The organism is Campylobacter concisus (assembly GCF_002913715.1).
GTDB lineage: Bacteria > Campylobacterota > Campylobacteria > Campylobacterales > Campylobacteraceae > Campylobacter_A > Campylobacter_A concisus_AG.
The window spans coordinates 1-53,471 of record NZ_PPCE01000001.1 but is presented as its reverse complement, the minus strand read 5'-3'; the positions used below and the strand labels follow the sequence as shown (position 1 = coordinate 53,471).

Annotated in this window: 74 protein-coding genes and 5 tRNA genes (1 of these 79 running past the window's edge); 62 read left to right on the top strand and 17 right to left on the bottom strand. The window is 37.4% G+C overall.

What is annotated here, in order from left to right; all coding sequences use genetic code 11:
* A tRNA-Ala gene (locus tag CYO92_RS00375) sits at positions 1-32 on the bottom strand; it reaches 44 nt to the left of the window's first position.
* Between the two features lie 106 nt (positions 33-138).
* On the opposite strand from CYO92_RS00375, the gene CYO92_RS00370 reads away from it, so the two are divergent.
* The 5 genes from CYO92_RS00370 to CYO92_RS00355 all read left to right on the top strand — a co-directional run bounded on the left by CYO92_RS00370 (position 139) and on the right by CYO92_RS00355 (position 727).
* Positions 139-213 (top strand) — tRNA-Gly (locus tag CYO92_RS00370).
* Between the two features lie 8 nt (positions 214-221).
* A tRNA-Leu gene (locus CYO92_RS00365) sits at positions 222-308 on the top strand.
* A 9-nt stretch (positions 309-317) separates the two neighbouring features.
* Positions 318-391, top strand: a tRNA-Cys gene (locus CYO92_RS00360).
* A gap of 33 nt (positions 392-424) precedes the next feature.
* The gene (locus CYO92_RS09250; protein WP_180997814.1) at positions 425-580 is read left to right on the top strand and encodes a hypothetical protein; all 156 of its coding nucleotides are present in this window, start codon (positions 425-427) and stop codon (positions 578-580) included.
* 57 nt (positions 581-637) lie between these two features.
* Positions 638-727 (top strand) — tRNA-Ser (locus tag CYO92_RS00355).
* A gap of 524 nt (positions 728-1,251) precedes the next feature.
* Here the strand turns inward: CYO92_RS00355 and frr are convergent.
* The 5 genes from frr to CYO92_RS00330 form a co-directional block, all read right to left on the bottom strand.
* Positions 1,252-1,809, bottom strand: coding sequence for a ribosome recycling factor (gene frr / locus CYO92_RS00350; protein WP_072595202.1), 558 nt, complete (start codon positions 1,807-1,809; stop codon positions 1,252-1,254).
* Positions 1,799-2,758, bottom strand: a complete 960-nt coding sequence (locus CYO92_RS00345) for a polysaccharide deacetylase family protein (protein WP_103589183.1) — start codon at positions 2,756-2,758, stop codon at positions 1,799-1,801. The genes frr and CYO92_RS00345 overlap by 11 nt, the downstream gene beginning before the upstream one ends.
* 2 nt (positions 2,759-2,760) lie before the next feature.
* Positions 2,761-3,090 (bottom strand): preprotein translocase subunit SecG, encoded by a 330-nt coding sequence (gene secG / locus CYO92_RS00340; protein ID WP_103589182.1) that lies wholly within the window; start codon positions 3,088-3,090, stop codon positions 2,761-2,763.
* Between the two features lie 66 nt (positions 3,091-3,156).
* Positions 3,157-3,540, bottom strand: coding sequence for a thiamine-phosphate pyrophosphorylase (locus tag CYO92_RS00335; RefSeq protein WP_103589181.1), 384 nt, complete (start codon positions 3,538-3,540; stop codon positions 3,157-3,159).
* Positions 3,533-4,231, bottom strand: coding sequence for a Bax inhibitor-1/YccA family protein (locus tag CYO92_RS00330; RefSeq protein WP_084109905.1), 699 nt, complete (start codon positions 4,229-4,231; stop codon positions 3,533-3,535). The genes CYO92_RS00335 and CYO92_RS00330 overlap by 8 nt, the downstream gene beginning before the upstream one ends.
* 170 nt (positions 4,232-4,401) lie before the next feature.
* On the opposite strand from CYO92_RS00330, the gene CYO92_RS00325 reads away from it, so the two are divergent.
* The 5 genes from CYO92_RS00325 (at position 4,402) to CYO92_RS00310 (ending at position 9,223) form a co-directional block, all read left to right on the top strand.
* The gene (locus tag CYO92_RS00325; protein WP_103589180.1) at positions 4,402-5,046 is read left to right on the top strand and encodes a carbonic anhydrase; all 645 of its coding nucleotides are present in this window, start codon (positions 4,402-4,404) and stop codon (positions 5,044-5,046) included.
* Complete coding sequence (locus tag CYO92_RS00320) at positions 5,039-6,883, top strand: mechanosensitive ion channel domain-containing protein (protein ID WP_103589179.1); 1,845 nt, start codon at positions 5,039-5,041, stop codon at positions 6,881-6,883. The genes CYO92_RS00325 and CYO92_RS00320 overlap by 8 nt, the downstream gene beginning before the upstream one ends.
* Before the next feature lie 10 nt (positions 6,884-6,893).
* Positions 6,894-7,052 (top strand): hypothetical protein, encoded by a 159-nt coding sequence (locus CYO92_RS09245; RefSeq protein ID WP_021091126.1) that lies wholly within the window; start codon positions 6,894-6,896, stop codon positions 7,050-7,052.
* A 46-nt stretch (positions 7,053-7,098) separates the two neighbouring features.
* Entirely contained in the window at positions 7,099-8,178 is a 1,080-nt protein-coding gene (locus CYO92_RS00315; protein WP_223315365.1) for a GGDEF domain-containing protein, read from the top strand.
* Between the two features lie 82 nt (positions 8,179-8,260).
* Positions 8,261-9,223, top strand: coding sequence for a GGDEF domain-containing protein (locus tag CYO92_RS00310; protein ID WP_343219193.1), 963 nt, complete (start codon positions 8,261-8,263; stop codon positions 9,221-9,223).
* Positions 9,224-9,248: 25 nt separating this feature from the next.
* Here the strand turns inward: CYO92_RS00310 and CYO92_RS00305 are convergent, their stop codons facing one another.
* From CYO92_RS00305 to CYO92_RS00295, 3 genes are read right to left on the bottom strand one after another with little or no spacing between them, the layout of a single operon-like run.
* Positions 9,249-10,532: a TRAP transporter large permease gene (locus CYO92_RS00305; protein ID WP_103589177.1), complete on the bottom strand. Its 1,284-nt coding sequence runs from the start codon at positions 10,530-10,532 to the stop codon at positions 9,249-9,251.
* A 9-nt stretch (positions 10,533-10,541) separates the two neighbouring features.
* Entirely contained in the window at positions 10,542-11,084 is a 543-nt protein-coding gene (locus tag CYO92_RS00300) for a TRAP transporter small permease (RefSeq protein WP_103589176.1), read from the bottom strand.
* A complete protein-coding gene (locus CYO92_RS00295) occupies positions 11,084-12,076 on the bottom strand; it encodes a DctP family TRAP transporter solute-binding subunit (protein WP_103589175.1) in 993 nt (330 codons plus the stop codon). The genes CYO92_RS00300 and CYO92_RS00295 overlap by 1 nt, the downstream gene beginning before the upstream one ends.
* A 468-nt stretch (positions 12,077-12,544) precedes the next feature.
* Between CYO92_RS00295 and sodB the strand changes: the two genes are divergently transcribed.
* From sodB to CYO92_RS09400, 5 genes are all read left to right on the top strand, one after another.
* A complete protein-coding gene (gene sodB / locus CYO92_RS00290; protein WP_103589174.1) occupies positions 12,545-13,195 on the top strand; it encodes a superoxide dismutase [Fe] in 651 nt (216 codons plus the stop codon).
* Positions 13,196-13,385: 190 nt separating this feature from the next.
* Positions 13,386-14,312 carry an aminodeoxychorismate synthase component I gene (locus tag CYO92_RS00285; protein ID WP_103589173.1) on the top strand — a complete coding sequence of 309 codons (927 nt, stop codon included), beginning with the start codon at positions 13,386-13,388 and terminating at the stop codon, positions 14,310-14,312.
* Entirely contained in the window at positions 14,278-14,856 is a 579-nt protein-coding gene (locus CYO92_RS00280; protein ID WP_103589172.1) for an aminotransferase class IV, read from the top strand. The genes CYO92_RS00285 and CYO92_RS00280 overlap by 35 nt, the downstream gene beginning before the upstream one ends.
* A 68-nt stretch (positions 14,857-14,924) precedes the next feature.
* Positions 14,925-15,119 (top strand): hypothetical protein, encoded by a 195-nt coding sequence (locus CYO92_RS09240; RefSeq protein WP_180997813.1) that lies wholly within the window; start codon positions 14,925-14,927, stop codon positions 15,117-15,119.
* Between the two features lie 22 nt (positions 15,120-15,141).
* On the top strand, positions 15,142-15,273 hold the full coding sequence (locus tag CYO92_RS09400; RefSeq protein WP_258031804.1) for a hypothetical protein: 132 nt from the start codon (positions 15,142-15,144) through the stop codon (positions 15,271-15,273).
* 130 nt (positions 15,274-15,403) lie between these two features.
* Here the strand turns inward: CYO92_RS09400 and CYO92_RS00270 are convergent, their stop codons facing one another.
* Positions 15,404-16,567, bottom strand: a complete 1,164-nt coding sequence (locus tag CYO92_RS00270) for a MalY/PatB family protein (protein WP_103589171.1) — start codon at positions 16,565-16,567, stop codon at positions 15,404-15,406.
* An 88-nt stretch (positions 16,568-16,655) separates the two neighbouring features.
* Between CYO92_RS00270 and CYO92_RS00265 the strand changes: the two genes are divergently transcribed.
* The 3 genes from CYO92_RS00265 (at position 16,656) to tpx (ending at position 19,009) form a co-directional block, all read left to right on the top strand.
* Positions 16,656-17,111, top strand: a complete 456-nt coding sequence (locus tag CYO92_RS00265; RefSeq protein ID WP_103589170.1) for a DIP1984 family protein — start codon at positions 16,656-16,658, stop codon at positions 17,109-17,111.
* Between the two features lie 216 nt (positions 17,112-17,327).
* Positions 17,328-18,470, top strand: coding sequence for a trans-sulfuration enzyme family protein (locus tag CYO92_RS00260; RefSeq protein WP_103589169.1), 1,143 nt, complete (start codon positions 17,328-17,330; stop codon positions 18,468-18,470).
* Positions 18,471-18,484: 14 nt separating this feature from the next.
* The gene (gene tpx / locus CYO92_RS00255; RefSeq protein ID WP_103589168.1) at positions 18,485-19,009 is read left to right on the top strand and encodes a thiol peroxidase; all 525 of its coding nucleotides are present in this window, start codon (positions 18,485-18,487) and stop codon (positions 19,007-19,009) included.
* Positions 19,010-19,054: 45 nt separating this feature from the next.
* Here the strand turns inward: tpx and CYO92_RS00250 are convergent, their stop codons facing one another.
* From CYO92_RS00250 to CYO92_RS00235, 4 genes are all read right to left on the bottom strand, one after another.
* Positions 19,055-19,606 (bottom strand): ribonuclease HII, encoded by a 552-nt coding sequence (locus CYO92_RS00250; protein WP_103589167.1) that lies wholly within the window; start codon positions 19,604-19,606, stop codon positions 19,055-19,057.
* Positions 19,606-20,460: an S-adenosylmethionine tRNA ribosyltransferase gene (locus CYO92_RS00245; protein WP_103589166.1), complete on the bottom strand. Its 855-nt coding sequence runs from the start codon at positions 20,458-20,460 to the stop codon at positions 19,606-19,608. Before CYO92_RS00245 ends, CYO92_RS00250 begins: the two co-directional genes overlap by 1 nt.
* 79 nt (positions 20,461-20,539) lie before the next feature.
* Positions 20,540-21,634: an ATP-binding protein gene (locus CYO92_RS00240; RefSeq protein ID WP_103589165.1), complete on the bottom strand. Its 1,095-nt coding sequence runs from the start codon at positions 21,632-21,634 to the stop codon at positions 20,540-20,542.
* Positions 21,597-24,653 (bottom strand): Eco57I restriction-modification methylase domain-containing protein, encoded by a 3,057-nt coding sequence (locus CYO92_RS00235; RefSeq protein WP_103589612.1) that lies wholly within the window; start codon positions 24,651-24,653, stop codon positions 21,597-21,599. Before CYO92_RS00235 ends, CYO92_RS00240 begins: the two co-directional genes overlap by 38 nt.
* Before the next feature lie 257 nt (positions 24,654-24,910).
* Between CYO92_RS00235 and rpsJ the strand changes: the two genes are divergently transcribed.
* The 44 genes from rpsJ (at position 24,911) to CYO92_RS00020 (ending at position 51,168) form a co-directional block, all read left to right on the top strand.
* Positions 24,911-25,219, top strand: coding sequence for a 30S ribosomal protein S10 (rpsJ, locus tag CYO92_RS00230; RefSeq protein ID WP_009295257.1), 309 nt, complete (start codon positions 24,911-24,913; stop codon positions 25,217-25,219).
* A 20-nt stretch (positions 25,220-25,239) separates the two neighbouring features.
* Positions 25,240-25,818 carry a 50S ribosomal protein L3 gene (gene rplC / locus CYO92_RS00225; protein WP_103582354.1) on the top strand — a complete coding sequence of 193 codons (579 nt, stop codon included), beginning with the start codon at positions 25,240-25,242 and terminating at the stop codon, positions 25,816-25,818.
* A complete protein-coding gene (rplD, locus tag CYO92_RS00220) occupies positions 25,815-26,429 on the top strand; it encodes a 50S ribosomal protein L4 (protein ID WP_021092445.1) in 615 nt (204 codons plus the stop codon). The genes rplC and rplD overlap by 4 nt, the downstream gene beginning before the upstream one ends.
* 1 nt (position 26,430) lies before the next feature.
* On the top strand, positions 26,431-26,712 hold the full coding sequence (locus CYO92_RS00215; protein WP_002941535.1) for a 50S ribosomal protein L23: 282 nt from the start codon (positions 26,431-26,433) through the stop codon (positions 26,710-26,712).
* A 1-nt stretch (position 26,713) separates the two neighbouring features.
* A complete protein-coding gene (gene rplB / locus CYO92_RS00210) occupies positions 26,714-27,547 on the top strand; it encodes a 50S ribosomal protein L2 (RefSeq protein ID WP_021091121.1) in 834 nt (277 codons plus the stop codon).
* Positions 27,548-27,549: 2 nt separating this feature from the next.
* Positions 27,550-27,831, top strand: a complete 282-nt coding sequence (gene rpsS, locus CYO92_RS00205) for a 30S ribosomal protein S19 (protein WP_002941639.1) — start codon at positions 27,550-27,552, stop codon at positions 27,829-27,831.
* 11 nt (positions 27,832-27,842) lie between these two features.
* The gene (rplV, locus tag CYO92_RS00200) at positions 27,843-28,175 is read left to right on the top strand and encodes a 50S ribosomal protein L22 (RefSeq protein ID WP_009295259.1); all 333 of its coding nucleotides are present in this window, start codon (positions 27,843-27,845) and stop codon (positions 28,173-28,175) included.
* A gap of 1 nt (position 28,176) precedes the next feature.
* Positions 28,177-28,875 carry a 30S ribosomal protein S3 gene (gene rpsC, locus CYO92_RS00195; protein ID WP_002941650.1) on the top strand — a complete coding sequence of 233 codons (699 nt, stop codon included), beginning with the start codon at positions 28,177-28,179 and terminating at the stop codon, positions 28,873-28,875.
* Between the two features lie 2 nt (positions 28,876-28,877).
* Complete coding sequence (gene rplP / locus CYO92_RS00190; RefSeq protein ID WP_021091116.1) at positions 28,878-29,303, top strand: 50S ribosomal protein L16; 426 nt, start codon at positions 28,878-28,880, stop codon at positions 29,301-29,303.
* The gene (gene rpmC / locus CYO92_RS00185) at positions 29,290-29,484 is read left to right on the top strand and encodes a 50S ribosomal protein L29 (RefSeq protein WP_002941625.1); all 195 of its coding nucleotides are present in this window, start codon (positions 29,290-29,292) and stop codon (positions 29,482-29,484) included. The genes rplP and rpmC overlap by 14 nt, the downstream gene beginning before the upstream one ends.
* 1 nt (position 29,485) lies before the next feature.
* Positions 29,486-29,737 (top strand): 30S ribosomal protein S17, encoded by a 252-nt coding sequence (gene rpsQ / locus CYO92_RS00180; protein ID WP_002941511.1) that lies wholly within the window; start codon positions 29,486-29,488, stop codon positions 29,735-29,737.
* Positions 29,737-30,105 carry a 50S ribosomal protein L14 gene (gene rplN / locus CYO92_RS00175; RefSeq protein ID WP_021091075.1) on the top strand — a complete coding sequence of 123 codons (369 nt, stop codon included), beginning with the start codon at positions 29,737-29,739 and terminating at the stop codon, positions 30,103-30,105. The genes rpsQ and rplN overlap by 1 nt, the downstream gene beginning before the upstream one ends.
* Positions 30,105-30,341 carry a 50S ribosomal protein L24 gene (rplX, locus tag CYO92_RS00170; protein WP_002941666.1) on the top strand — a complete coding sequence of 79 codons (237 nt, stop codon included), beginning with the start codon at positions 30,105-30,107 and terminating at the stop codon, positions 30,339-30,341. Before rplN ends, rplX begins: the two co-directional genes overlap by 1 nt.
* A 5-nt stretch (positions 30,342-30,346) precedes the next feature.
* Positions 30,347-30,892, top strand: a complete 546-nt coding sequence (rplE, locus tag CYO92_RS00165; RefSeq protein ID WP_002941643.1) for a 50S ribosomal protein L5 — start codon at positions 30,347-30,349, stop codon at positions 30,890-30,892.
* Position 30,893: 1 nt separating this feature from the next.
* On the top strand, positions 30,894-31,079 hold the full coding sequence (locus tag CYO92_RS00160; protein WP_002941532.1) for a type Z 30S ribosomal protein S14: 186 nt from the start codon (positions 30,894-30,896) through the stop codon (positions 31,077-31,079).
* A 9-nt stretch (positions 31,080-31,088) separates the two neighbouring features.
* The gene (gene rpsH / locus CYO92_RS00155; protein ID WP_021091129.1) at positions 31,089-31,484 is read left to right on the top strand and encodes a 30S ribosomal protein S8; all 396 of its coding nucleotides are present in this window, start codon (positions 31,089-31,091) and stop codon (positions 31,482-31,484) included.
* Between the two features lie 191 nt (positions 31,485-31,675).
* Positions 31,676-32,212, top strand: coding sequence for a 50S ribosomal protein L6 (rplF, locus tag CYO92_RS00150; protein ID WP_054197279.1), 537 nt, complete (start codon positions 31,676-31,678; stop codon positions 32,210-32,212).
* Between the two features lie 10 nt (positions 32,213-32,222).
* Positions 32,223-32,579 (top strand): 50S ribosomal protein L18, encoded by a 357-nt coding sequence (gene rplR, locus CYO92_RS00145; RefSeq protein ID WP_085658472.1) that lies wholly within the window; start codon positions 32,223-32,225, stop codon positions 32,577-32,579.
* Between the two features lie 15 nt (positions 32,580-32,594).
* Positions 32,595-33,038 (top strand): 30S ribosomal protein S5, encoded by a 444-nt coding sequence (gene rpsE / locus CYO92_RS00140; protein ID WP_002941646.1) that lies wholly within the window; start codon positions 32,595-32,597, stop codon positions 33,036-33,038.
* A 15-nt stretch (positions 33,039-33,053) separates the two neighbouring features.
* Positions 33,054-33,455 (top strand): 50S ribosomal protein L15, encoded by a 402-nt coding sequence (gene rplO / locus CYO92_RS00135; protein WP_021089212.1) that lies wholly within the window; start codon positions 33,054-33,056, stop codon positions 33,453-33,455.
* Entirely contained in the window at positions 33,455-34,717 is a 1,263-nt protein-coding gene (gene secY / locus CYO92_RS00130) for a preprotein translocase subunit SecY (protein WP_035167388.1), read from the top strand. The genes rplO and secY overlap by 1 nt, the downstream gene beginning before the upstream one ends.
* A gap of 1 nt (position 34,718) precedes the next feature.
* Positions 34,719-35,477 (top strand): type I methionyl aminopeptidase, encoded by a 759-nt coding sequence (map, locus tag CYO92_RS00125; RefSeq protein WP_103589163.1) that lies wholly within the window; start codon positions 34,719-34,721, stop codon positions 35,475-35,477.
* Between the two features lie 32 nt (positions 35,478-35,509).
* Complete coding sequence (gene infA / locus CYO92_RS00120; protein ID WP_002848031.1) at positions 35,510-35,728, top strand: translation initiation factor IF-1; 219 nt, start codon at positions 35,510-35,512, stop codon at positions 35,726-35,728.
* A gap of 189 nt (positions 35,729-35,917) precedes the next feature.
* Entirely contained in the window at positions 35,918-36,031 is a 114-nt protein-coding gene (gene rpmJ / locus CYO92_RS00115) for a 50S ribosomal protein L36 (protein WP_002941545.1), read from the top strand.
* Positions 36,032-36,034: 3 nt separating this feature from the next.
* Positions 36,035-36,403, top strand: coding sequence for a 30S ribosomal protein S13 (gene rpsM, locus CYO92_RS00110; protein ID WP_012140556.1), 369 nt, complete (start codon positions 36,035-36,037; stop codon positions 36,401-36,403).
* Between the two features lie 22 nt (positions 36,404-36,425).
* Entirely contained in the window at positions 36,426-36,818 is a 393-nt protein-coding gene (gene rpsK / locus CYO92_RS00105; protein ID WP_021091081.1) for a 30S ribosomal protein S11, read from the top strand.
* 25 nt (positions 36,819-36,843) lie between these two features.
* The gene (rpsD, locus tag CYO92_RS00100; RefSeq protein ID WP_054197275.1) at positions 36,844-37,470 is read left to right on the top strand and encodes a 30S ribosomal protein S4; all 627 of its coding nucleotides are present in this window, start codon (positions 36,844-36,846) and stop codon (positions 37,468-37,470) included.
* A gap of 14 nt (positions 37,471-37,484) precedes the next feature.
* On the top strand, positions 37,485-38,501 hold the full coding sequence (locus CYO92_RS00095) for a DNA-directed RNA polymerase subunit alpha (protein WP_087578016.1): 1,017 nt from the start codon (positions 37,485-37,487) through the stop codon (positions 38,499-38,501).
* Positions 38,502-38,512: 11 nt separating this feature from the next.
* Positions 38,513-38,869 carry a 50S ribosomal protein L17 gene (gene rplQ, locus CYO92_RS00090; protein ID WP_002941584.1) on the top strand — a complete coding sequence of 119 codons (357 nt, stop codon included), beginning with the start codon at positions 38,513-38,515 and terminating at the stop codon, positions 38,867-38,869.
* Between the two features lie 283 nt (positions 38,870-39,152).
* Positions 39,153-40,157: a hypothetical protein gene (locus CYO92_RS00085; protein ID WP_103589162.1), complete on the top strand. Its 1,005-nt coding sequence runs from the start codon at positions 39,153-39,155 to the stop codon at positions 40,155-40,157.
* A 122-nt stretch (positions 40,158-40,279) separates the two neighbouring features.
* Positions 40,280-40,888, top strand: coding sequence for a hypothetical protein (locus CYO92_RS00080; protein ID WP_103589161.1), 609 nt, complete (start codon positions 40,280-40,282; stop codon positions 40,886-40,888).
* On the top strand, positions 40,885-41,634 hold the full coding sequence (locus CYO92_RS00075) for an ABC transporter permease (protein ID WP_103589160.1): 750 nt from the start codon (positions 40,885-40,887) through the stop codon (positions 41,632-41,634). Before CYO92_RS00080 ends, CYO92_RS00075 begins: the two co-directional genes overlap by 4 nt.
* Positions 41,631-41,801: a hypothetical protein gene (locus tag CYO92_RS09395; protein ID WP_223315366.1), complete on the top strand. Its 171-nt coding sequence runs from the start codon at positions 41,631-41,633 to the stop codon at positions 41,799-41,801. The genes CYO92_RS00075 and CYO92_RS09395 overlap by 4 nt, the downstream gene beginning before the upstream one ends.
* Positions 41,726-42,322: an ABC transporter ATP-binding protein gene (locus CYO92_RS00070; protein WP_223315367.1), complete on the top strand. Its 597-nt coding sequence runs from the start codon at positions 41,726-41,728 to the stop codon at positions 42,320-42,322. The genes CYO92_RS09395 and CYO92_RS00070 overlap by 76 nt, the downstream gene beginning before the upstream one ends.
* A gap of 76 nt (positions 42,323-42,398) precedes the next feature.
* Positions 42,399-43,316 carry an NrtA/SsuA/CpmA family ABC transporter substrate-binding protein gene (locus CYO92_RS00065; RefSeq protein WP_103589159.1) on the top strand — a complete coding sequence of 306 codons (918 nt, stop codon included), beginning with the start codon at positions 42,399-42,401 and terminating at the stop codon, positions 43,314-43,316.
* A 208-nt stretch (positions 43,317-43,524) separates the two neighbouring features.
* Complete coding sequence (locus CYO92_RS00060; protein WP_021091089.1) at positions 43,525-43,800, top strand: NifU family protein; 276 nt, start codon at positions 43,525-43,527, stop codon at positions 43,798-43,800.
* Positions 43,787-44,341: a hypothetical protein gene (locus CYO92_RS00055; protein WP_021091130.1), complete on the top strand. Its 555-nt coding sequence runs from the start codon at positions 43,787-43,789 to the stop codon at positions 44,339-44,341. Before CYO92_RS00060 ends, CYO92_RS00055 begins: the two co-directional genes overlap by 14 nt.
* Positions 44,319-45,602, top strand: a complete 1,284-nt coding sequence (locus CYO92_RS00050; RefSeq protein WP_103589158.1) for a UDP-N-acetylmuramoyl-L-alanyl-D-glutamate--2,6-diaminopimelate ligase — start codon at positions 44,319-44,321, stop codon at positions 45,600-45,602. Before CYO92_RS00055 ends, CYO92_RS00050 begins: the two co-directional genes overlap by 23 nt.
* A 2-nt stretch (positions 45,603-45,604) precedes the next feature.
* The gene (gene panD / locus CYO92_RS00045; protein ID WP_002941539.1) at positions 45,605-45,952 is read left to right on the top strand and encodes an aspartate 1-decarboxylase; all 348 of its coding nucleotides are present in this window, start codon (positions 45,605-45,607) and stop codon (positions 45,950-45,952) included.
* Between the two features lie 3 nt (positions 45,953-45,955).
* Positions 45,956-46,270, top strand: coding sequence for a YbaB/EbfC family nucleoid-associated protein (locus CYO92_RS00040; RefSeq protein ID WP_002941513.1), 315 nt, complete (start codon positions 45,956-45,958; stop codon positions 46,268-46,270).
* Entirely contained in the window at positions 46,267-47,376 is a 1,110-nt protein-coding gene (locus CYO92_RS00035; RefSeq protein WP_103589157.1) for a DUF7488 domain-containing protein, read from the top strand. Before CYO92_RS00040 ends, CYO92_RS00035 begins: the two co-directional genes overlap by 4 nt.
* Complete coding sequence (locus tag CYO92_RS00030) at positions 47,373-48,272, top strand: polyprenyl synthetase family protein (protein WP_103589156.1); 900 nt, start codon at positions 47,373-47,375, stop codon at positions 48,270-48,272. The genes CYO92_RS00035 and CYO92_RS00030 overlap by 4 nt, the downstream gene beginning before the upstream one ends.
* Before the next feature lie 133 nt (positions 48,273-48,405).
* Positions 48,406-50,316 carry a transketolase gene (gene tkt, locus CYO92_RS00025; RefSeq protein WP_103589155.1) on the top strand — a complete coding sequence of 637 codons (1,911 nt, stop codon included), beginning with the start codon at positions 48,406-48,408 and terminating at the stop codon, positions 50,314-50,316.
* Positions 50,317-50,373: 57 nt separating this feature from the next.
* Positions 50,374-51,168, top strand: a complete 795-nt coding sequence (locus tag CYO92_RS00020) for an undecaprenyl-diphosphate phosphatase (RefSeq protein ID WP_103589154.1) — start codon at positions 50,374-50,376, stop codon at positions 51,166-51,168.
* Between the two features lie 109 nt (positions 51,169-51,277).
* Here CYO92_RS00020 and CYO92_RS00015 read toward each other — a convergent pair whose 3' ends face one another.
* From CYO92_RS00015 to moaC, 3 genes are read right to left on the bottom strand one after another with little or no spacing between them, the layout of a single operon-like run.
* A complete protein-coding gene (locus tag CYO92_RS00015; protein WP_103589153.1) occupies positions 51,278-52,516 on the bottom strand; it encodes a hypothetical protein in 1,239 nt (412 codons plus the stop codon).
* A gap of 10 nt (positions 52,517-52,526) precedes the next feature.
* A complete protein-coding gene (locus tag CYO92_RS00010) occupies positions 52,527-52,793 on the bottom strand; it encodes an HP0495 family protein (protein ID WP_103589152.1) in 267 nt (88 codons plus the stop codon).
* Positions 52,768-53,244 (bottom strand): cyclic pyranopterin monophosphate synthase MoaC, encoded by a 477-nt coding sequence (moaC, locus tag CYO92_RS00005; protein ID WP_180997820.1) that lies wholly within the window; start codon positions 53,242-53,244, stop codon positions 52,768-52,770. The genes CYO92_RS00010 and moaC overlap by 26 nt, the downstream gene beginning before the upstream one ends.
* Positions 53,245-53,471: the final 227 nt, after the last annotated feature.

Below are 53,471 nucleotides of genomic sequence, written 5' to 3'. Positions count from 1 at the left end.
TTCAAGCGCTCTCCCAGCTGAGCTATAACCCCAAAAAAGATTTGGTATTTTATCTTTTTATGCCTTACAATATTTTGAAATTTACATTTTGTAAAATAAATTTTTAAGCAATTTTTGGGTAACATTGCAATCTTTAACGCGGGAATAGCTCAGGGGTAGAGCACAACCTTGCCAAGGTTGGGGTCGCGAGTTCGAATCTCGTTTCCCGCTCCATTAATTTAGCCCGAGTGGCGGAATGGTAGACGCAAGGGACTTAAAATCCCTCGGTAGTTTTTACCGTACCGGTTCAAGTCCGGTCTCGGGCACCACCAAAAAACGGCGACATGGCCAAGTGGTAAGGCATGAGCCTGCAAAGCTTTGATCCCCGGTTCGAATCCGGGTGTCGCCTCCAAACTTCAAAAATAACTACTCAAAGGAATAGTAAGTGAGAAAGTTACTTTTAGCAGTATGCATGGCATTTTTCGTAGCTGGTTGTTCAAATACTTGGCATGGTGTAAAAGAAGACACTCATAATGCTAAAGAATGGACTAAAGAAAAGATAAATGATGGAGCCACATATATTAAAGAAAAAACAGAATAAAATTTAGTGATTATAGTAAATTTTAAGCAAAGTTGGTTATAATCACAAATCTTTAATCGGGAGATGGCTGAGCGGTCGAAAGCGGCGGTCTTGAAAACCGTTGAGGTGTGAAAGCCTCCTGGGGTTCGAATCCCTATCTCCCGGCCATCTATCTAATTCCTTGTATATTTTATAAAGCATTACCTAGATTTATCGTTCATAATGGCTATAAAAAAATTTCCATAAATATTCAGTCCAAAATTTACTAAAACTAAAAATAGTAGTAAATTTCTTATTCAAAGTAAGATATTGTAAGATAAGGAAAAGTTTAAGAGTTTTTATATTTTATTTTTGACTATCTTAAATTCTCAAAATAATATTTGTAGTAGCACATCCAAAATACATAATAGGTAGTAATCCTGTGTATAAATATATGTAAAATTAATAATATTGAATAAAGAATTTAAGACGAATCCAAAATAAGAATTTAAACTAAAGCAATCCATGAAAATAGTTTAAAGTTAAAGTGGCGGCTATGTTTTATGTAGTCTAGGTTTTATTTATATTTAATAGATAAAAGTACAACAGACAAAAAATAAACTACTTGCTAATAAATATTTTTTTGAAATATTATTTTGAGAGAATATCTAGCCACATAAAAGTAGCTAGATAAGGAAAAATTTCTAAAAATTTTAGATTTTTAAAAGCTCGGCTTCTTTTTCTTTTACAAGAGTATCGATTTTTGCAGTGTAGGTGTCAGTTATCTTTTGAACCTCATCTTGTCCCTTTTTGCTCTCGTCCTCAGTTATAGCTTTGTCTTTTTCAAGCTTTTTGACTTCATCATTTGCATCTTTTCTTACGTTTCTTATACTAACTTTGGCTTTTTCCCCCATTGATTTTGCATGTTTTGCATTTTCTTGGCGTTGCTCGACGGTCATAGGTGGGAAAAATAGCTTAACACTCTCACCATCACTATTTGGATTGACACCGATATTTGCTGCTTGGATAGCCGATGATATGGCTTTTATCATACTTTTTTCCCAAGGCGTGATAGCGATAGTTGAAGCGTCGCTTGTAAGCACAGTGGCTACTTGGTTAAGTGGAGTTGGCGAACCATAATAATCAACCATTACATGATCTACAATATTAATGTTTACCTTACCCGTTCTAAGCGTTGTAAAGTCACGTTTTAATGAAGCTATTGCCTTCTCGCAACCCTCTTTTTGTGTTTCGTAAATTTTATTTAGCATTGATGTCCTTTATTAGAAGTTTTGTACTTCGTTGATGATCTATTTTTAGTGATATTAAAACTTTGCGTTTATCAAGCGGTGGGTTAAATTTACACTCAAAAACCCCATTTGTCATGGGTACCTTTTTAAAGCCATTAAAGCCAGTCATAAAAAAACTACCTTCACTGGCGTTTGTATCAGTTTTTATAATGAGTTTATCTATTGCATTATTTTGTGGATAGCTATCTGGAAATATCCACTGAGCATTTAAAAATTTGCTATTAAACGTTAGTGCTATTTTGGTGCCGTTCATCACAGGCGTTCTATAAAGATCGTAAACGTCGCTCTTGCTTGAAACAGCGCCTGAGTTTTGATTTAGAAGTGCCAAAAATCCAAATTCTTTTGCAAGCTCAACTACTCTTTTATCGATTTCACCGTAAGGCACTGCAAAGAATTTTGGTTTATAGCCCATATGCTTTTCAAATGTTTCTATACCTTTTTGAAAATCTTCTCTTAATGCCTCATCACTAAGTTTGGTCATCCTTGGGTGTGCGTATGAGTGGTAGCCGATCTCGCCGTAGGCTTCCAGCTCTTTTAGCTGATCAAATGTCAGATAATCACCATATTTTCCAGCAATAGCCTCGACATATATCATCATAGCAAATGGATAGTTGTATTCTTTAAAAACATTAAGTGCGTTATCATAAAAGCTTTTGTAGCCATCATCAATAGTAATAACAATCCAGTTATCTGGTATCTCTTCGCCAGATTTTAGCGCATCAACTAGCTTAGAGAGTTTTACGACTTCGTAGCCGTTGTTTTTAAAATATTCAAATTGTTCTCTTAAATTTTTGACTGAAATATCAGTGCTTGCATGTCTTGGATCATCAAATCGATGATAAACTAAGATATGGGCGTCTGCAAAAGCAAACGTTAGCGTCAAAAATGACGCTAAAAACGTTTTTATCATTGTTATTTTGCTGGAGTTTGTGGTACGCTAGGAGCTGATGGCACGTCGCTTGATTTTGGTACGACTAGAGATTTGCTATCTACTGTATCAACGATAGAGCGCTTTAGATCTTTATTGTAGAAGTATCCAAGTGCAAGTGTATTTAAGATAAATAAAATACCTACGATAAAAGTAAATTTAGCTAAAAATCCAGCTGGTCCTTTTGCTCCAAAAAGACTCTCGTTACTTCCGCTATATGCCCCAAGTCCGATAGATGAGCTTTTTTGAAGTAAAACAGCGATAGTTATGATGACAGCTAGAGCAAACTGTAAGATCAAAAATATTAAACTCACGAAATTTCCTTTAAATTTTTAAAAATAATTGTTTGCGATTATACAAGAAAAGATTTAAATTTTTAGTTAAAGTTCTTTTTCAAGCTCATAAAGCTCATATCTTATACCTTTAAAAAGCTCAGCTTGTTCTAAATTTATAAGCTTAAAGCACTCTTCAAGCACGCGGGCGCTCTCCTGGGCACGCTTGAAATTTGCAGTGATTATCTCGTCTAAATTTTCTCTAGCTTGCTCGCTTTTTGTGCTAGTTTTTAAGACATCTTCTTGTGAATTTCTAAATTTTAAAAATTCTTTTTGTGGGATCTTTGCTTTATGGCGGAGGGATTTTATTTTGTAGGCGAGCTTAGCGTCATCAAAGACATATCTTTTTATATCTTCAACGACACGAAGCCCTTCTTTTAGCCTATTTAGATTCGCATCTATCACTCTGTAGATGCGCTCATCTTTAGTCATTTCTATTAAAAATTCCTAAAATTTGTAGTAACGATGTAAATAGATTTACAAAATCAAGATACAACGCAACCGCTCCTTCAACTGGAGTTTCGTAGTTTCCACGGATAATATTTTGCGTATCAAAAAGTATATATGCGCTAAATAGGATCGATGAAATACTTGCGATTACAAGTTGAAACATTGTACTTTTAACAAAAATATTGATAATAGCTGCTGCAACGATAACAATTAAGGTTATGAACAACATTTTACCCATTGTTGTAAAGTCACGTTTTGTATTCATTGCAAAGACACTTAATGCACCAAAAGCAACTGTTGTTAGTCCAAATGCTTGAGCTACAATACCAGCTCCACTTGGCATAGCCAAGATCGCTGAAAGTAGCGGAGTTAGCGTAAGGCCACTTATGAAAGTAAACGCAAATAGAAGTATTAAATTTAATCCCTCTTTGCGTTTAGCTGCCATTAAGCCAAAAAGTAGTGCAAACTCGACTATTACAAGTCCCCAGAACAAAAATCTATTTGCCGCAAAAACGCCAGCAATGCTAATACCTACATAGGCGCCAGCTGTAGCTGAAAGTAGTGATGCTGCAAAAAGTTGATAAGTTTGTTTTATAAAAGTACTTAGTGAGCTTTGAGAATACGCAAGTTCTTCTTGATTTTGTTTTGCGTAGTTCCTATCATACAGACTCATTTTATCTCCTTATGAATTTTTGAATGAGTTTAGCCTAAAATAATTAAACAATGAATAAAAAGAATTTTAATAAATTATATTAGTTAAAAATTTATATATTAAAGTATTTTTTAGATTAAATAAAAGTTGCTATAATCGCGTAAAAATATAAAAAATGGAGATAAATTTCTATGGATGACTCGCTACTTGAAGGTGCGGTAAAATTTATGGAAGATGGCTTTTTGGAGCATGAAGAGCTCTTTAAAAGTCTACAAAATAGACAAGACCCGCATACTCTTTTTATATCCTGTGTTGATTCAAGAGTGGTACCGAATTTGATAACAAACTGCCTTCCAGGCGAGCTTTTTATGGTGCGAAATATCGCAAACATCGTGCCGCCTTATAGAGTGAGCGAGGAATTTTTGGCAACGACTTCGGCTATCGAATATGCATTAGAGCTTTTAAATATCAAAAATATCATTATTTGCGGGCACTCTGACTGTGGCGGATGTGCAGCGCTTTATATGGATGAAAAAAAGCTCAAAACTACGCCAAATGTTAGAAATTGGATAAAGCTAATAGAGCCGATCAAGCGAGAAGTGCTTAAATTTACAAGCGACGATCCAGTAAAGATGGCGTGGCTAACTGAGAGATTAAATGTGATAAATTCGATCGAAAATATAATGACTTATCCAAATGTAAAAGAGGAGTATGAAAGAGGAAATCTTCAAATTTATGGCTGGCACTACATTATAGAAACCGGTGAAATTTTCAGCTACGATTTAAAGGAAGGTACATTCAAACTTTTAGCAGATAAAAGAGGTGAAAATGCGTAAAATTTTAACTATCGTCTTGCTCTCATTTGTAATGCTTCTTGGTGCTGAAAATAATAAAACTCAAGAAGAAAATATACTAAGCCTAACAAATCAAATTTTAACTTTAAACAACCAAATCCAAATCATAAAAGCACAGCAAAAAGATACAAACTCAACAAAAGCTGATAATTCAAATTTAGCTGGACTTCAAAAGAAAAAAAATGACCTTTTGGAAAAAATTCCACTATATGTTATGCAGATTGAGGTAACTCAAAACGATATTGATAAATTTATTTTGCAAAAAAATAATTTAGAAAAAAAAGTAGCTAGATTAGAGAAGCAATCAAACAAAGATGCTTACGTTCAAAGTGCTATTGAGCTTGAGAAAATGAAGATAGATTATGCATATTTCTCAGCTTTAATTAATCTTGAAGAGATATTTAAAAAAGGCGCTAAAGCAAACTCTATAAAAGAGGTGATAGATAACGGACTTTTAAATTTACAAACAAATTCTTACGTCAGCATAAAGGAGCTAAAAGATTCACTAAATGAGACTTCAAACTCTTACGATAATGCATTTGCCGAGCTTGATTTAAAAAAAGAGACTGATGAGGAAATTTTAATCTATCTTAAAAACAATGCCGATCTTCTAAGCTCAAGCATGATCTTATCAGAGCTAAATTTAGTCGATACGGTCGAATATATAAATAAGTTAACTTCTATAAATTCGGCAAAATTTAACGTTGGCAAGATCGTAGTTATAATCGCAGTATTTTTATTTTTTGTCTCACTTACAAGAATTCTTGCCAAACTCACATATTGGCTTATGTCACTTATTGCATCAGGCGAAGGCGTAAAGGAGGCAAAGGATCAGATAGTAGATATCGTTAAAAAGCCTATCTCTGCACTTCTTATCATTTATGCACTAAATATTTGTATAGGTGTTGGCTTTTATCCAGTACCAGTGCCACTAACTCTAGCAAATATCTTTTCGATCGTCTACATAGTAGCGTTTTCATGGCTTGTTTTAACTATCCTAAATGGTTATGGCATAGTAATAATTGATAAAATCGCACAAAAGAGTAGACGAAAAGAGGTCGTAAATTTAGTTTTAAAAGTAGTCTATGTAATTGTATTAATAATCGCACTTTTACTAATTCTTCAAAAGCTTGGCTTTGATATATCAGCGCTCATAGCCTCACTTGGCATCGGTGGTCTTGCTGTTGCATTTGCTGCAAAAGACATCATCGCAAACTTCTTTGCTTCTGTCATGATGCTCTTTGATAACTCATTTTCGCAAGGGGATTGGATAGTTTGTGGTGATATAGAGGGTACTGTTGTTGAGGTTGGCTTTAGAAAGACGACTATTAGAAGCTTTGATAATGCTTTAATCTTTGTGCCAAACTCAAAACTAGCAAGTGATCCTGTTAGAAACTGGAGTAGAAGAAAAGTTGGTAGACGTATCAGAATGCTAATAGGCATTGAATATGGAGCAACAACTGATGAGATTAAAAAATGTGTAGATGATATAAAAACTATGTTGATAAATCATCCAGATATTGCCAAAAGTGAGGATATAACAGCAAAGAAAAAAGGGCTAAAATATAGACAAAGTATAGTTTCGGTTGATGATTATGCTGGATATAAATCAAATTTATTTGTCGTGGTTGATGATTTTGCAGATAGCTCGATAAATATCTTAGTTTATTGTTTTGCAAAGACTATCGTTTGGGGAGAATTTTTAGATGTCAAGCAAGATGTAATGCTAAAGATTATGGATATTTTAAAGCAAAATGGTCTAAATTTCGCATTCCCAAGCCAAAGCTTGTATATTGAAAGTGTCAAAGATAAAATTTAAGGAGAAAACAATGAGTGATGATTTTGACTATGAAGAAGTAGAAGAAGACTACTCTGAATTTAATGACGATGAGGACGATAGTAGCGATAGTTATGACTATAATTACGATGAAAATGACTACAACTACGAAGATAGTGACGAGGACGAAGATAGTTACGACTCTTATTAGAAATACTTAATGAAATTTAATGGAATAAATTTACAGGGAGTTTTGTTTGACACACGATTTTGTAGATCAAAGTAGTTATAAAGCGATCGATGATATCTATAAAACGATATTAGACGTTATGATGGTTGCAAATGCACTATCTTTATTGCTTTTTATGATCATAGCTACACCACTACTTTTTATGTGCTTATTATTTATAGCAGCTGGGATATTGCTTAGAATAAAATTTGACATAAAATATAGAGTATTAATATCTCTTGCATTTCACCTAAATATCATATTACTTGTTACTATTATTGTTACTACTATGGGTTGGAATACTGGAATTTGGATAATACTCGTTGGTGTAATTTTTATAAACTACTTCCTAGCGTTTGATTCAAAGAGTCTTACTTATATAATGGCATTTTTAGAATTAATCTTGCTTATACTTCTTTATTTTATTCACAAAGATGAGGCACCGCTGATCCCATCGGCTATACGAGGGGCGATAGTTATATGCAGTATTGTTTTTGCTTTTTTTATTGTTTTAAGACTTTCAATGTTTGCAGATATCATCACTTCTAGTGGATATCAGCAAATAAGAAAAGAGACGGAAGAGCTTGAAAAAGACTCAAAGCATGATTTTTTAACGCAGCTTTTAAATAGAAGAACAATAGAAAAAACTTTAAGATTTGAACTAGTTGCTAACAAGGAAAGAAGTGGTAATACAAATTTAGTCATAATGCTAGGCGATATTGATAATTTTAAAAAAATAAACGATACATACGGGCATGACTGCGGTGATGAGGTCTTAAAAGATGTAGCCAGCGCTTTAAAGAAATCATTTAGAGGCAAAGACTATGTTTGCCGCTGGGGTGGAGAAGAATTTTTGATAATCTTGCCTGATACAAAGATAGAATTTATCCACGAAGTGAGTAAAAGGCTTAAAAAACAGATAAATAACGCAAAACTTCCAGATAAAACTCCAGTTACTATGACCTTTGGAATGCTAATATGTGCAAATGGTATTGAGGTGGATTTTGAGCAAGCCATAACTTTAGTAGATAAGCTGCTTTACGAAGGCAAGCAAAATGGCAAAGACCGCATCGAATTAGAAATTTTAAAAAAGGGCTCGGATGCGTAGAATTTCACTCTATACGGCTCAAAAAATTATCATATTTTCAATATTATTAACTCACGTCTGTTATTTTTTTATTTTTTTATTTATGAAAGAAGAAATTCTAGCGGTTACGAATGTATTTTCAGTAGCAACCTATCTTTTTCTTTTAAGGCTTATCTACGATAGCCCTGAAAATAACAAGATAACAATGCTTATAGTCCAGCTTGAAATTTTATTTCATGCATTAGTTTGTATGCTGACACTTGGATGGGGATATGGATTTGGATTATTGTTTTTAGCGTCGTCGCTAATACTGTTTTTTACTTCATTTACCTATAAATTTTTTAACTACATAATAGTTGTAGTGCAAATAATTTTATCCATAGCCTGCTATGTATATTTAGATGGTCAGCCTGTAAAAGATTTTGACGGCTTTAAAGATCTACTTTTTGTTTTTAACTTAAGTATGGTTTGCGTATTTTCGGTTATTATTTCGTACCTTTTGGAGAGCTCAAATTTATTTATATTTTTAAGTATCTTAGAGGAAAAAGAGATGGCTGAAAATATCTTAAATCACGATCCATTAACAGGACTTTTAAATCGTACTTCGATGCAGAAAATTTTAAGTCAAAATGATCTATATAAAAATAGGGACTTTGCTATCGTTATGTGTGATATTGATAACTTTAAAAAGATAAATGATACCTATGGACACGGCGTAGGAGATGCTGTTTTAAAAAGCTTATCAGGCATATTTAAAAACACATTTAGAGATAAAGATAGAGTAGCTAGGTTTGGTGGAGAAGAATTTTTAGCAGTCGTCTTGGGCGTAAAAAAAGATGCAGCTGTAAGTATCGTAGAGCGTGTTAGAGAGACTTTGAGTAAAAATATAGTTGAGTTTGAAAATATAAAGATCAACGCAACTATGACTTTTGGAGTAGTTGCTCATGATGGTACGGGAGAATTTAGCTTAGAAAAGATGATAAAACAAGCTGATAATCTACTTTATGCTGGTAAGCGAAGTGGTAAAAATATCGTTATGAGTGCGGATTACGATCCAAAAGCATAAATTTAGAGGCCTGAGCCTCTAAATTTTAATGTCCGTACATTAGGTTTGGTAGCCAAAGTGAGATTTGAGGTATATAAGTAACCAAGATAAGACCAAAGAAGAGAGTCAGCGTCCACGGCAAGCACGCCATGATGACCTCTTTTAAGTTCATATTTGTAAGACCGCTTGCGACAAATAAATTTAGTCCAACGGGTGGAGTCACCATACCTATCTCCATATTTACAACTAAGATAATGCCAAAGTGTATCGGATCTATGCCAAGTTGCGTTGAAATAGGAAGCAATAGTGGAACCATGATCATGATGACGCTTGAAGGCTCCATAAATTGACCCATGATAAAGAGTAAGATATTTACAAATATCAAAAATCCTATCATACCGATATTTGCGTCAAGTATCATCGAAGCGATCGCTTGAGGGATCTGCTCGCTAGTTAGCAAATATGCAAAAACAACGGCGTTTGCGATGATGAAAAATATCATAGCTGTTGTAAGGGCTGAGTCTAGGCAGATGTCCCAAAGATCTTTTATCTTTATATCTCTATAGATAAAAAGTGAGATAAATAACGCATAAACAGCACTTGCCGCAGCAGCTTCAGTTGGAGTGAAAATGCCTCCATAAATTCCGCCGATAACCACAACAACGATTAAAAGCGCCCAAAATGCTTTTGCAAATTTCTGCACTCTTACTTTAAGTGGCTCAGCCTTAGTCGCCTTAAAGCCAAGCTTTTTTGCTCCGACATAAGTTTGAATAAGCATAAATGCGCCAAGCATAAGACCTGGTATGACGCCTGCCATAAAGAGCTTGCCGATACTAACCTCTGCTGTTACGCCGTAAACTATCATAACAACTGAAGGTGGGATCAAAATTCCAAGCGAGCCAGCCGTAGTTATACCGCCCACTGCGTACTCTTTTGGATAGCCAGCCTCTTTTATCGCCGCAAACATAATTGAGCCAATAGCCACAACCGTCGCAGGTGAGCTTCCAGAAACTGCTGCAAAGATGATGCAGGCAAATATCGCACTCATAGGCAAGCCACCTGGCAAGTGTCCGACCATAGACTTTGCAAAGTCGATGATACGCCTTGCTGAGCCACCTTTGCTTAGTAAATTTCCAGCTAAGATAAACATCGGTATCGCCATTAGAGAAAATTTATTGATACCATCAAATATAAGCTGTGGGATCGTAGCGATGTCGATATCTGTAAAAAATATCATCGTTAAAACGGTGCTAGTTCCCAGCGAAACCGCCACTGGTACGCCTATTAGCATCAGCACAAAAAGTAGGATAAATAAAAATGCTATCGTCATCTTTTCTCCTTAGTCTTTGACTACGCTACCATGAGCTAGCTCGTGCGCTTCGTTATTTACGACTTGTGTTGCAGGAGTTAGAGCTACTTTTATAGCTTTTTCAGCTGAGCGGTAGCTAGCTGTGACAAAGGCTATTGGAAGCACTAGCATAGGGACCCATTGAGGTATGCCAAGGTCTATGATCATCTGCTCGATCTCGTGCAAAATTTTAAGATAATCAACCGAATAAACCGCGATAAATATCAAAAAGACAGTTGTTAAGATGTGCGAAAAGAGTAGGCACGCCTTCGCAAGCGCTGGTGGAAATTTCTCCACCAAGATAGTTACACTTACGTGAATGCCCTTATTAAAGCCATACGCTGCGGCAAAAAATGCCGACCAGATAAAAAGATAGTTTGATAGCTCGCTCGCCCAAGACCAGCTTTTATCGAAAAAATATCTAGCCATAACATTTGCAAAGGCTAGCAATGTTCCACTTGCAAGCCCAACTACTGCGATAGTTTTATTTAGTGAGGCTATCGCTATATCAAGGACATTAAAAAAGCTCTTCATTATTTTGTCCCAAGAGTCTTTTCTATGAGGTCTTTACCGATAACATCGTAAAATTTAGGATAGATTGGCTGCATAACCTTCTGCCACTCGGCTTTTTGTGCGTCATCGATCTTATAAATTTCTAGTTTTTTACTAGCAGCGATGTATTTTTCAAGCTCAGCTATGACGTGAGCGTCCTCTTTTGCTGTCTCTTCTCTCTCAAAAGCTGTTGCTTCGCTTAGAGCTTGTTTTACATTTGCTTTTAGATCATCTGGTAGCTTGCTCCAAAATTTATCGCTCATAACGACTAAATAGCCCAAATATCCGTGGCTTGAAAGTGTAAGCGAGCTTTGAACTTCGTGAAATTTTGAGTTATAGAAATTTGAAAGCGGGTTTTCAGTCGCATCAACTACGCCTTGTTGAAGTGCAGAGTAAACCTCTGAAAATGGTAAAACTTGTGGGTTGCCACCAACTACTTTAATTTGTTCTTCAAGCACCTTTGAGCTTTGGATTCTAAATTTTTGTCCTTTTGCATCTTCTGGCACAAGAACTGGTTTTTTGCTTGAGCTAAAGTGCTTAAATCCAGCATCCCAGTAATCAAGCGCCACAAAGCCTTTCTTAGTCACAAGGCCTTTTAGCTCCTCGCCGACCTCGCCGTCTTGGACCTTATGAAGGTGCTCTGCATCTTTAAAGATGAAAGGCAGGTCAAACAGCTGAAACTGCGGTACGATAGGTGTAAATTTAGAAAAACTAGGAGCTGCCATTTGGACATTGCCAAGCTTTAGCGCGCCAAAAACTCTATCATCATCAAGTAGCTGAGCTGATGGGAAAACTTGAACTTTTAGTTTGCCCCCACTTAGCTCCTCAGCACGCTTAGCAAAGAAGTCAGCTGCCTTACCCTTTGGCGTAGAAGCTGCGACAACGTGAGCAAATTTGATCGTATAGACCTTATCCGCACCAAATGCTAAGCCACTGATGGCACATGTAAAAAGTAAAGCTTGTAAGAATTTCATCTTTCATCCTTTGTAATAGTTTTGATATGTGCATTATAAATTTCAAAAATGAAAATTTGGAAATTTTGTTTCATAAATTCACATATCTTTATTTTTATATGTGTATTTTTGTAACATTTTTGATCTAAAATGGATAGTTTTTGCTTTGTAAATTTAACGTAAAAATTTATTTATCATTTTTATAGCCTATATTTGTTACGTTTCTACACATATTTTTATATTATTTTTTACATTTAGAGAAATTTAAATTTACTTTTCTCTCTTTTACAAAGCCAAATTTGCTCTTTTAGGATATAAATTTCACTCTTTTAACCACAAATTTATAAAGCAAATTCACTCATCTTTTATAAATGCAAAATTTAGCTTTTATAAAAAGCCCTATTTTTGGCTTAAATTTTAAAAGATTTTGTTTGTTAATCTTTTGTGGCTATAATGCGAGATAACAAATTTTATTATTAAGGAATTATTATGTTTGAATTAAGAAAACTTCCGTTTGACGCAAATGCCAATGCAGTAGTAAGTGCTAAAACCTGTGAATACCACTATGGCAAGCACCACGCGACCTATGTTGCAAATTTAAACAATCTCATAAAAGATACAAAATTTGCTAACGCATCATTTTACGAAATCCTAAAAAATAGCGAAGGCGGCCTATACAACAACGTCGCTCAAGTTTATAACCACGACTTTTACTGGGACTGCATCGCTAAAAAAAGCGAGATGTCAAGCGAGCTAAAAGCTGCGATCGAGGCAAATTTCGCAAATTTCAAAGAGGAGTTTTTAAAAGCAGCTACAACGCTTTTTGGCTCAGGCTGGGCGTGGCTTGTATTTGATCCAAGCAGCAAAAAGCTAGAGATCGTGCAAACTAGCAACGCAAAAACTCCAGTAAGCGATGGCAAAGTGCCACTTCTAGTTGTTGATGTTTGGGAGCACGCTTATTACATCGATAACTTCAACGCTCGCCCAAAATACCTAGAGACTTTCTTTGAAAACATAAACTGGGAATTTGTAAGCAAAGCTTACGAGTGGGCGCTTAAAGAGGGCTTAAATTCTGTCAAATTTTATATCGACGAGCTTCACGGCAAATGCAGTTGCACATCTGGCTGTGGCTGTCATTAAGAGCTAAATTCATCTAAAATTTGCCCGCCAAATGAGCTTGGCGGGTCTTAAAATTTTGCTCCATACACGTGAGATATCTTGCTTAAACATCGTTAAGATCAAAATTTAAGCGAAATTTCACTACTATTTTTCAAACGGCTTTGTTTAAACGACGCAACCACGACAAAGCCTCTTAAATTTAGGTCAAATTTTGCTAGAAACCACGAAAAATAAACTAAATTCATTCAAGACAAAGCCATTCATCGCTTTGCTAAGCTACGATACGCCAGACCTTGATATCGTTTGCAGTCCTGATGAGGCTGCAAAATTCGGTCTAAAATTTAGGCTCGATGCCAAAAACAGCGTCCCTTTAAAATATGACCTGCAAAAATTCCCGATCAGCTTTGATGAATACAAAAGGCGCTTTGATATCGTGCAGGAGCACCAAAAAAACGGCGATAGCTATCTTTTGAACCTCTGCTTCTCGACCGTTATAAAAACGGATCTTGGCTTGCAGGAGATATTTGAGCACTCAAACGCTAAGGTGGTGGTATTAAAAGAGGGTGACTTCGTCTGTTTCTCGCCAGAGCCCTTCGTGCGCATCGAAAACGGCTACATCCATACCTTTCCGATGAAGGGCACGATAGACGCTAGTCTCCCAAATGCCAGTGAAATTTTGCTAAACGATGAAAAGGAATTCAGCGAACAAGCGATGGTCGTGGATCTGATGCGAAACGACCTATCTATGGTGGCTAGCAAGGTTAGGGTACATAAATTTCGCTTTATCGAGCGAGCTGCAGGGCTACTACAGACTAGCTCTCACATCAGCGGCAAACTAGATGAAAATTTAGGCTTTGGCGATATTTTTGATAAAATTTTACCCGCCGGATCGATAAGTGGCACGCCAAAGCATGAGACCTGCAGGATCATAAACGAGTGCGAACGCGAGCCACGCGGCTTTTATACGGGTGTGTTCGTCTATTTCGACGGAGAAATTTTACAAAGCTTTGTGATGATAAGGTTTGTAAAAAAGCTCGACCAAATGCTTAAATTTTTTAGTGGCGGAGGCATAACTGCGCGTAGCGACGCTAGAAAGGAATACGATGAGCTACTGCAAAAAGTCGGATTTACTTTTTGAAACGATAAAAATTTTAGACTTCAAGCCGCAAAATTTGAAATTTCACATAAAAAGAGCGACGGCCTCGGCTGATGAAGCGCTTAAATTCGACCTTGAAAACTGCCTTGATTCGCCATTTTCTGGGCTGGTCAGAGCCAAGGTCATATATGATAGAGGCGGGAATTTAAAAAGCGTAGAGTATTTTGCCTATGAGATGAGGCGATTTTATAAATTTAGGCTCGTGGATGTGGAGTTTAGCTATGAGAAGAAATTTTTAGATAGAAGCGATATAGACGCTGCAAAGGGCGCATTCAGCGAGATAGTGATGATAAAAAACGGGCTTGTGACCGATACTAGCATCGCAAATTTAGCGATCTTTGATGACGGCTGGGTAACGCCTAAAAGCCCGCTTCTAAGGGGCACTACGAGGGCCAGGCTGCTTGAGGATGGTTTTTTGAGACAAGAAGACATAAGCGTGCAAAGGCTGCTTGAGAGCAAAAGATTTGGCGTGATGAACGCAATGATGGGCTTTTTAGAGCTCAAGGAGTTTAAATTTACGCGCTAGCGTGTGAAATTTTATTTAAAATTTACCTTTAAAAAGTAAAGTCTGTCATAATTTTTAAAAGGATAAACATGAAAAAAATTCTAGCTTTATCTTTGATCGCACTCGTGTTTTTAAGCGGTTGCGCGACTTCAAACACCGCTAATCAGGCGCCATCTATGGCTAAAGAGACAAAAACGATCGAATTTCACGGGACAGGAGACTACAAAGACTATAAAGCCACGCTCGTATCGAGCGATCTTTTTGAGACAGCCGGTTTTTACTGACTCTATAGGCTATAAATTTGACATGAAGCACGCTCCTGCGGCTAGTGGCATAAGGATGGTGAGCGACAAGGGCGTCGAGATACATTTCAAAAAAGGTAAAGGGATACTAAATTTCTGTCACGGTCAGATGTCTTTGGTATATGAGGACAAATGATTTTCTAGTGGATTTAAAGCCAAATGCGCTTTAAATCCCAAATTTTGATTGATCGCTGTGCGAGCCTCGTTCCTATTTTTGACGTGGTAAAACGACACTGTCTCGCAAGTGAGTGCTTTCTAGCTTCAAGTCATCTTTTCAAATATAAATTTATCCCGTTTTTCAGGCGATTTAAACCTTCGATGACGCGGCTTTTTTGTGTTGCGATATTCATACGAAGGAAAAATCTATCTCCTCTGTAAGCGTTGCCGTCATTTAACCAAAGTCTAGCCTTATCGCGCAAGAAATTCATAAATTCGCTCGAATCCTCACAAAACGCACTGCAGTCAAGCCACAAAAGATAGGTTGCATTTGATGGCAAGAGTTTGACTGGCAAATTATGCTCTTTTATGAAGTTTGCGACGACCTTTTTGTTTTCAAAAAGATACTCTCTAAGCTCATCAAGCCACTCTTCGCCACGTTCAAACGCCGCGATAGCAGCGATTATCGCAAAGGCGTTGGCCTCGCCGACCTCGTCGTAGTTTATCGCTGCGGCCATTTTTGCTCTTAAAATTTCGTTTGGCACGACGACTGCGGAGCTTTGAAGTCCGGCGATGTTAAAGGCCTTTGTAGGCGAGATACACGTGATGGAGTTGTTTTTGCACTCCTCGCTCACGCTGATAAATGGCACGTAGTTTAGCCCAGGATCAGTTATGTCGCAGTGAATTTCATCACTGATAACTAAAACATCGTGCTTGTAGCAAAGCTCGCCTATCTTTTTTAGCGTCTCTTTGTCCCAAATTTTACCTATTGGATTGTGAGGATTGCAAAGAAGCATCATAGTAGTTAGTGGCTGGGCTAGCTTTGCTTCGAGGTCCTCAAAGTCAATCTCATAAGAGCCATTTTTATAAACAAGGTCGTTTGATAAAATTTCACGGCCGTTGTTTTTGATGCAGTTAAAAAAGACGTGATAGACGGGTGCTTGCACTAAAATTTGATCTCCTGGACTGCTAAATCTCCTAATAGCAGTCGAGATGGCCGGTATAACGCCAGTGCAAAAGCACATCCACTCGTTCTCTAAGCTCACGTTGTGACGTCTTTGCCACCAGCTCTTTATCGCCTCGTTCCACTCTTTTGGGATGAACGAGTAGCCAAAGACGCCGTTATCAAGGCGCTTTTGCAAGACGCTTAATATCTCAGGTGCAGCCTTAAAGTCCATATCTGCAACCCACATCGGCAAAACGTCATTTTTCATACGCCATTTTGATGAGTTGGTACCTTCTCTGCTTACTAATGTGTCAAAATCGTACTTCATAGCTTTTCCTTAAATAAAATTTTAAATCAATTATAACCCAAAAGATACTAAGATGATTTAAAAATTTAATACCCAAAAAGGAAAAATGATGAAACTAGCTCAGGCTCTCATCCTAAGATCTGACACGCAAAAGCGCATCGAACAGCTAAAAGTTAGGCTACTTAGCAATGCAAAAACGCAGGAAAATGAAAGTCCAAGCGAGGATCCAAAGCTTCTTTTAAAAGAGCTTGACAAGCTAACAAGCGAGCTTTTTAGGCTCATTTGCTCTATAAATTTAACAAACTCAAGCGCTAAATTTGATGGCATTAGCCTAACTGAGATGATCGCTAAAAAGGACGCTTTAGCGCTAAAAGCAAACGTGCTTAGGGAGTTTGCAACAAGTGCTAGTCAAAAGGTCGATCTTTACTCAAATAGCGAGATCAAAATTTTAAGCACGGTCGATGTGGCGACACTTCAAAAGCAAGTGGATGCGCTTTCAAAAGAGATCAGAGAGCTAGATATGAAGCTGCAAGAGGCAAACTGGCAAGTTGATCTTATGGAATAAAATTTATGGTGAAAATGTAGCTAAAGGCGAGTAAAAAGAAAAATTTATTAGGCTTGCGGGGAGAGAGCAAAAGCTTAAATTTATCCCAGCAATTTAAAAAATGTATTCTTAAAAATAAATGTTACTACCACTTACTGATTTAGCTACGTTTTGGGTGGGTTTGGGGAAGGTTAATCTTTATTATGTAAGATTTCACAAATTTTTAAAAGGAAATTTATGAAACTTGACACCTTGATCGTAAAAGGCATCGAAGCTAAAAATAATCCAAATAAAGCTGTCATTCCGCCTGTTTTTTTAGCAAGCACGTTTGTGCAAGATGATCTTGAAAATTTTCAAGAATTTGCATATTCGCGTGGTAGCAACCCAACCAAAAAGGCATTTGATGAAATTTTTGCAAAGGTTGAAGGCAGCAAATATGCATTTAGCTTTGGTTCAGGCATGGCAGCAACAGCGGCGGCACTTAGCCTTATAAAAACTGGGCAAAAAGTCCTACTAAATAGCAACGTCTATGGCGGCACTTATAGATATGTTACAACCGTTTTTGAAAGCCACGGTATAAAGAGCGAATTTATAGATGATCTAAATTTTTTGAGCGAAGATGACATTAGTGACGACGTGGCGGCTATCTTCATCGAAACTCCGTCAAATCCTCTCTTAAGAGTGACAGATATTGCTAGAATTTCAAAGATCGCTCACAAAAAAAGCGCTCTAGTCATCGTGGATAACACATTTTTAACGCCTTATTATCAAAGAGTGCTTGACCATGGAGCTGATATCGTGGTTTATAGCGCTACAAAATATATCGGCGGACACGCTGATGTGATCGCTGGTATCGTCACGCTAAATGACGATGCTTTGGCTGAGAAGATAAAATTTGCTAAAAACACGCTTGGTGGCATCATAAGCCCGATGGACGCATACTACCTAATACGTGGGCTTAAAACGCTTAGCGTTAGGTTTGATAGACAAACGCAAAATACTCATAAAATAATCAAATTTTTGCAGAATAATGACGCAGTTAGCGTGGTGCATTTTGCCGGCTCATATAGTGAGCAAGAGGCAAATATGCAAGCAGCTCAAGCAAGCGACATCGGTGCTCTCATCTCATTTGAGCTCGATGAAAAATATGATGTAAATAAATTTGTAAAATCGCTAGAAATTTTTGATCTAGCGGTAAGTCTTGGTGGCGTAGAAAGCCTTATCTGCAGGCCTGCGACGATGACGCATGAGGCGTATCCAAAAGAGGTGCTAGATAAGATTGGTATAAAGCAAAACTTGCTTCGCCTAGCAATCGGTATCGAAAACGCTGATGATCTAATAGCAGATCTTGATCAAGCATTTAAAAAAGCAAAAAAATAATAAAGGAGATAGATATGGCAACTACAAAATTTAAAGGTAGTGAGGTAAATTTAAGTGGAAACGAGGTCTTCGTAGGCTCTTATGCACCTGAAGCAAAAGTCGTAGCGCAAGATCTTAGCGAGTTTAGCGTAGGCGGAAATAATGGCGTAGAAGTACTTGTTTGCTTACCATCACTTGATACTGGCGTTTGCGCAGCAGAGGCTCGTAAATTTAACGAAAAAGTAGCTGGCAAACATGGTGTAAAACTTAGCATCATCTCAAATGATTTGCCATTTGCGATGGGGAGATTTTGCACGACTGAAGGCATAGAAAATTTACATGTTGGAAGTGACTTTAGATACGGAGAATTTGCTAAAAACTATGGCGTTTTAATGAGCGATGGCCCACTAAAAGGACTACTTGCAAGAGCGGTATTTGTTATCAATGATGGCGTAATAATTCACAAACAAATCGTCCCTGAAGTGACAGAAGAGCCAAACTACGATGCTGTATTTGATGCTATTAAAAGTAGCGGTAGTTGCGGTTGTGGCTGCCATTAAAAAAAGCGTTATCTAAGCATCTATTTGATGCTTAGATAATTAATCTTAGTCAAATAGAGATTTTTCAAAAGACTTTACTATAAAGCTTTTTCTATGAAGGCTTGAATAGCCAAACTTAGCAATAGCGTCTAAATGCGCTTTTGTGCCGTATCCTTTGTGCCTAGCAAAGCCATACTTTGAGTAAATTTTATCCCAGTCTTTCATCAAACTATCACGGCTAACCTTAGCTAATATGCTAGCAGCGCTTACCCCAGCGACTTTGCTGTCAGCTTTTATTATCGTTGTGATACCAACACCATAGTCTAAATTTCCATCATAAATGATCTCAAAACCCTCAAAATGCGCCTTAAAAATTTTGAGCGCTCGCCTTAAGCACTCACTTAGCCCAAGTTCGTCTATTTGTGTATTTGAGAAGTAGATGATGAGAAAATTTGAGCTTTTTATGATCTCTTTAAAAAGCTCCTCACGCTTTTTTGCAGTTAGTTTTTTGGAGTCGTTTAGGCCTGAAATTTCTTTATTTAGCACGCAGGCTGCTACGCTTAAAGGCCCAGCTAAAGCCCCACGTCCAGCCTCATCTATGCCACAAATTTTTGCCATTAAAGTCCGATTTCATCGCTAAAGTAAGGTCTTAGCTCATCAAGTGGCACGCTAATTTGCTCCTCATTTAAAAAGGTAAGCCCAAGTGGCGAAAGTACAAAATTTTCGCTAACGCCTGCTGTTGCGAGGATTGCCTTTAGATGAGGGTCGTTTATATCTTTAAAAATTTGCTTTAGCTTTAGCTTTTTGTTGGTTTTAAGCAAGACAACATCGCAGCTAGTTTTATTATTTTTATAGGTGCAGATGCTTTTTATTTTGTCATTTATATAGTAGATGTTATCTAGGCTCTCAAATTGGTTATTTGGCCATTTTTTACGCTCGCTTTTTAGGTCATAAAGTGTCGAGAGTAATTTATTTTTATTTTTTTTAGCCGATTCTTTGGCAAATATATCGTTAATTATAGCTTCGTATCTCGTGCCATTTGCTTCGGTCATTTGGATGCCAATATTTAGCATTTCATACTCTTTTTCTTTTTTGATAGTCGCATTATAGGCTTTGTTTTTAACGATTATTTTGCCCTTTAGCTCGCCATTTTCATTTTTAACGTCTAAATTTATCTTATCAGATACAGCATTTAGCGACGAAATTTCACTGCTATTTTGCTCAAGATTACCTTTTTCATAGTCGTATTTTGTACCATCAAAAAAGATATGCCCGCTTATCTTGGCCGGCACTTTAAAGCTCTTACTTTGCTTAAAATTTTCAAATTCATCTTTAAAATAGTTCATATAAACTTCAAATTTTATGCCATTTGCCTCACCAATAAATTTATAAAATTTTGCCCAGTTTTCGTGATTTATCTCATAGCCAAATAGGCTTACTATAAGTATAAAAATCCCAAAAAATGCTCTCATGTCCGTCCTTTATAGTTTTTTTTGATTATAACTTCTTTACTTTAAGCTTTTAAAACAATAATCAAATAAAGGTTTAAATTTATAAACCTAGACTCCACCTAGAAAAGGGCAAAATTTCGCATTTTATGCCCTCAAAGCTAAGCTCGGCTTGGTTTGCGACGCTGATTATCTGAAGCTTACTTATACCCAGCTCTTTTAAGCTTGCGTGGAGTTTTTTAAATTTCAAAAAGATGATCTCTGGCGCAGAAAATGGCACACAGATAATCGCGATCTTCCTTTTATTAAGGAAGAAATCAATCTCTTTTGTGTAGTAAATTTCATCTTTAAATTTAAGCAATTCGCAAAAAACAACATTTGTAAAGACTGCCAAAAAATCCTTTTTTAGGTATAAAGCGTTACGAAGTGCAAAATTTGTAAAGTAGAGTTTTTTGCTCGTACTGCTCTCATCTAAATTTGGTACTAATTCTATAAAACCATTTTCATTAAGACTGGCTACTGTGTTATAGACACTATCTTTTGAAATTTTCATCTGCTCTTTTAGGTTTTTGTAGATACCAAAAGTACTAAGCACATCGTGGCATTTTGGAGCACATTCTTTTAAAATCGCAATGCTTTGCTCGCTTAAATTTGCTCTTAAGAGCTGCTGCAAGTGAGCTGTGACCTCGCTGGAGTCTAAAAAGGCACTTGCTATCTCGTTGCCGTGAGCCAAAAAATAGCTAAACAGCAGGTCTTGGTCCAAATTTTTCTTAAAAAATAGTATAAATTCCTCGTAGTCGAGATAGTTTAAATTTATGCGAGCAAAGCCATCAATCGTGAGTGAAAATTCCTTGCTTGTAAGGATGATATTTTCAAGTGTTGCGCCCTTTAAAAAGCCTAAATTTGCAAGGTCAGTAGCTTGTAAATTTTCAACTGCGAGCACCTTTATCTGGGCATTTTTTTCTAAAAAATCTTTTAGATTTGCTAAAAGTAAAGCTCTGTCTATCCTTAGATCGTCTAAATTTACATAAAGCCTCTCCTCACTTTTATAATGGCTCAAGAACTCATAAACAAGGGCCGTTTTGCCACTTGCAATGGCGCCAACGATAAGCGTCTTTGGCGAGATGATTTCGTATTTTCTGGGGATAAATTTACTTGATTTAAGCGGCTGATTGTAATAAAGCTCTAATTGGTTCATTTTCTCCCCTTTGTAAGATGTATATGTAAATTTTTGCTATACCTTCAGAACCCCCCCCCGTTATAAGTGCGATCTCGTCGCTCGTTAGTTCATAAAGCTCAAAAACAAGTTTGTCCATTTTTTCGTCACTTGCCTTGATTTTGTCGTTTAGCGTGTCGATATTTTCTTTGGCTTCTAGCTTTTCATCAAGAGTTAAAGTAGGCATGTGCTTCTCGTAAAGCTTGATTTTTTCATTGGCTTTTAAAATTTCATCGACCAAATTTATTATCTCGTTTGCTAAATTTTCATTTTGTGGCGTGATTTGTGGGATAGGTAAAATTTCTAAGCGATTTATTTTTATTTCGCCTTCAAGTCCGCCTCCAGCATAGAAAAAGTTGAAAATTTTATAAACAGCTGTTGAATTTAAAAAGGCTAATAAAAATTTTAAATTTTCGCCAGTTATGCAATATGCAGTATTGTCTGGAATATTATTATTTATATCGTAAGCAAATTTTGGGCTTTGCACCATTCTGGCGCATAAAATTTTCTCTTTTTCAAATTCCTCATAATAAGCGATGCTATCTTGCGTCTCAAACCATTTATTTGATGTTTTTTTACGGCATTTTTTACCATTTATAGTTTCGCCACTTTGTGCTATATAAGGCAAGAAATTTTGTAAATATCTCTTAAGATTTGGAAAATTTTCAATGTCTATCTTTAACGCCGGAAATGTGCAAATGAGCCACAGCCCAGCCCACTCATAGTCATAACGCTTTATATCTCGACCTCGTAAGATCGGTCTAATGAGCTTTTGTATCTGTTCTCTTTCTTCTCCAACGCAGTTATTTAAAATTTTATCACGAGTGTCGCTATCAATAATGAAAGCTTCGTTTAATCCAGTTAAAATTCCACGATAAATATTCACATCCCAATCTTTCAATGGCTTTGCGACTTTTTCGATTTTATTTTTTAGCTCAAATTTGCTCTTATCAAGGAAAGTGAAATTTGTTTCGTTTAGCGTGGATTGTGGTATTTGGATAAATTTTTGCGTTTTTAAATTTATGGTGCTTGAAGCTAGGAAATTAAATTTTGAATTTTCACCAGCTCTTATTTTTTTAAAAATAGTAACCGCACTATCTACGCTCGCATCTTCAAAAACTTTAACCCCAGCAAAATCGATAATATGTGTTATTTGTGTATTTTCTAGTATAAATTTACGTAAATTTTCACCATAGCTGGCGCGGAAAAATTTATTTGAACATATAAAACCTAAAAGCCCATTTTCTTTTAGATGCGTAATGCCAAGCTCATAAAAATAGACGAACAAATCAGCCGTGCCACTATAAACTTTATATTTTTGTAGGGCTGGCTTTTGCTCTTTTATCGCCTCTTGTCTAACATAGGGAGGATTGCCGATAACGACATCAAATTTAAAGTTAAAAGGAAATTCTAAAAGCGAGTTTGCTGCTATCAAATTTTTACTAAGATCTGTTAAAACTCGTCCCTTGGCAGCTGTGCGGAGCCAAAGAGATAGTCTAGCGATCTCGACCGCATCGGCATTTATATCTACGCCGTAAAGGTTATTTTCTAAAATAGTGCTTTCTATATCGTAAAGTCCTAAGCCCTCGCCCTCATATACTTTGCGGTAAGTGTCTAATGCGCCATGCTCGGCAATTAGAAATTCTAAAGCTTGGTTTAAAAATGCACCAGAGCCGCAAGCTGGATCAAGTATCTTAAGGGATAAGAGCCACTCGCGGTAAGTATAAATTTTATCTTTGATCTCGCTTTCTGCTTTGGTTAATTTTTTGGGATTTTTTGGTGCTAGTAACTCATTTAGATCAAGCCCTAACTCATCTTTTTTAGCTTTACAAAGCGCACCAAGCGAATTTTCAACTATAAATTCTGTTATAAACTCTGGCGTATAAAATATGCCATCTTTTTTACGTTTGCTCTGTTTGGCATCAAATTCATTGCCATTTATTTGCGCATTTAGCTCTTCAAGGTCGTTTAGTGAGCTTTCAAAGATATGTCCTAGGATATTTACACCGATGTCGCTTAAAAAGTCATAGTCGCTTAAAAACTGCGCTTCAAGCACGCTATCGTCCATCTTTAGTGCATCAAGCTCAGTATCTGTGGCAAAAAGTCCGCCATTGTAGCGTTTGATATCAAGACGTTCACTGCCTTCATCAATGGCTTTAAAGTAAATTTTGTAAAAGTCATAAAAACTAAGCTCAGTAACTTGGTTTTGAAATTTATCTTTTATCTCGGCTATCGTGCGAAGTCTTAGTAGTCCGCGGTCTTCGGCAAATAGTATAAAGACAAACCTATCACATAGTTTTTGAGTTAGGCTTAAAAGCCTATTTTTATCAATGCTAGTATTGTTTTTGCAAATATTTTTAAAAAGAGTGAGTCTAAATGCGCTAAAGTCTTTATAAAATTTATTTGAAATTTCGCGCTCGTGAGTGGTAAATTTCTCTTTTAGCTTTAGCGGTAGATCCGTGCTAATGCTCTCAAAGCTAAGCAGTAAATGAAGTTTCTTAAACTCCTCAAAGCTTGCTGTAAAAAGGTCAAATTTTTCAAATGTTGTTTTATTGCCGATGTAAAAGCGCAGTTCGTTAAAATTTGAAACAACGACATATTTGGCATTTTCATGTGAGATAAAATAGCGAAAAGCTTGATCTACCGGGCTAAGCTCGCGGTTGGATGGAGTTTTATCAAGATGCTGTGTAGTCTGATCTTTTAGCTCGATCACGCATCTAACTTCGCCATTTATCAGTATCGCCCCATCTGCTTTTTTGCCGTCAGTTTCGTTCTTTTTCTCGCGTTCAAGATTGAAATTTGTAGGATTAGTAGTGTCTAAAGTGTAGCCAAGGCAGTCTTCAAAGATATATTTTAGAAACTGCGTTTGAAATTTTTCTTCTTTGAAGCTCTTAATGTCACTAGCTTTTGCCTGATACATTTGCAAATTTGCATAACGCTTTTTAAGCTTTTCCTCATCTTGTTCTTGAGTTAATAAGAATTTTGAATTAAAGATCGGCATCTTTTCTCTTTAAAATTTTAATTTCTTGGAATCTTATCTTTTTAAATTTTATATTTTCCTGATTAAAAGGAAATAATTAATCAAAATTCATCAAAAAATGACGTTTTTCTTGACAACTATAATAGCTTTTTTGTAAAATCGCGTTCTCTTTACGAAAAGACAAGCGTCTTTGCTCGTACGATCGCTTGATCCTATGCGAGTTATTTTGATGTAAAGAGGTCGCGAGTTTGCGACAAGTTCTTTTTAAAGGAAAACACATGGAAAGAATCAGGTTAAAGCTAAAAGCTTACGACCATAGAGTTCTAGACCGCACTGTTGCAGCAATCGTAGAAGCTGTCAAACGAACAGGTGCCGACGTTCGTGGCCCGGTACCAATGCCTACAAAGATCAAACGCTATACAGTCTTAAAATCTCCACACATCAACAAAGACTCACGTGAGCAGTTTGAGATGAGAATACACGCTCGTATGCTTGACATCGTAGCTGCTACTCCAGAAACTGTAGATAGCCTAACAAAACTCGACCTAGCTCCAGAAGTTAATGTCGAAGTTCGTGCGATGAAATAAGCGGACAAAAGGATAAGAGTATGGAATATATTGTAGAAAAAATAGGCATGAGTAGAACGATTGCCACGAAGAGTACGCCAGTTACACTACTTAAGCTAGTTGAGGCTAAAGTATGTGAGATCGACGAAAACAAACGTGCTATCGTAGCGTATGCCCACACTAAAGCAAACAACAAAGCTATCGCTGGTCAGCAAAAGAAATACAATCTGACTGCAGAATTTAACAAATTTGCTACGCTTGAAGTAGCTAATAGCGAAGTTGGAAACCTAGACTTTACACCATTAAACGAGGCTAAAATTTTAAAAGTTAGCTTTAACTCAAAAGGTAGAGGCTACCAAGGCGTGGTAAAAAGACATGGTTTTGGTGGTGGTCCAAAAAGCCATGGCTCACGTTTCCACAGACGCCACGGTTCAATTGGTAACTGCGAATGGCCAGGTCGTGTTCAACCAGGTATGAAAATGGCAGGACACATGGGCAATGAGAAAGTTACTGTTAAAAACGAGCTAATAAGCTTTGACGCTCAAAATAGCATCGTAGTTGTAAAAGGTTGCGTTCCTGGTCACAATGGTGCAATGGGTAAAATAAGGATTGTAAAATGAGTAAAATTCACGTATTAAACGATAAATTTGAAAATTCAGGCGAGCTAGAGCTTCCTGCAAGCTACGCTGAAGTAAATCCGCACAACCTATATCTTTATGTAAAATCTTACCTTGCTGGTATAAGAGCAAATACGGCTCACACTAAAAGCCGTGCTTTTGTAAGCGGTGGTGGTAAAAAACCATGGAGACAAAAAGGACGTGGTGGTGCAAGAGCGGGTTCAACTAGAACTAACGTTTGGGTAGGCGGTGCAGTTGCATTTGGTCCAACAAACGAGAAAAACTATTTTCAAAAAGTCAATAAAAAACAAAAAAGACTAGCTCTTGAGTACGCTTTGGCAGTAAAAGCACAAGATGGTAAAATTTTCGCAGTAGATAGCATCTCAATCGAGTCTGGAAAGACAAAAGATGCAGCTAATATCATCAAAAATTTAAAAGTAAAAGACGCGCTTATCGTTAAAGATTTATTAGACGATAAAACACTACTTGCTTTTAGAAATTTAGCAAACTGCTATGTAGTAGATGCAAATGAGGTAAATGCTTATCTTGTCTCTACATTTAGTTCGGTTATCATTGAAAAAGCTGCACTAAAAACTATAACAAAAGAGGGCTAAAATGGCGGATATAACTGATATCAAAACAATTATTTATACAGAAAAAACTCTAGGCCTTCAAGAACAAGGCGTTGTTGTTATCCAAACTTCACCAAGAGTTACAAAAAACAGCTTAAAAGCGGTTTTACAAGAGTATTTTGGAGTAACGCCTGTTCGCGTAAATTCACTTAGAATTAGCGGCAAGGTTAAACGTTTTAGAGGAAGAGCAGGCCAACGTGACGAGATAAAGAAATTCTACGTTAAGTTACCTGAAGGCGTAAGCCTAGAAAATACGGAGGCGTAAGATGGCTATAAAATCATATAAACCATATACACCTAGTCGTAGATATATGACTGGACTAAGCTCTGAAGATATAACAGCTAAACCAAGCGTTAGAAGCTTGCTTGTTAAAATACCTGCATCTGGCGGTAGAAATAACAATGGTCGTATAACTTCAAGACATAAAGAAGCAGGTGCAAAAAAACTTTATCGTATCATCGACTTTAAACGTCGCAAATTTGGTATAGAAGGTAAAGTTGAAGCGATCGAGTACGATCCAAACAGAAACTGCCGTATCGCTCTTATAGCTTACAAAGATGGTGAAAAACGCTATATCATTAGACCAAATGGCCTAAATGTTGGCGACGTTATCGCATCTATCGATGAGGGCTCACTAGATATTAAACCAGGTAACGCTATGAAGTTAAGATTTATCCCAGTTGGTACTATCGTTCATAACGTAGAGCTAAAGCCTGGTAAAGGCGCTCAGATAGCTCGTTCAGCTGGCGGTTATGCTCAGCTAATGGGCAAAGAAGAGAAGTATGTTATCTTAAGAATGCCAAGTGGCGAGATGAGACAAGTACTAGCTGAGTGTATGGCAAGTATTGGTGTAGTTGGCAACGAAGACTGGGCTAATATCACTATCGGTAAAGCCGGACGTAATCGCCACCGCGGTATCCGCCCACAAACACGTGGTTCTGCTATGAACCCAGTTGATCACCCACACGGTGGTGGTGAAGGTAAGAAAAATTCAGGCCGTCACCCAGTTACTCCATGGGGTAAACCAACTAAAGGTGCTAAGACTCGCCGTAAAAAAGCTAGCGATAAGCTTATAATTTCAAGAAGGAAAGGAAAATAGAGATGGCAAGATCACTCAAAAAAGGTCCTTTCGTAGATGATCATGTAATGAAAAAAGTTATTGCCGCAAAAAATGCAAACGATAACAAACCAATCAAAACTTGGTCAAGACGTAGCACGATTGTACCTGAAATGATTGGACTAACATTTAACGTTCACAATGGCAAGAGCTTTATTCCTGTATATGTTACAGAAAATCATATAGGCTATAAACTTGGCGAATTTGCTCCAACACGCACATTTAAGGGTCATAAAGGCTCAGTGCAAAAGAAAATCGGCAAGTAAGGGAAGATAATATGAGTAAAGCAATTATAAAATTCGTAAGACTTTCTCCTACAAAAGCAAGACTTATAGCAAGAGAAGTTCAAGGCATGAATGCCGAGCTAGCACTTGCAAGCTTGCAATTTATGCCAAATCGTGGTGCTAAATTTATAGCAAACGCTATTAGCTCAGCAGTAGCAAATGGCGGATTTGAGCCAGAAGAGGTTGTAGTAACTAGTTGCCGCGTTGATGCTGGTCCTGTATTAAAGAGATTTAGACCAAGAGCAAGAGGAACAGCGAGCAAAATTCGCAAACCTACTTCTCATGTAATGGTAGAAGTATCTAAACCTGAAAAGAAGGAAGCATAATATGGGACAAAAAGTAAATCCAATAGGTCTTAGACTAGGAATTAACCGCAACTGGGAATCTAGATGGTTTCCAACCAAACAAAGTCTTCCTGAAAATATCGGTGAAGATTACAAAATTCGTGCATTTTTAAAGAAAAAACTTTACTATGCAGGAATTAGCCAAATTCTAATCGAAAGAACGGCTAAAAAACTTCGTGTAACCGTAGTTGCAGCTCGTCCTGGTATCATCATCGGCAAAAAAGGCCAAGATGTTGAAAACCTAAAGAACGAAGTTAGCAAACTTATCGGCAAAGAAGTAAATGTAAATATCAAAGAAGAAAGAAAAGCTCAAGCTTCAGCTCAACTTGCTGCTGAAAACGTAGCTATGCAACTTGAAAAGCGTGTCGCATTTAGACGTGCTATGAAAAAAGTTATCCAAGGCGCTCAAAAATCAGGTGCTAAAGGTATCAAAATTTCAGTTGCTGGTCGTTTAGGTGGCGCTGAGATGGCAAGAACCGAGTGGTATCTAGAAGGCCGCGTTCCGCTTCATACTCTTAGAGCAAAGATCGATTACGGTGTAGCTGAGGCTCATACGACTTATGGAAACATAGGTATTAAAGTATGGATTTTTAAAGGTGAGGTTCTTCAAAAGGGTGTTCAACCTGAGAAAACTGAAGAAGAAGCACCTAAAAAAACACGTAGAGCAAGAAGAGGTAAATAATTATGTTGATGCCTAAAAGAACGAAATTTCGTAAGCAAATGAAAGGTCGCAACCGTGGTTATGCGACTCGTGGAGCATCTTTAGCAACTGGCGAATTTGCACTTAAAGCTGTTGAGGCTGGTAGAATAAATTCACGCCAAATAGAAGCTGCTCGTCAAGCTCTAACTCGTCACGTAAAAAGACAGGCTAAAATTTGGATTAGGGTTTTCCCTGATAAGCCACTTACTAAAAAACCTCTACAAACTCGTATGGGTAAAGGTAAGGCTGGAGTTGAAGAGTGGGTTATGAATATCAAACCTGGTCGTATAATATTTGAAATGGCTGGTGTTAGCGAAGAGTTAGCTCGTGAAGCTCTAACTTTGGCTTTACACAAACTTCCTTTCAAATCAAAATTTGTAACGCGAGAGAGTGAAAATGAAATATACTGAGTTAAAAGATAAGAGCGTTGCAGAATTAAACGCGTTGCTAAAAGAGAAAAAGGTGCTTTTATTTACTTTAAGACAAAAGCTAAAAACTATGCAGTTAAGCAACCCTAATGAGATTAGTGCTGTTCGCAAAGAGATAGCTCAGATCAACACTGCAATTAGTGCAACAAGACAAGGGGCGTAAAATGGCATTAAAAAGAGAAATTCAAGGTGTTGTTTTACAAAAAGCTGGAGATAAAACAGCTACTATTTTGGTAGAAAGACGCGTTATGCACCCAAGATACCATAAATTTGTAAAACGCTTTAAAAAATATTTAGTTCATGATGAGAAAAATGAGACAAGAGCAGGCGATACAGTTGTTGCGGTTGAGTGCAGACCACTTTCAGCTCGCAAGAATTTTCGCTTAAAAGCTGTATTGGCAAAGGGAGTTGAGTAATGATTCAAAGTTTTACAAGACTTGCAGTTGCTGATAACAGCGGTGCAAAAGAGTTAATGTGTATAAAAGTTCTTGGCGGCAGCAAAAGAAGATACGCTACACTTGGCGATATCATAGTTTGCTCTGTTAAAAAAGCTCTTCCAAATGGTAAGATCAAAAAAGGACAGGTTGTAAAAGCTGTTGTTGTAAGAACTAAAAAAGAGGTTCAAAGAGATAATGGTTCGCTAATCCGCTTTGATGAGAACGCAGCTGTTATACTTGATAGCAAAAAAGAGCCAGTCGGCACTCGTATTTTTGGACCAGTTGGACGTGAAGTTAGATATGCTAACTTTATGAAGATTGTTTCGCTAGCTCCGGAGGTTTTATAATGGCTAATGTAAAATTTAAAGTCAAAAAAGGCGATACTGTTAAGATCATCGCTGGCGACGATAAAGGCAAAACTGGTAAAATTTTAGCAGTTCTTGCAAAAAAAGGTCAGGTTATAGTTGAGGGATGCAAAATAGCTAAAAAAGCTATCAAACCAAGCGAAAAAACTCCAAATGGTGGTCACGTAAATAAAGAGATGCCAATTGACATATCAAATGTCGCGAAAGTTGAAGGATAAGAGATATGAGTAGATTAAAAGATAAATTTAACGAAACTATCAAGCCAGCTCTCGTAAAAGAATTTGACATCAAAAATCCAATGCTTATACCTGCACTTGAGAAAATTGTGATCAGTGTAGGTGCTGGAGACTCTGCAAAAGATCAGAAAGTGCTTCAAAATATGGCTGATACCATTTCACTTATCGCCGGACAAAAAGCAGTTATCACTGATGCTAAAAAATCAGTTGCTGGCTTTAAAGTTCGCGAAGGTTTTCCTGTTGGTATCAAAGTAACTTTGAGAAAAGAGCAAATGTATGCTTTCTTAGATAAGCTAATCAGCGTTGCTCTCCCAAGGGTTAAAGACTTCCGCGGTCTTCCAAAAAATGGTTTTGACGGACGTGGAAACTATAACTTCGGTCTTAGTGAGCAGCTAATGTTTCCAGAGGTTGAGTATGATAAAATTTTACGAACTCATGGTATGAATATTACGATTGCTACTACGGCTAAAAATGATAAAGAGGCATTCAAATTGCTAGAGCTATTTGGTGTGCCGTTTGCAAAAGGAAAGTAAAATGGCAAAGAAATCAATGATAGCAAAAGCTGCGCGCAAGCCAAAATTTGCGGTTCGTGGCTATACTAGATGCCAAATTTGCGGTCGTCCGCACTCTGTTTATAAAGATTTTGGAATTTGCCGTGTTTGCCTAAGAAAAATGGCTAACGAAGGCCTAATACCTGGTCTTAAAAAAGCAAGTTGGTAAGGAAGAGAAATGTTAAACGATTTAATATCAGATGGATTAACACGCATTAGAAATGCAAGTATGAGAAAGCTTGAAACTGCGAAATTGCTTCATTCTAAGGTTGTTGAGGCTACTCTTTCTATCCTTGCAGCAAAAGGCTATGTAGAGAGCTACAACGTTATCGAAGAAGGCAACAAGAAATTTATAAACGTAGTTTTAAAGTATGATGAGTACGGCAGAAGCGTTATAAATGAGCTTAAAAGGGTTTCAAAACCTGGTCGCCGTGTTTATCAAGGCAAAGACGACATTAAGCGTTTTAAAAATGGTTACGGAACAGTTATCGTTAGCACAAGCAAAGGCGTTATGAGCGGTATTGAAGCAAGTAAAGCTGGAGTTGGCGGCGAAGTTCTTTGTACAGTTTGGTAATAAACTGCATTAAACGCTATTTAACCTTATGATTTTAAGGTTAAATTTTTAGCTTGGTAAAATTTTAGATTTTGCCAAAGCTAAATTTAGAAATTCAAATGAAGGTTTCGTCAAATTTGACGATAAAAATTTACGGCATTGTGGTGTTTATTCGTAAATGTAGGAACACCCTAGACAAGTAAAGGAAAAAAATGTCACGTATTGGAAAACAGCCTATCGCTATCCCAAGTGGTGTAGACGTTAGCGTTGAAAATAATGTCCTAAAATTTAAAAAGGGCAATCATATAAAAGAGCTTGACACAAAAGGTCATGTTGATGTCAAGGTAGAAAATGGTCATATAGTTTTTGCTCCAAAGGGCGAAGATCGCCAAAGTAGAGCTTACTGGGGAACATATAGAGCACTTGCTAATAATATCGTAACTGGTATCACTGCGGGATTTACTCGCCAGCTTGAGATCAACGGCGTTGGTTATAAAGCAGCTGCAAAAGGTAAAATTTTAGAGCTTTCTCTTGGTTTTTCACACCTTATCAACTATGAGCTACCAGCAGGCGTTGAAGCTAGTGTTGAGAAAAACGTTATTACTATCAAAGGCGATGACAAACAAGTAGTAGGTCAAGTGGCTGCTCAAGTTAGAGGATTTAGACCACCTGAGCCATATAAAGGTAAGGGCGTTAAATATCTAGAAGAACGTATCATCCGCAAAGCGGGCAAGACATCTAAGAAGTAAGGAGCGGTAAATGACAGCAAAAGTACTAAAAAGAAAAATCGCTCTTAGAATTAAGAGAAAAAGAAGAATCAGAGGTAAAATTTCTGGTGTTGCATCTTGCCCAAGAGTTTCTATTTTCAAATCAAACAGAACTCTTTATGTTCAAGCGATTGATGACGTTACAGCTACTACACTAGCTGCGGTTGATGGCAGAAAGATAGGCATAAAAGCAAATAAAGAAGGTGCGGTCACTTTAGCTAAAGAATTTGCTAAGGCTTTAAAAGCTAAGAAGATAGATGTTGCAGTTTTTGATAGAAATGGTTATTTGTATCATGGCGTTATCGCAGCATTTGCTGAAGCTTTAAGAGAAAATGGCATCAAGCTATAACCCAAAGGAAAATCGATGGAAAAATATAATAGAGAAGAATTTGAAGAAGTAATCGTCGATATCGGTCGGGTTACAAAGGTTGTTAAAGGTGGTCGTAGATTTAGATTTACAGCTTTAGTTGTTGTTGGTAATAGAAATGGCCTAGTTGGTTTTGGATATGGCAAAGCTAAAGAGGTGCCAGATGCGATGAGAAAAGCGATTGACGACGCATTTAAAAATATTATCCACGTTAAGATCAAAGGCACAACTATCCCTCATGATGTAGAGGTAAAATATAACGCAAGTAGAATGCTACTTCGCCCAGCTAGCGAGGGTACTGGTGTTATCGCTGGTGGTAGTGCACGTCCTATTATCGAGCTTGCAGGTATTAAGGATATCCTTACTAAATCACTTGGCTCAAACAACTCAGCAAACGTCGTTCGTGCTACTATAAAAGCACTTAGTTTGCTAAAAAGCTAAGAGAAAGGAGTTAAGATGGCATTAGAAAAATTAACACCTGCTGCAGGTTCAACTCATGCAACCAAAAGAATAGGTCGTGGCCAAGGCAGTGGCAATGGCAAAACTGCTGGCAAAGGTAATAAAGGTCAAAGAGCAAGAAAAGGCTACAATGAGAAAAGAGGTTTTGAGGGCGGACAGCAACCACTTCAAAGACGTCTTCCAAAAGTAGGTTTTACTTCTAAATTTGAAAAACCTTATGTTATTAATGTCGAGAAAATTGCAGCTATAAAAGAGCTTGCTGAAATTTCAATAGCAACAATAGCTAGCGTTCATAAAATTTCAAAGAGCGTTACTAAGATAAAACTAATCGGTGCAAGTGCAAAAGCTCTTGCTTCTAAGATCAAAGACGAGAACGTTAGCGTTAGCGGAACAAAATAATGGATAAAACACTGACCAACAAGATTTTAATCACGTTGGCATTTTTGTTCGCATACAGGATACTGGCTTATGTGCCAGTTCCTGGTGTTAATGTCGACGTAATTAAAGAATTTTTTAATTCAAACAATAGCAATGCCTTGGGCTTATTTAATATGTTTAGTGGTAAGGCTGCTGAGCGTTTAAGTATTATCTCTTTAGGTATCATGCCTTACATTACAGCTTCGATCATTATGGAGCTTTTAGCAGCAACATTTCCAAAATTAGGCCAGATGAAAAAAGAGCGTGACGGTATGCAAAAATATATGCAAATTATACGCTATGCAACTATCGTCATCACTCTTGTGCAATCAATCGGTGTTTCTATCGGACTTCAAAGTTTAAGTGGACGCGGTGGCGAACAAGCTATCATGATAGATATAAATTTATTTATCGCGATCTCTGCTGTATCTATGCTAACTGGAACTATGCTACTTATGTGGATAGGTGAGCAAATAACACAACGTGGTATAGGCAACGGCATAAGTCTTATCATCTTTGCTGGTATCGTCTCTGGTATACCTAGTGCGATCGGTGGAACTGTAAATTTGGTAAATACTTCTGAGATGAATTTCCTAACAGTTATCGCTATTTTGGTGATTATATTAGCTACTATTGGTGCTATTATATTTGTCGAGATGGGCGAAAGGCGTATCCCTATTTCTTACTCAAGAAAAGTGATAATGGAAAATCAAAACAAACGTATAATGAACTATATACCGATCAAAGTAAATTTGAGCGGTGTTATTCCACCGATATTTGCTAGTGCGATTTTGATGTTTCCTAGTACTATTTTACAAGCTAGTACAAATCCGATCATCCAAGCTATCAACGACTTTTTAAGTCCAAATGGCTATATGTTTAACGTTTTAACATTTTTATTTATCATCTTCTTTGCGTTTTTCTATGCATCGATCGTATTTAACACAAAAGATATAAGTGAAAATTTAAAGAAACAAGGCGGATTTATCCCAGGTGTTAGACCAGGCGAGAGTACAGCTAGTTATCTAAATGAAGTAGCTGGCAGGCTAACTTTGGGCGGTGCTTTATATCTAGGCATCATCTCAACCTTACCATGGGTACTTGTAAAAACTATGGGTGTACCATTTTATTTTGGTGGCACGTCAGTACTTATCGTGGTATCTGTCGCTCTGGATACTATGAGGCGTATAGAAGCTCAGTCTTATACAAACAAATACCAAACTCTAAGTGCAGTAGGTCTATAAAATGGCTATCACGCTAAAAAGACCGGTTGAGATAGAGAAAATGAGAGCGGCGAACAAGATCGTCGCTCGAACTCTTGATCACATTTCTACGATTATAAAGCCTGGAATTTCCCTTCTTGAGATAGATAAAATTTGTGAAGATATGATAAGGGCTGCTGGGGCAAAACCTGCTTTTAAAGGTCTTTATGGCTTTCCAAATGCAGCTTGCATAAGCGTCAATGAAGTGGTGATCCACGGAATCCCAAATGAATACAAACTAAAAGAGGGTGATATCGTTAGCGTTGATATTGGCTCAAATTTAGATGGTTATTTTGGTGATTCGGCTAGGACATTTGGAGTTGGTAAAATTTCAAAAGAAGACGAGGCTTTGATCGCTTGCTCAAAAGATGCACTATATTTTGCGATTGACTATATAAGAGCTGGTATGCATTTTAAAGAAATTTGCTATGAGCTTGAGAAATTTATTCTTGGTAGAGGTTATGTGCCTTTGCGCGGATATTGCGGTCATGGCATAGGCAAAAGGCCACATGAAGAGCCAGAAATTCCAAACTATATCGAAGGAAATAATCCAAAAGCTGGACCAAAGATAAAAGAAGGAATGGTTTTTTGTATAGAGCCAATGATCTGCCAAAAAGATGGCACGCCAGTTTTAGGAAGCGATAACTGGAAAGTAACCTCAAAAGATGGTTTGAGAACTAGCCATTATGAGCATTGCATGGCGATAGTTAATGGTAAAGCCGAAATTTTAAGCCAAGCGTAAAATTTATAGCAAATTTAAAGAAAGGAGAGTTTGTGGCAAAAGACGATGTCATTGAGATTGATGGAAATGTTGTTGAAGCACTGCCAAATGCAACTTTTAAAGTTGAGCTTGACAACAAACATATAATTTTATGTCATATCGCTGGAAAAATGAGAATGCATTATATAAAGATAATGCCTGGCGACCGTGTAAAAGTAGAACTTACGCCATATAGCCTAGACAAGGGCAGGATCACTTATAGATATAAGTAAATTTGACTTTGTGGCAAATATGCTAAGTAAATTTAAAGCTGGTTTTGGATAAAATCCAAGCTTTGCGAAAAGCTGTATGAAGAATTATTTTCAAAGTTCCCCACTTATTTTGAAAATAGTTGGTTTAAATTCTTTCTTTAGACCTGATGCAGCCCCTAAAAAAGTGGAATAAATTTTTAGGAGACTAAAATGAAAGTTCGTCCTTCTGTAAAGAAGATGTGTGACAAATGTAAAATTGTCAAACGTAGTGGCATAATTCGTGTTATCTGCGAAAATCCAAAACATAAACAAAGACAAGGATAAGGCATGGCACGTATTGCAGGTGTAGATTTACCAAACAAAAAGAGAATAGAGTATGGTTTGACTTATATATATGGTATAGGTCTTTACAAATCTCGTCAAATTCTTGACGCAGCTGGAATTTCTTATGACAAGAGAGTCTATGAGCTTAGTGAAGATGAAGCAGCAGCTATCCGTAAAGAAATTCAAGAGCATCACGTCGTTGAGGGTGACTTGAGAAAACAAGTTGCTATGGATATCAAAGCTCTTATGGATCTTGGAAGTTATAGAGGTCTTCGCCACAGAAAAGGTCTTCCTGTTCGTGGTCAAAAGACTAAAACTAATGCTAGAACCAGAAAAGGCAGACGTAAAACTGTCGGTGCAGCTACTAAGTAAGGCAAGGGTTAAAGGATAATAAATGGCGAAAAGAAAAATTGTTAAGAAAAAAGTAGTTAGAAAAAGCATAGCCAAAGGTATCGTTTATATCAGTGCAACATTTAATAATACTATGGTAACTGTAACTGATGAAATGGGAAATGCTATTGCATGGAGTAGTGCAGGTGGCTTAGGCTTTAAAGGTAGTAAAAAATCAACTCCTTATGCAGCTCAGCAGGCAGTTGAAGATGCTCTAAATAAAGCAAAAGAGCATGGTATAAAAGAAGTTGGTATTAAGGTTCAAGGTCCAGGTAGCGGACGTGAAACGGCTGTTAAAAGTGTAGGAACTGTTGAAGGAATTAAAGTATCTTTCTTTAAAGACATTACACCTTTACCACACAATGGTTGTAGACCGCCAAAACGCCGCCGCGTATAATTAGAGAAAAATAGGAGAAATTATTATGGCTAGATATACAGGACCTGTTGAAAAATTAGAAAGACGTCTTGGTGTGTCTCTTGCGTTAAAAGGCGAAAGAAGACTTGCTGGTAAAAGTGCTTTTGAAAAAAGACCTTATGCGCCAGGACAACATGGACAAAGAAGAGCAAAAATAAGCGAATATGGCTTACAACTTCGTGAGAAACAAAAAGCTAAATTTATGTATGGTGTTTCTGAGAAACAATTTAGAAGATTATTTCAAGAAGCAGCACGCCGCGAAGGTAATACCGGTGCTCTTTTGGTTCAACTATTAGAGCAAAGATTAGATAATGTTGTTTATAGAATGGGCTTTGCAACAACTCGTCGTTTTGCCCGTCAGCTAGTAACCCATGGACATATTTTAGTAAATGGCAAAAGAGTAGATATACCATCTTACAGAGTTGAGCCAGGTGCAAAAGTAGAGATTGTTGAAAAATCTAAGAACAATCCACAAATTGTTCGCGCAATAGATCTTACAGCGCAAACTGGTATTGTTGCTTGGGTAGATGTTGAAAAAGAGAAAAAATTTGGAATTTTCACTAGAAATCCAGAAAGAGAAGAGGTTATCATTCCTGTTGAGGAAAGATTTATAGTAGAGCTTTATTCAAAATAAAAGAGGGTATAAAGATGAGAAAGATTACTACATCAGCTTATATGCCAACTGAAATTGAAGTTAAAAGTGTTAGTGAAAATGTTGCTAACATTACAGCATATCCTTTTGAGGCGGGCTATGCTGTTACCTTGGCTCACCCATTGCGTCGTCTTCTTTACACAAGCACGGTAGGTTTTGCTCCTATTGGTGTAAAGATAAAAGGCGTTAGCCACGAATTTGACAGTATGCGTGGTATGTTAGAAGACGTAGCTTTTTTTATTATAAATTTGAAAAAAATCAGATTTAAATTAAAAAGCACCAGCGAGCGCGAAGTTATAGAATATAGCTTTAAAGGACCAAAAGAGATAACTGGGGCTGATCTAAATAATGATCTAGTCGAGATCGTTAACCCAGACGCATATCTTGCTACAATAAACGAAGATGCTGAGTTAAATTTTTCAGTTATCATTCAAAAAGGTATCGGATATGTGCCTAGTGAAGAGATTAGAGAAGAGATCGAAGACGACTATATCGCACTTGATGCTTTTTTTACACCTGTTAAAAAAGCAGTTTACGATATACAAAATGTCTTGGTTGAGGATGATCCAGACTATGAAAAGATTGTATTTACTATAACAACTGATGGTCAAGTTAGTCCGATAGAGGCTTTTAAAAATTGTTTAGAAGCTATGTATCAGCAAATGTCAGTATTTAAAGGAATTTTGGATATTGATGTTAGTACTCCAGTTGCTAGCTCAAGTGCAGGTGGTGAGTTTTCAAAGTTACTTTCTAGCGTAGAAGATCTAAATTTAAGCGCTAGAAGTTTCAACTGCCTTGACAAAGCTGATATTAGATTTATTGGCGAGCTTGCATTAATGGACGAAAATGAGCTTAAAGAGCTTAAAAATTTAGGTAAAAAATCTCTTGAAGAGATTAAAGCGGTTATGGAAGAGATAGGCTATCCAGTTGGTGCCGATGTGTTAAAAGATGGCAAAGAGCAACTAAGAAAGAAAATAACCGAGCTTAAAGCACAAATGAGTGTAAAAGAATAAAAGGACAATAGATGAGACATAAACACGGATATCGCAAACTTGGTAGAACGTCATCTCATAGATCTGCATTGCTTAAAAATTTGGCGATAGCTATCATCAAAAGCGAAAAGATAGAGACGACTTTACCAAAAGCAAAAGAGCTTAGAAGCTATGTTGAGAAGCTAATTACAAGAGCCAGAAAAGGTGACTCTAACGCTCACAGAGCAGTATTTGCTTCTTTACAAGATAAAGAAACAACAAATAAATTAGTTACTGAAGTAGCTCCAAAATTTAAAGAGCGCAATGGTGGCTATACAAGAATCATCAAGACTCGTGTTCGCAGAGGCGACGCAGCAGAGATGGCTTATATAGAGCTAGTAGCTGAATAATTATTAGAGAGCTTCGGCTCTCTTTTTTTAATTTATTGAATATAAAATTACACCACTTTTAAAATAAAATTCTTCTTTCAAAAGCTTTCTCAAGCTGTAAATTTCTTTAATTATCTATCAAAATTATTAACCAAAAATCATAAAATTTTTTATAGTTAAAAGTTGCAAATTTTCTAATCTAAAATCATATATTTAAATTTTTACCTTTGAACTCTATGCTAAAATTTTATTTTATTAAGACGATATTTGTTTCAAATATCTTATAAATTTCAAAGGATTTGAGATGATAGGTAGTGTAAATGGAGTTGGGACAAATTTTTATGTTGGCTCACAAAGTAGTAGAGCGCAAGAGCTTGATACTAAAAATACTAAATCCAATATAGACAAAAATTCTTTAAATGATTTATCTAGCAGTTTGGTTGATGAGCAAAAAAGTCATACCGATACTAGAGGTGAGCCAATAAATTTAAATGAAACAAATACGATAAAATTTCAAAAAAATAGCGAAAATCTAACATTTGTTAGCAATTTCTCACTCTCAGGCATGGCTGCTAATGGCAAGATAAGCATCTGGGGTAAGCTCATGGGTTACGACAAACAAGTCAGCCAAGATGAGATAAATGATCTCAAAAATTTTATCAACCAGACCAAAGCACTTGGTTTTGGCAGAGCTCACGAAGAGATCATAGGATATTATCCAACAGATGTTGATCTCTTTGCAAAAGAATACACATCAAAACTTGATGGCAACACACTTCTTGGGCTTGGTCACAAGAGCCATGTGGAAGGGTTTGAGATACTTGATAAGGACCTAAGTATAGATGAGTTTAAAGATAAGTGGATTGATTATGCGCTTAGGCAGTATCTTGGAGAAAGAGTCGGTGTGGAGAGCATTACGATAGGCAAAAAGGCTATCTCCATGCTAACGAGCACTAATAAGCCACCAATCGAGTATCAGACGCTACAAAATATAAATTTTACTGACGAAGAGAGCAGACAGAGATTTCTTACGCTTATGAAAGCTGGCATGAAGAGCGGGGCGGATTTTAAAGAGGTGGTAGAGGGCGTTCTCTCGCTTTATAATGTACAAAATACGGACAAACTTGATGGCAACAAAGTCTATGCCTCAGTGATCGGACGAAGCGAGAAACTAGCCACTTACGACATCAACAAAGATGAGAAATTTGCCTATCTTAAGGAGCTAATGCAACTTGAGAAAATCGGAGTTGATATACTAAAGCTAATGGAAAAAGTGGAGCAAAAACAGAAATTAGATATAAAAGTATAGGCTAAATTTAGTTTTTTGCACCGCTTATCTTTATGATTTTAGTCATAAGAGGCTCTTTTTACTTGGTTTAAATTTTTAAATGATAGAATCTTGATTTCTATTATTAAAATTATGGAGAACTCTTGAGAAAGTTACTTTGGCTAAATCCCGTTGTAAAAAATATGTATGACTTCTCTGCGTTAAAAGAGCTCTTGCAAAATAAGGGCTTTAACATAGTAGAGTGCGAAAGAGATCATGTTTGTGATGTTAAAAATTCATATAAAAATTTATGCTCTAAAGGCATGGTTTTAGACAGTCGCTGTCCAAGAGCTGTAAATTTTATAAGATCAAATTTCAAAGAATTTTCAAACAATATTTCAAACTTAAATCCCATTTTAATAGAAAGCGCCATCGAGCTTAGCTCAAATCTAAAAGAAAATGAGTGGCTTTATATAACAACACCTTGTGAGGACTTGGCTGAGCTTGGAAATTCTTTAAAATTAGAGCGAACTACATTTTTAACATGGAAAAATTTTAAAGAGCTAAACGATATAAATTTACAAATAAGTAAAATAGAATCAAGCCCGATCCCACCTGGATTTTTTGAAAATTTAGGTATAAAAACACTAAGCTTATGCAGTAAAGAAAAGATACAAAACGCATTTTCATATAAATTTAGCGAGCTTAAAAACTATCAGATCATCGAGCTTTTATACTGCGAAAACGGCTGTCACAATGGAGATGGGCTGTGATAGAAATTTTTAAAAAGAGCATTTTGATCCTAGTGATCTTTGCTCTCTGGCAGGTCGTTTGCGAGCTAGAAATTTTCACGCCCTATATCTTGCCAAGTCCTATTACGACACTTAAAACGATGTTTGATATGAGCTTAAGCGGCGAGCTAATAACGCATGTGATGATTAGTTTTAAGCGTATATTTGTTGGCTATACTTTTGCTTTTGTTTTAGCATTTGTTTTTGGCGGAGTGGCGGCGCTATTTCCAAAAGCTAGTATTTATTATGAGTGGATACTAGAGTTTTTTAGAAATGTTCCGCCACTTAGCCTTATTGCTATTTTGGTACTTTGGTTTGGTATAAACGAAACTCCAAAAATTATTATTATCATACTAGCATCGTTTTTCCCAATGTTTTTAAGTATTTCAAAAGGGCTAACTAGCTGCGATGTGAAGCTCGTTGAGGTTGGTAAAATTTTTTGTTTTAGTAAATTTGAAATTTTTTACAAAATCATCCTAAAAAATGCCATAAAGGATATCTTTGTCGGTATGCGTATAGGTTTTGGCTACGCGATGCGAGCGATTGTGGGAGCGGAGATGATCGCAGCTTCTAGCGGATTAGGCTATCTCATACTTGATGCTGAGGAGCTTTCGCGTGCAGATAGGATATTTGTAGGCATTTTTACGATAGGAATTTGCGGTGTGCTCATAGATAGGATATTTTTGTTTTTGATATCTAAATTTAGCCTTTTGCGAGGCGATAAATGATAGAAATTTCAAATTTATCCAAGCATTTTTATATCGGCGAGAAGCGGATCGACGTTTTGAGAGAACTAAATTTAAGCATAAAAAAGATAAGATCACCGTCATACTCGGCAGAAGCGGATGCGGTAAAACTACGCTTTTACGCCTCATCGCCGGTCTTGAAAGCGTAAGCCTTGGCGAGATAAAATTTAAAGAGCAAGCAAAAATTGGCTTTGTTTTTCAAGAGCCTAGGCTTATGCCTTTTTTAAACGTCTATGAAAACATCGTATTTGCGCTTAAAAAGCATGAGATAGACGAGGTAAAGATAGATAGACTCATATCAATGATAGGACTTAATGACTTTAAATTCGCCGCTGTTTCGCAGCTATCTGGCGGCATGAGCTCACGCGTTTCTCTTGCAAGAGTGCTAGCATATGAAGCAAATTTGATCCTTATGGATGAGCCATTTGCGGCACTTGATGCTTTTACGAGAGCCAGCATGCAGGCTGAAATTTTAAAGCTTCAAGCTGGTAAAACCATCATTTTTGTCACTCATAATGTCGATGAAGCCCTATATTTAGCAGATGAGATAATTTTGCTTGAAAAAGGTGGGATGAAATCAAGCTATGATCTATCAAATCTAGCTAAGCCAAGAGATTTGCTTTGCGATGAACTAATAAATTTAAAGCGTAAAATTTTGAGTGAAATTTAGCATTTTATAAAATGATAATTAAAACCAAAACGAAGCAAAAAGTTATATAATTTGGAAAATTTTTAAAGGAGCAAATATGAGAAAGTTTTTTAAGATTTTGTGTGCAGCCTCTTTGCTTTGTCTAGTCGCAAACGCAAGTGAGCTAGATAAGATCGGCATGACCTACGTCAAATCGCCGCTAAACGTCCCCTCAATCGTCGATAAATTTAAGGGCTTTTATGTTAAATCTTTTGGCATACCAGTTGAGTACTCTGAGATAACATCAGGTGCAAAGCAGACTCAAGCTCTAGCTTCAAATTCGCTCCAGTTTCTAAACTGCGTGGGCGGAACTTCAGTCATACTTGCCGCGGCAAACAAAGCTGACATAAAGATCATAAGTGCCTATTCAAGAGCACCTGAAGCTTTTGCGATATTTGCTAAAAATAAAGGCATAAAAACCGCTAAAGACTTAAAAGGTAAAAAAATAGCAGGGCCAAAAGGTACGATATTAAATGAGCTTTTGGTTAGGTATCTTGCTCTTGGCGGTCTAAGCATAAATGACGTAGAGTTCGTTTCTATGGGCATCCCAGCTGCACAAGCTGCACTTGAAAATGGTAGCGTCGATGCAGCACTTCTTGCTGGACCAGCTGCTTATAATGCTAAAAAATCAGGACTTAGTGTCGTAACAACAGGCAAGGGCGTCATCACTCCAGTCATCGTCACTGCCACAAGCGGAGAATTTTACAAAAAGCATAAAGACCTAGTTGAAAAATTTAAAAAGGCTCAAGATAAAATTTTGGCTTTTATGAAAGCAAATGAGGAAGAGGCATTAAAATTTACAGCTGAAGAGACCGGGCTTAGCATAGAGGCGGTAAAGAGTATGTATCCGCAGTATGACTTTAGTCCAAAGATCACGGCTGAAGATATAAAAGCACTTGAGGCTACGCAAGAATTTATGCTCGAGAGTAAGATGATCGAGCAAAAAGTAGATATAAAATCGCTTCTAATAGATTAAACAAAAAGGGCAAAATTTGCCCTTTTATCCTAAAACTAATAATCAAAAATTTACTAAATTTTAGCTCACGCATTTAATAATCAAAACTGACTAGGCGTATCAAAAAGGTTTAAATTATAAAGCAAAATTAGCGCTAAGCAAAAATATAGCCATTATTTTTTGCATTTTTATTTTGCTATAATAGCCCAAAAATTTAATAGGAAAAGATATGATCCCATTTAGCGATGAAGAACTTTTAAAACCAGTCAGTGCGAGTTTGCAAAAGGTATTACCGATGCTTGAAAATGATGGCGGTGGTATGGAGCTACTTGGCATAAAAAATGGCAAAATTTATGTAAGACTTACCGGGCATTGCCATGGATGTGCAGCTAGTACAACTACACTAAAATATGGGCTAGAAAGACAACTTCGTATGGATATTCACCCAGAGCTTGAGGTCGTAAATATCCCGATTGGCGAGGAATTTGACATTGATAGATTATAAAAAAATAGGCATTAAACACTTCAAACGTTCTAAATTTAAAGAAGCAATCTTTTACTTCTCTCTAGCTTACGAAAAGACACAGGATAAAAATTTACTATTTTTGATACAAATTTGCTCCCTTGGCGAGAAAAATGCAGAGGAAGCAAAACTTTTATTTGACTATTTTATGGATAAACTAAGAGCTGGCGAAGATGATGAAGGAATGGATGAAATTTTAAAAATTTTAGAATCAAGATTGGCTAGTGATGAGTATTTTGAAGAGCAAGACGCGATCAGCTACGAGGACTTTAAAAAGGCTGTTTATAAGGATGGGAGCTTCAAAAAGGTCTTTGAAAATATCATGTTCTCAACCAAGGTTATGATCTCAAACAAAGATGATTTTTTAGAATTTTTGGGAAATTTGATAAAAAATGACTTCATCGAAATGAGTATAAACTATCTTGAGAGTGCGGCGGTGATGTTTGGTGGCGATGAGCGCATAGATCAGCTTTTTAAAGAGATACAAAAAAGACAAAACGATGAAAATATCAGTAGAAAATAGCTTCATAACAGATGACTCAAATGAGTGTGAAAATGGCTCATTTTTCGTGCAAACTGCTGCAAATGCAAAATTTGCGGAGGCAGCGGTAAAAAATGGCGCTAAAATAATCAGCCTTGAAGAGTGCAAGAAGCTTTTAAAAATCGATGAAAACTTAAAGATAGTCGGCATCACTGGCACAAATGGCAAGACCACAACAGCTGCTGCTATCTATGAGACTTTGCGAAATTTAGGTAAAAAATGCGGGCTAAGTGGCACGAGAGGGGCATTTATAGAGGGTGAGCAGATAGATGACAAGGCGCTTACGACAAGTGCCATTTTAAGGACGCTTTCATACCTCAAAGCAGCCAGCGAGCAAGGTTGCGAGTACTTTGTGATGGAGGTTAGCTCGCATGCGATCGCTCAAAAACGTATAGAGAGCTTGAAATTTGCTCTAAAAATTTTTACAAATTTGACTCAAGACCACCTCGACTACCACAAGAGCATGGAGGAGTACGCCAGGGTAAAGTCGAGCTTTTTTGATGATGATGGCATGAAGCTTATAAATGCTGATGATAATGGCATTAAATTTAACCCAAAAAACGCTTATACGTATTCGCTCAAAAAGCCAGCCAGCTTTGCGCCGGTAGTTTATGGGCTAAAGGACGGCATAGACGCGGTTATCAAGACGCCAAATGGCGATGTGGAGATAGACTCAAGCTTGCAAGGCGAGTTTAATCTTTACAACCTAATTGCAGCCCTTGGCGCTGTTTGCTTGCTAGAGCGTCCAGACGCGACCGCGCTTTCAAAGGCGATAAGCAAATTTAAAGGGGTTAGTGGCAGAATGGAAGTGGTTAGCACCGATCCGCTAGTCATCGTGGATTTTGCTCATACGCCAGATGGTATCGAAAAGGTGCTAAACTCGCTTAGACATCTAAATTTGATAGCGGTCTTTGGCGCAGGCGGTGACAGGGATAGGACAAAACGTCCAAAAATGGGAGCGATTGCCCAAAAATACGCAAGAATTTGCATCGTCACAAGTGACAATCCAAGAAGCGAGGAGCCAGAGAGCATAATCGATGAAATTTGCGCTGGCATGAGCCAAAATGAAAATTTGATACGAAACGCCAACCGCAAAGAGGCGATAGCGTTAGCCATTAGCAAGCTAGAACCCGGCTGGGCGCTTGTCATACTTGGCAAAGGCGACGAGCCATATCAGGAGATAAAGGGCGTCAAGCACCCATTTAGCGACAAAGAAGTAGTAAAAGAGCTTTTAAAGAGGTAAAAATGAATATAGAAATTTTAGCTAGCAAGATCCACAGAGCTGTCGTAACAGACGCAAATTTAAACTATGTTGGCTCGATCAGCATCGGTGAGGAGCTTATAAAAGCTGCAAATTTGATAGAAAATCAAAAGGTTGAAATTTTAGACGTAAACAACGGCGAGAGATTTGCCACCTACGTGATAAAAGGTAAAAAAGGCGAAATTTGCCTAAATGGCGCAGCTGCGAGAAAGGTCTGCGTGGGCGATGTGGTCATCATCGTGGCTTACGCTAGCATGAAATTTAAAAAGGCTAAGAAATTTAAGCCAACCATCGTGCACGTAAATAATAAAAACGAGATCATAAAGGAGTAGGCGATGTTTGAGGGATTTGACTTTTCAAAGATGGGGCAGATGCTCGAGGATGTGCAAAAGCAGGCCAAGCAGATGGAAGAAGAGAGTAAAAATAAAGAATTTGGAGCAAAAAGTGGTGGCGGACTTGTAAGCGTGAGAGCAAACGGCAGTGGCGAGATACTTGATATCAGCATAGATGATAGCTTGCTTGAAGATAAAGAGAGCATGCAAATTTTGCTAATAAGCGCCGTAAATGACGTGCTAAAATCAGTTGAGGCTGATAAGAAAAACACCGCTTCAAGGATGCTTGGCGGCCTTGCTTCGATGGGGATAAAATGAGACTAAAATATAAATTTGCCCTTGCTTTTTTGCTATCAGCACTTTGTCTAAACGCCGATCCTAGACCTACACAAGAAGACTTTAATGCCTGCTTTGAAAAGAACAAAAACTCAATCGTCTCAGTAAATAAACACTTTGGCGTGGCTATTACGAAAAATTTGATCGCAGTGCCAAAAAGTGAGGGAGCTCCACTTGGCGAATATGTCAAATTTGACCCATATTTACAGCTCTTTTTGGTCCGCTCTAGCAAGGAGCTAAGCCCTGTCGTGATGGCTGATGAGACCAACGAGGAGCGCATCAAAAAGAGCACCTGGGTTGGCATCTTAAATGATGCAAACAACACCGTCATGGGACATATCAAGTCTTTAGGGCAAAATTTAGGCGACTTTGACACGCTAAGCTTTGAGTATAACGCGACTGGCGAGATAAATACCCCTTGCTGCAAGATGATAGGCATAGCTGTTGGAGCTGATAAATTTATACCAAATCGCTATTTAAAGCACTTTGTATCTTATGATGACGTCTACTACGGCGATATCGGCGTGAAATTCTTGCAAAAAGAGGATAAATTTTTTGTGGGTCTTGTTGATTCTTTGGGTCGTGGCAAGATGATGATGGTCGATGATGAGCTTGTGAGTGTAAATGGCATCAAGCCAAAGAGCTTAAGAGAGCTAAATGAGATGGTACTTTTTGCTCCAAAGGGCGCAAAGCTTGACATCATCGTGAAGCGCGATAAGCAAGAAATGCTCTTTCAAGTGCCAGTAAGCGGGGATGTGAAATTTAACCAAAGCCTCGATGTAGACGCCCCTTCAAGCCTTGATATACCAAATTTCAACATCATGCCAAAAGAGCCACAAACAATGCTTGATGATAAGATTTTGGTGGATTATGGTATCACGGTGGATAAAAATTTAGTCGTTACTAAGGTCGAGCCAAAGTCAAATGCAGAAATTTTTGGCATCAAGACCGGCGATAAAATTTTGGGTTTTGATAAACAAAGCGTGAGTAGCCGTGAAGAGCTTTTAGAGAAGCTTGGTGAATTAAAAAATTTTACGCTTCTATTTACTAGAAATGACTTTCAGTTTTTTGCAAGAGTGCCAAAATGAGCATACTTGAGGACTTTGTAAAATTTCTAAACGCAAATTTGCCAAAGGCGCCTAGCTTTCACCCTTACTACGAGGAGGCACTTGGCGTTATGCTAAAGGCTGGGGGCAAGCACTTTAGGGCGCTTTTGCTTCTTGGTGTGGTGGAAAACGTAGATAAAAGCCTCACGCAAAAGGCCATGAGAGTGGCTTTAGGGCTTGAAATGATGCATACATACTCGCTTATCCATGATGATCTACCTTCGATGGATAACGCAAGCCTTAGGCGCGGCACACCAACGCTTCATGTGACATACGACGAAACGACTGCGATACTTGCAGGAGATGCGCTAAATACGCATGCTTTTTATGAAATTTCACGCGCTGATCTGAGTGCTGAAACACGTATAAAATGCGTGGAAATTTTAAGCGAGAATGCTGGCGTTAGCGGCATGGTGCTGGGTCAGGCGCTGGATTGTTTTTTTGAAAATACAAACAAAGAGGACATCAAAAGAGCAAAGGCTAAATTTGGCCTATCTGGTAAGATGCTAAGCCTTGATGAGCTAGTCTTTTTGCACATCCACAAAACCGCAAAGCTGATCGCTGCTAGCCTAAAAATGGGTGCTGTGATAGCAAATTTAAGCGAAATAGAGTGTGAGAAAATTTATGATATCGGCCTAAAGCTAGGCCTTGCTTTTCAGATACAAGATGATATCATCGATCTTACAAGCGACGAGGCGGCCGCTGGAAAGCCTGTGCATAACGACTTAGCTAAAAACTCATTTACAAATTTACTTGGCCTTGAGGGCGCTAAAAAGAAAAAAGATGAGCTTATTTGCGAGATAGAAGAGACACTAAAACAGATAGACGCTGGCATAGCTAAGATGATCTTAGAGCTTACAGATAAACACCTTAGATAAAAGCTAGAAAATTCTAGCTTTTTACTACTAAAAATTTAAAAAATTTATATCATTATTTAGACATTTTGGACAAAAACACAAGGCAAGTTTTAATCACTTTTTTGTATAATCTGACGTAATAAAAGGAGATCATATGCTAAAAAAACAAGCCGATACTATAAGATTTTTGTGCGCTGACATGGTGCAAAACGCTAACAGCGGACACCCAGGTGCGCCTATGGGTTTAGCTGATATTATGGTGGTTTTAAGCAACTTTTTAAAACACAATCCAAAAAATCCAAAATGGCTAAACAGAGATAGACTAGTTTTTAGCGGTGGTCACGCATCAAGTTTGGTTTATAGCTTCTTGCATCTAAGCGGCTACGATCTAAGCCTTGATGAGCTTAAAAATTTCCGCCAACTTGGCTCAAACACACCAGGACACCCAGAGATTCACACTCCAGGCGTTGAGGTTGCTACTGGCCCGCTTGGTCAAGGTGTAGCAAACGCAGTAGGTTTAGCTATGGCAGAAAAATACGCTGCAAACGTGCTAAACGAGCCAGATAATAAAATAATCGATCATAAAATTTATTGCCTTTGCGGTGATGGCGATCTTGAAGAGGGTATAAGCTACGAGGCATGTTCGGTAGCTGGAAATTTAAGACTAGATAATCTTGTGCTCATTTACGACTCAAATAACATTACGATCGAGGGTGACACGGCGATAGCTTTTAGTGAGGATGTCAAAGCGAGGTTTGAGGCGCAGGGCTGGGAGGTCGCGCGTATCGATGGACACGACTACGATCAGATCGAATTTGCACTTGAGCAAGCAAACGAGAAAGAGTCGCCATATCTTATCATCGCAAACACACGTATAGCACGTGGTGCAATGGAGCTTGAAGGAAGTCACCACAGCCACGGTGCACCACTTGGCGAAGAGATCATCAAAAAGGCAAAGGATGCAGCTGGCTTTGACCCTGAGAAGAAATTTGCTATCGACGAGGACGTGCTTTTAAGATTTAGAGGCGCAGTTGAAAAGGGCGATCTAGAAGAGGCGATGTGGAACAAAAAGGTTGAGGCGTTAAGCATTGAAGGCAAAAATTTACTAAACTCACTTCTTAATCCAGACTTTAGCAAGATCGAATTTCCAGACTTTAGCGACAAAAAGCTAGCCACAAGAGATACAAACCATGTCATTTTAAATGAGATAGCTAAAAAACTACCTGGCTTTATCGGCGGCAGCGCTGACTTAGCTCCTTCAAATAAGACTGAGCTAAAGGGTATGGGCGACTTTCCAAATGGCAAAAATATCCACTACGGCATCAGAGAACACGCCATGGCAGCTATCAACAACGGTATCTCAAGATACGGCCTTTTCTTGCCATTTTCAGCAACATTTTTTATTTTCAGCGACTATCTAAAACCAAGTGCGAGGATAGCAGCGCTCATGGGTATCAAGCACTTTTTTGTCTTCACGCACGATAGCATCGGCGTTGGCGAAGATGGTCCGACGCACCAGCCTATCGAACAGCTTAGCACATTTAGAGCGATGCCAAATTTCTACACTTTCCGCCCAGCTGATGGCAACGAAAACTCAGCTAGCTGGCAAGTGGCTCTAAATTTAAACGCTCCAAGCGCCTTTGTGCTTAGCCGTCAAGGGCTTGATCCACTGGCAAAAGGCGAATTTGGCGAGGTTAGTAACGGCGCATATCTTTTAAGCTCGTCAAAAGATGCGAAGATAACATTTATAGCAAGTGGTAGCGAGGTCTCACTCTGTGTAAAGGCAGCTGAAATTCTTGGCGAACAAGGCATTGGTGCAAACATCGTGTCAGCTCCTTGTTTTGACCTACTTTGCGAGCAGCCAGATGAATACGTGGCTAAAATTTTAGACAAAAATACGACGATCATCGCAGTTGAAGCTGCAACTGGCTATGAGTGGTATAAATTTGCTGACGCAGTTTATGGCATGAATAGCTTTGGCGCTAGCGGAAAGGCTAACGAGCTATTTGATCACTTTGGATTTACTCCGCAAAAGCTTGCAAATTTTGCTAGCGAACTTATATAAATTTAATCTTGGGGAGTAAAATCCCCAACTGCAATCTAAAATCAAAAAAGGCATTTTATGGAAATTTCTCACGTTATTGTTTTGGCCTTGGTGCAAGGTATAAGCGAATTTTTGCCGATATCTAGCTCGGCTCATCTTATCTTGGTGCCAAAGCTACTTGGCTGGCCAGATCAAGGGCTTGCTTTTGACGTGGCAGTGCACGTTGGTACGCTAAGTGCGATACTTTTTTATTTTAAAGATACGATTTTTAAGCTACTTCGTGACTTTTTTGCCTCGATCGCACAACGAAAGATGGTAGGCGATAGCTTGCTTGTCTGGTGCGTGGGATTTGCTACCATTCCAGTTGGGATCTTTGGGCTTTTGTTTAACAACATTATCGAAGAATACGCAAGAAGTGGCGTTGTGATCGCTATTACTACGATCGTCTTTGGCATAGCACTTTACTTTGCTGATCTTCGCTCGACAAATAAAAGTGAATATGAAATGACTATAAAATTTGCACTTATTATCGGCCTTGCCCAGGCCGTGGCACTTATCCCTGGCGTCTCAAGATCAGGTATAACGATGACGGCAGCCTTATTTTTAGGTTTTAGCCACAAGGGAAGTGCGAATTTCTCATTTTTGATGTCGATCCCAGTCATTATCCTAGCTGGTGGGCTTGAGAGTATCAAACTTATAAAAGATCCAAATGCTCTTCCTTGGAGCGATATCGCCCTTGGAGTCATCATAAGTGCTGTTAGTGCTTATCTCTGCGTTAGGCTATTTATGGGGATCATCTCAAGGATTAGGATGCTTCCTTTTGTCATCTACCGCTTGATTTTGGGAGCATTTTTACTTTATCTATTTTTGTGATTTTAAAGCTTTAAAAAGTAAAAGCCAAGTGTGGAGAAATTTTTCACACTTGGCAAGAATATTTAGCGTGAGTATCTTTCAGGAAAAATTTCAAGATAAGCTTGATAATTTAATCCTCTTTTTTATCTTTTTTAATAACATTTAACAGATCTTTTGCAGCTTGATAAGCCCTATCTCCAAATTTCTTGGCTTCTGATTTGATGTCTATTTGCTTAATGTCTTCAAATTTTTCATTGGCTTTTTTCTCAAGATTAGCGATCTCTTGTTTGATCTCTTCGATTTTGTCATTTGTATCAAAATTTAGCTTTAGCTTTTTACTCTTGTCATTTAGCTCTTGCTTTAAGGCTTCAAATTTATTATTTGCCTCACTCATAAGCTTTGCCATGCCGTTTGACTTTAACTCTTCTATTCTTGAAATGATCTGCTCTCTTGCTTGATCGCTAATGCGTTTAAATTTTGCTAGGTTTGTATCTAGCTCGCTATTTATCACATTTTCGATCTCATTCCTTGCCACACCTTCAAATTCTTTTTCAAGTTCCCTAAGCAAGGCTATAAATTCTTCATCAATATTTTTTAAATTTAGTAGTTGTGAGTTTAGCCTAAGCTCATCTGGAGCAAATTTCGCCTCATCTTTAAGTTTTTCTATAGCCCTTAAAATACCATCTCTTGTGCCACTTATCGCCCCACTTATCAACTCTTTTGCAAAGATATGACCCTCATCTGCTAAATTTGCCGCTGCTATGATGATGTTTTTTGAAATCTCAAGTATCCGCTCTTTGCTAAACTCTCCTCCAATTATCGCAACATAGGTCATATTTTTAGCTATCGCACCAGCTGTTTCTTCGACATCTTTTGCGCCTTCAAGAGTTGTTAAAAATGCGATTTGAGCACTTTCTTTTAAAATTCCAAGAAGCCTTGTTTCTCTAATGATCGCATTATTTAAAAGCTCTAAAATTTCCTCTTTTTCACTAAAATTTCTATCTTTTACGACCTCTTCAGCTGCTTCAAATGAAATTTTGAGCCTATTTTTTATCTCTTCACGTTTTGCTTCTATTGCACGATTTAGCTCATCTTTTTTATCAAGTAGCTCGTAAAGTGTCTTTTCTTCAGTACCGACAATGGCTTGATTTATTCCCTCCATGGCATTTTTTAGATTTTTTGCGTTTATGAGATCTTCTTTGTTCATTTTGTCATAAAGCTCATTCATTTTAGCCTTTAAAATTTCTGGCAAAGCATTTATATCTTTGTTTGCAGCATCCTGAAAGAAGTTATTGCAAAGAGCTTTTATGCTTATTAATAAGCCATCGCTACTTTTATAATCATGTAAATTTTGTTCTAAATTATTCATATCTTTTACCTTATAAAACGTATTTTGCTTCGTGTTTTAGTGCTGAAAATATCTCTAGCCTCTCTTCTTCGCTCAAAATTAGTACGGCTAAGTCATAGCTTGCGTACTTTTTATCTTTGCTAAATTTTGAAAAAACTAGCTTAAATTCTCTATCTTTTACTATCTCTTTTACCTTTTCTTCTACATTGACATCTGCATCAAATATTATTTTGTATTCCCAATGCGTTGGGTAATCAATTTTTGCTTTTTTGTTATTTAGATCGCATATACTCGCCACTTTTTCCTCCTGTCTTACTCTCTAATACGATATTACTTATTTCCATGCTTTTATCTATAGCTTTTACCATATCATAAATCGTTAAAAGCCCCACGCTAACGCCAGTTAATGCTTCCATCTCAACGCCTGTTTTACCCTCTATTTTTACACTCACATAAAGCTTAAAAGCGCAAATTTCAGGTAGCTCTTCGACATCACAATCCACACCTAAAATAGCTAGTGGATGGCACATCGGGATTAGTTCACTTGTCTTTTTTGCACCCATTATCGCAGCAACGACAGCTGTTTGGATGACTGGACCTTTTTTGCCAGTATTTTCTTTTATCGCTTTAAAGGCCTCTTTGCTCATCTTGATGATCCCACTAGCAGTTGCTACTCTTTTTGTTGGATCTTTTGGGCTCACATCGACCATTTTTGGACGATCTTTCTCATCTAAATGCGTTAGCATTATCTCTCCTTTTTGGCGGATTATAGCCTATTTAAACAAATTTAAATTACCAATGGCTTTAAGCTAAAAATATATCAAATGTATAAAATTTAGCTTTTTACTTAAATACTAAAGATTTCTCATTGCTTAATATAATTATCTAATTTAAATAATTTTCTTAAGAAATAATTCAAATTTAAATTTTTGTTCAAATTAGTACTAAAAATAAGCGATTTAATAGATAATAAATT

Coding starts and splice junctions, on each gene's coding strand:
- frr (WP_072595202.1), bottom strand. CDS start 1,809: ATGCTAAATAAAATTTACGAAACACAAAAAGAGGGTTGCGAGAAGGCA.
- CYO92_RS00345 (WP_103589183.1), bottom strand. CDS start 2,758: ATGATAAAAACGTTTTTAGCGTCATTTTTGACGCTAACGTTTGCTTTT.
- CYO92_RS00335 (WP_103589181.1), bottom strand. CDS start 3,540: ATGACTAAAGATGAGCGCATCTACAGAGTGATAGATGCGAATCTAAAT.
- CYO92_RS00330 (WP_084109905.1), bottom strand. CDS start 4,231: ATGAGTCTGTATGATAGGAACTACGCAAAACAAAATCAAGAAGAACTT.
- CYO92_RS00325 (WP_103589180.1), top strand. CDS start 4,402: ATGGATGACTCGCTACTTGAAGGTGCGGTAAAATTTATGGAAGATGGC.
- CYO92_RS00320 (WP_103589179.1), top strand. CDS start 5,039: ATGCGTAAAATTTTAACTATCGTCTTGCTCTCATTTGTAATGCTTCTT.
- CYO92_RS09245 (WP_021091126.1), top strand. CDS start 6,894: ATGAGTGATGATTTTGACTATGAAGAAGTAGAAGAAGACTACTCTGAA.
- CYO92_RS00310 (WP_343219193.1), top strand. CDS start 8,261: ATGAAAGAAGAAATTCTAGCGGTTACGAATGTATTTTCAGTAGCAACC.
- CYO92_RS00305 (WP_103589177.1), bottom strand. CDS start 10,532: ATGACGATAGCATTTTTATTTATCCTACTTTTTGTGCTGATGCTAATA.
- CYO92_RS00300 (WP_103589176.1), bottom strand. CDS start 11,084: ATGAAGAGCTTTTTTAATGTCCTTGATATAGCGATAGCCTCACTAAAT.
- CYO92_RS00295 (WP_103589175.1), bottom strand. CDS start 12,076: ATGAAATTCTTACAAGCTTTACTTTTTACATGTGCCATCAGTGGCTTA.
- sodB (WP_103589174.1), top strand. CDS start 12,545: ATGTTTGAATTAAGAAAACTTCCGTTTGACGCAAATGCCAATGCAGTA.
- CYO92_RS00280 (WP_103589172.1), top strand. CDS start 14,278: ATGAGCTACTGCAAAAAGTCGGATTTACTTTTTGAAACGATAAAAATT.
- CYO92_RS09240 (WP_180997813.1), top strand. CDS start 14,925: ATGAAAAAAATTCTAGCTTTATCTTTGATCGCACTCGTGTTTTTAAGC.
- CYO92_RS09400 (WP_258031804.1), top strand. CDS start 15,142: ATGAAGCACGCTCCTGCGGCTAGTGGCATAAGGATGGTGAGCGACAAG.
- CYO92_RS00270 (WP_103589171.1), bottom strand. CDS start 16,567: ATGAAGTACGATTTTGACACATTAGTAAGCAGAGAAGGTACCAACTCA.
- CYO92_RS00265 (WP_103589170.1), top strand. CDS start 16,656: ATGAAACTAGCTCAGGCTCTCATCCTAAGATCTGACACGCAAAAGCGC.
- CYO92_RS00260 (WP_103589169.1), top strand. CDS start 17,328: ATGAAACTTGACACCTTGATCGTAAAAGGCATCGAAGCTAAAAATAAT.
- tpx (WP_103589168.1), top strand. CDS start 18,485: ATGGCAACTACAAAATTTAAAGGTAGTGAGGTAAATTTAAGTGGAAAC.
- CYO92_RS00250 (WP_103589167.1), bottom strand. CDS start 19,606: ATGGCAAAAATTTGTGGCATAGATGAGGCTGGACGTGGGGCTTTAGCT.
- CYO92_RS00245 (WP_103589166.1), bottom strand. CDS start 20,460: ATGAGAGCATTTTTTGGGATTTTTATACTTATAGTAAGCCTATTTGGC.
- CYO92_RS00240 (WP_103589165.1), bottom strand. CDS start 21,634: ATGAACCAATTAGAGCTTTATTACAATCAGCCGCTTAAATCAAGTAAA.
- CYO92_RS00235 (WP_103589612.1), bottom strand. CDS start 24,653: ATGCCGATCTTTAATTCAAAATTCTTATTAACTCAAGAACAAGATGAG.
- rpsJ (WP_009295257.1), top strand. CDS start 24,911: ATGGAAAGAATCAGGTTAAAGCTAAAAGCTTACGACCATAGAGTTCTA.
- rplC (WP_103582354.1), top strand. CDS start 25,240: ATGGAATATATTGTAGAAAAAATAGGCATGAGTAGAACGATTGCCACG.
- rplD (WP_021092445.1), top strand. CDS start 25,815: ATGAGTAAAATTCACGTATTAAACGATAAATTTGAAAATTCAGGCGAG.
- CYO92_RS00215 (WP_002941535.1), top strand. CDS start 26,431: ATGGCGGATATAACTGATATCAAAACAATTATTTATACAGAAAAAACT.
- rplB (WP_021091121.1), top strand. CDS start 26,714: ATGGCTATAAAATCATATAAACCATATACACCTAGTCGTAGATATATG.
- rpsS (WP_002941639.1), top strand. CDS start 27,550: ATGGCAAGATCACTCAAAAAAGGTCCTTTCGTAGATGATCATGTAATG.
- rplV (WP_009295259.1), top strand. CDS start 27,843: ATGAGTAAAGCAATTATAAAATTCGTAAGACTTTCTCCTACAAAAGCA.
- rpsC (WP_002941650.1), top strand. CDS start 28,177: ATGGGACAAAAAGTAAATCCAATAGGTCTTAGACTAGGAATTAACCGC.
- rplP (WP_021091116.1), top strand. CDS start 28,878: ATGTTGATGCCTAAAAGAACGAAATTTCGTAAGCAAATGAAAGGTCGC.
- rpmC (WP_002941625.1), top strand. CDS start 29,290: ATGAAATATACTGAGTTAAAAGATAAGAGCGTTGCAGAATTAAACGCG.
- rpsQ (WP_002941511.1), top strand. CDS start 29,486: ATGGCATTAAAAAGAGAAATTCAAGGTGTTGTTTTACAAAAAGCTGGA.
- rplN (WP_021091075.1), top strand. CDS start 29,737: ATGATTCAAAGTTTTACAAGACTTGCAGTTGCTGATAACAGCGGTGCA.
- rplX (WP_002941666.1), top strand. CDS start 30,105: ATGGCTAATGTAAAATTTAAAGTCAAAAAAGGCGATACTGTTAAGATC.
- rplE (WP_002941643.1), top strand. CDS start 30,347: ATGAGTAGATTAAAAGATAAATTTAACGAAACTATCAAGCCAGCTCTC.
- CYO92_RS00160 (WP_002941532.1), top strand. CDS start 30,894: ATGGCAAAGAAATCAATGATAGCAAAAGCTGCGCGCAAGCCAAAATTT.
- rpsH (WP_021091129.1), top strand. CDS start 31,089: ATGTTAAACGATTTAATATCAGATGGATTAACACGCATTAGAAATGCA.
- rplF (WP_054197279.1), top strand. CDS start 31,676: ATGTCACGTATTGGAAAACAGCCTATCGCTATCCCAAGTGGTGTAGAC.
- rplR (WP_085658472.1), top strand. CDS start 32,223: ATGACAGCAAAAGTACTAAAAAGAAAAATCGCTCTTAGAATTAAGAGA.
- rpsE (WP_002941646.1), top strand. CDS start 32,595: ATGGAAAAATATAATAGAGAAGAATTTGAAGAAGTAATCGTCGATATC.
- rplO (WP_021089212.1), top strand. CDS start 33,054: ATGGCATTAGAAAAATTAACACCTGCTGCAGGTTCAACTCATGCAACC.
- secY (WP_035167388.1), top strand. CDS start 33,455: ATGGATAAAACACTGACCAACAAGATTTTAATCACGTTGGCATTTTTG.
- map (WP_103589163.1), top strand. CDS start 34,719: ATGGCTATCACGCTAAAAAGACCGGTTGAGATAGAGAAAATGAGAGCG.
- rpmJ (WP_002941545.1), top strand. CDS start 35,918: ATGAAAGTTCGTCCTTCTGTAAAGAAGATGTGTGACAAATGTAAAATT.
- rpsM (WP_012140556.1), top strand. CDS start 36,035: ATGGCACGTATTGCAGGTGTAGATTTACCAAACAAAAAGAGAATAGAG.
- rpsK (WP_021091081.1), top strand. CDS start 36,426: ATGGCGAAAAGAAAAATTGTTAAGAAAAAAGTAGTTAGAAAAAGCATA.
- rpsD (WP_054197275.1), top strand. CDS start 36,844: ATGGCTAGATATACAGGACCTGTTGAAAAATTAGAAAGACGTCTTGGT.
- CYO92_RS00095 (WP_087578016.1), top strand. CDS start 37,485: ATGAGAAAGATTACTACATCAGCTTATATGCCAACTGAAATTGAAGTT.
- rplQ (WP_002941584.1), top strand. CDS start 38,513: ATGAGACATAAACACGGATATCGCAAACTTGGTAGAACGTCATCTCAT.
- CYO92_RS00085 (WP_103589162.1), top strand. CDS start 39,153: ATGATAGGTAGTGTAAATGGAGTTGGGACAAATTTTTATGTTGGCTCA.
- CYO92_RS09395 (WP_223315366.1), top strand. CDS start 41,631: ATGATAGAAATTTCAAATTTATCCAAGCATTTTTATATCGGCGAGAAG.
- CYO92_RS00065 (WP_103589159.1), top strand. CDS start 42,399: ATGAGAAAGTTTTTTAAGATTTTGTGTGCAGCCTCTTTGCTTTGTCTA.
- CYO92_RS00060 (WP_021091089.1), top strand. CDS start 43,525: ATGATCCCATTTAGCGATGAAGAACTTTTAAAACCAGTCAGTGCGAGT.
- CYO92_RS00050 (WP_103589158.1), top strand. CDS start 44,319: ATGAAAATATCAGTAGAAAATAGCTTCATAACAGATGACTCAAATGAG.
- panD (WP_002941539.1), top strand. CDS start 45,605: ATGAATATAGAAATTTTAGCTAGCAAGATCCACAGAGCTGTCGTAACA.
- CYO92_RS00040 (WP_002941513.1), top strand. CDS start 45,956: ATGTTTGAGGGATTTGACTTTTCAAAGATGGGGCAGATGCTCGAGGAT.
- CYO92_RS00035 (WP_103589157.1), top strand. CDS start 46,267: ATGAGACTAAAATATAAATTTGCCCTTGCTTTTTTGCTATCAGCACTT.
- CYO92_RS00030 (WP_103589156.1), top strand. CDS start 47,373: ATGAGCATACTTGAGGACTTTGTAAAATTTCTAAACGCAAATTTGCCA.
- tkt (WP_103589155.1), top strand. CDS start 48,406: ATGCTAAAAAAACAAGCCGATACTATAAGATTTTTGTGCGCTGACATG.
- CYO92_RS00020 (WP_103589154.1), top strand. CDS start 50,374: ATGGAAATTTCTCACGTTATTGTTTTGGCCTTGGTGCAAGGTATAAGC.
- CYO92_RS00015 (WP_103589153.1), bottom strand. CDS start 52,516: ATGAATAATTTAGAACAAAATTTACATGATTATAAAAGTAGCGATGGC.